Below are 56879 nucleotides of genomic sequence, written 5' to 3' on the forward strand. Positions count from 1 at the left end.
TGTCTTTTTTTGGGGTGTGGGGCGGGGCGCCGCGGGGGGCGCCCCCCCCCTTGTCCCCGCCCAACACTGGGTTGTTGACAACCGGGGGGGGGGGGGGGGGCCGCGGGGGGGGCCCCCCGCCCCTGTCATGTCGTGGTGTTCGTCCGCGGGCGCATGTGCTCGAAGATCAAGATCGTCTCGGTGGACGCGACCGCCGGATGCTCGCTCAGGTTGTTCAGCACGAACCGGCGCAGCTCGTCGGTGTGCGAGGTGGCGACGTGGATCAGATAGTCGTCAGCGCCCGCGATGAAGTACACATTGAGCACCTCCTCGAACTCCGACATCTGCTCGCCGAATTGGGCCAGATGCTGGCGGGCGCTGGCGCGCAGTCGCACCGCGATCATGGCCTGCAGGCTGCGGCCGAGTGCGGCCGGATCTATGTCGGCGTGGAACCCGCGAATGACGCCGCGCTCCACCAGGGCGCGCACGCGGCCGAGGCAGGTGGACGGGGCGATGCCCGCCGCGGCGGCGAGCGCGTTGTTCGTCATCCGGCCGTCGCGCGCGAGCTGGTCGAGCAGGATCCGGTCGATATCATCGATCGGAACACCGGCCGGCGGGTGGATCGGCGGTGCGGGTGCAGTCGAGCCGCCGGGTGAATCATTCTTCCGCATTCCTCGACGGTACAGAATCTTGTTCGTAAATCCTGCCTTAGTCTCGAATTATCTTCGATAAATCTGAAATGTTACTGTGCTCACGCGCGCCACGAGGTGGCGGGGAGGCCGTTGAAGAAGTCTTTTCCGGACAGCACGCGCAGTCGCCACGGGCGTAAGCGCAACAGGCTGACACCGGGTGACTCCGGTCCATGCCAACCGGGTACGCCGATGCCGCCGGGGTCGTAGCCGAGCGGTGGCGGTGTGCTGCGGAAGAGCTCCCACAATCTGGTCTTCGTCTCGAGGTCGCCGACCCATTCGGCGGCGCACTCCGCCAGGCAGGTGTCGTGCGTCGGCACCCAGTAGTTGCACGACACATACGGGCTGTGCGCGAGGTGGGCCAGCTTGGCTGGGGTCTGACCGGTGAAGATCCAGCCCGTCAGCTCTTGGCCGTCCCACTCCCAGATCGGATGGAGGACGCGACTGCGCGGGCGCCCGGCCGGATCGGTCGTGGACACGGTGCACCAGACGATGCTGTGTGCGAACTCCACGAAAGGTAGTGCGATATCGCCCAATTCGGTCACATCGGCCACCATAGCCGCCGAACCGTGTTTCAGCCCAGCGGACGCGGATGTGGCCGAGCCTGTTCGAGCTGAGCGGCGACGGTGAGGATGGTCGTTTCGCCGTTGCTCGGGCCGATGAGCTGAACCGCGAGCGGCACACCGTCCGTGCCCACTCCGGCGGGCAGGGACGCTGCTGGGTGACCCGTCACGTTCCACAGCGCGGTGTAGGCCACCATCGAGATGGACCGGAGTTGCGCGCGAACCGAATTCACGCCGTCGAGCACGCCGATGCCCGGCGGGCGGCCTGCCAGGGTGGGGGTGAGCAGCAGGTCACTATCGGCGAAGACGCGATCGACCTTGTGCGCCACGGCTTCTCCCTGCCGGATCGCCCACTCCACGACGGGCCGCCGAGCCCAGGCGCCCAGTGCGACGGTCTGACGGGTGCGGCGTTCGAGCAGCTCCGGATGCTCGACATGGTCGGCCTCGGCACGGACCCCGCCGAAGAACTGCGGGTAGAAGGCGTGCAGGAACTCGGGGTAGTGCGGATCCACCTCGAAGACGGAATGACCGAGATCGGCAAGGAGTTTCGCGGTATCGAGTACCGCGCGGACATGCTCCGGGTGCGGCTTCGTCAGAGGGGAAGGCGATTTCGTGCTGTAGCCGATCCGCAGACCCGTGGTCGGTTGCCGCGCGGCCTGCTCGAACGACATCACCGGGTCCGGCGCGGTGAACCGGTCGCCGGGAGTGTTGCCGCGAATCACGTCGTAGACGATGGCGGAGTCGAGCACGCCTCTGGTCAAGGGACCGGTCACACCCAGCGCCCACCAGAGATGCTCGAAGGGCGCGATTGGCACCCGCCCGCGTTGTGGTTTGAGGCCGAACAGTCCACAGCAGGCCGACGGGATGCGGATGGAGCCGCCGCCGTCACTGCCGATCGCCACCGGTACCAGGCCCGCCGCGACCGCCGCGGCGGAGCCACCGCTTGAGCCGCCGGTGGTCCGGGTTCTATCCCACGGATTGCGGGTCACGCCGTACGTGCTCGACTCGGTGAACGGCCACTGCCCGAACTCGGGCATGGCCGTCTTACCGACGATGACGGCGCCCGCGGCCCGCAACCGGCGCACCACCTCGGCATCGGCCTGCACGGGGGTCGAGTTGGCCCGGGTGCCGAAGGAGGTCACCGCGCCCGCGACGTCGATCTCGTCCTTGATCGCGATAGGTATGCCGTGCAGTGGGCCGACGGCGCCCGCGGCACGCTCCCGGTCCCGCTCGATCGCCTCGGCGCGAGCCTGTTCGTGGCGTACACGGGTGAAAGCATTCAGGTCGGCGGCCGCGTCGATGGCGTCCAGCGTGGCGGCGACGAGTTCGTGTGTGGACAGTGCGCCCTGCTCCAGCAGCGCGCGCTGTTCGAGCACACCTGCGGATACGACGTCCCGGAGATCCATCTGCGACCGCTCCTCTCGGTCACGCGGCACCGCGTGACCAGCACGACCCGAGCCGTCGTGCCGCAGCCCCGACAGTAGATAGCCGTATGACCATTTCGCAATCAATACGGATGCGAATCACAAAGAGTTCAGTGTTTCGGCGAACTGGGTCCGTGAGATTTCGGATCAGGCACCTGGACTCGCATAGAAAGCCAGGTCAGAGTGGGTTCGGTAGACCGAGTGGGGTTTCCAGGAAAGCCCCGCCGATATGCTCCGGTACGGCCGCCACCGCGGCGAGAATCTCCGGAGCGAACTTCTCGGCGTCGTCGAGACTGCGGTAGCCGAGCTCCTCGGCCTCGCGTAACGAGACGACCGCGCGCGTATTCTTCGACACGCCCCACAACACCCGGAAGCCAGGGCTTTTCGCGCTCAGGCACGCCTCGTACAATCGGGCGCCGTCGTCGGGGGACAGCCACAGCGACAGTCCGCGGACATCATGCGGCCGCTCGAAGCACGACCCGATGCGGATACACAGCACATCCATCCCGAACCGCGAGTGATAAAGGCTGCCAAGCGCTTCGATCGCCGCCTTGCTGAACCCGTAATAGGTGTCCGGCCGCGGCGGTGCCTCGCCGGCAATGCCGTCCGGGCCCGCCTCGCCGATTAGCCGGTAGCCCACCGCGTGATTGCTGGAGGCCAGCACGATGCGTGAGATACCCGCTTGTCGTGCGGCTTCCAGAACGGTATGCGTGCCATCGATATTTACCGCGAGCACCCGTGCCCAGCTGTCCTCGCGGCTGATCCCGCCGAGATGGATGATCGCGTCCACGTCCCGGCAGGCGTCGGCCATGGTGTCAGCGTCGGTGAGCGACCCCGTGACGATCTCGACGCGTTCTTCCGGTGCGGGAGTGGGGAGTTCGGTCAAATCCAAGAGGCGCAGTATGCGATCCGGGCGACGTAGGCGCGAACGCAGCAGCGTGCCGATACCGCCACCCGCGCCGGTGACGAGAATTCGTTGAGAACCCACGCGACCTCTCCTCCATCCGGTACGTCGCCGAGAACAAAGCTGGGTGGGTGGCCATACGGCCCACCCACCCAACCGGTCCGAGGAGCTGGCGTCAGTGCCCCTCGGAGTTCCTTCAGATCACCTCGGCTGTCTCCGCCGAACCCCTGCGCTCCAGCTTGGAGTGCGTGCGCGAGTAGGCGAAGTACACGACGAGCCCGACGATCAGCCAGACCGCGAACCGCGCCCAGGTCTCCCACGGCAGCGACCAGATCAGGTACAGCGAGAAGCCGATGCCGATCAGCGGGACCACCGGCATGAACGGCAGCTTGAACTCGCGCGGCTCATCGGGCCTGGTGCGCCGCAGCACGATCACGGCGATCGAGACGACGATGAAGGCCATCAGGATGCCGATGTTGGTGAGCTCGGCGACCACGGTGATATCCAGCAGACCCGCCATCACGGCGGCGCCGATGCCGACGATCCAGGTCACCCTGGTCGGCACCTTGCGCACCGGATGCGTCTTGGCGAACCATTCGGGCAGCAGCCCGTCCCGGCTCATCGCGTACCAGACGCGGGTGACGCCGAGCATGAAGGTGAGCACCACGGTGACGATGCCGACGATGGCGCCGATCGCGATGATGTTCGCGATACCCGGCATGCCGACCGATTCGAACGCGGTGGAGAAACCGCTTGTCGGGCTGATCTCGGTGTACTTCTGCATGCCGGTGAGCACCAGCGTGGCCAGGACATACAGCACCATCGCGATGGCGAGTGAGTAGAGGATGGCCTTCGGCAGGTGCTTCTTGCCGTCGGTCGACTCCTCGGCGGCCGTGCTCATCGCGTCGTAGCCGAACACGGCGAAGAACACGGTGGCCGCGCCGGTCCACACCGCGGCGCCGCCGAACGGGAAGTACGGGGTGTAGTTCGAGCTGTCGATGTGGAAGACACCGAGCACGATGATCAGCACGACCAGAGCGACCTTGATGGCCACCGCGACGGATTCGAAACGGCCGACGCTGCGGATGCCGCGCGAGAGCACCCACGCGGTACCGAGGCAGAACAGCATTGCGAACACGTCGACCACATGGCCGTCGCCGGTGCCGCTCGCACCCAGCATCCAGCTGGGCAGATCGATGTTCACCTGCTCGAGCAGGAACTTGAAGTAGCCGGATACGCCGATGGCGACGACCGCCGCCACGGCGATGTACTCCAGCAACAGGTCCCAGCCGATGAACCAGCCCGCGAGCTCGCCCAGCGACACGTAGCCGTAGGTGTAGGCGGAACCCGCCTTCGGCACCATGCCGGCGAACTCGGCGTAACAGAGCGCGGCGGCGGCGCTGGCGACGCCGGCGATCAGGAACGAGATCAGCACCGAGGGACCGGTGACGGAGTTGGCGACCGCGCCGGCGAGGGTGAAGATACCCGCGCCGATGATGCCGCCGACGCCGATCGCCGTGAGCTGCCACAGGCCGAGCGACCGGGCCAACTGCTCATCGGCAGGGCTGTCGTCATCGATCTGCCCCATGGGTTTGCGGCGCAGCATTTGGCTGCGCAACTCCGCAATGGACATGTGCTTCCTTTCGTCCTCCGCGCTCCGCGACGATGCGTAACGCAGATCACACTTCGAGCTGTGGTTACTAAATACGACCACAGCGCGACTGTGATCGGCGAGTTGGCCAAATATTGTTCAGCGTGGTTGGCCAACCGGACGGGCGCGGGGCGACCGCGCCCCCCGTCAGTGCTGGCTACCGGGTTTCAACGAGCGCAGGAAGAACGCGACATTCGCCGGACGCTCGGCCAGCCTGCGCATGAAATAGCCGTACCACTGGTCGCCGTAGGGCACGTAGACGCGCAGATGGTTCCCCTCGTCGACCAGCTTGCGCTGCTCGGCGTCGCGGATGCCGTACAGCATCTGGAACTCGAACTCGTCGGGTTTGCGATGCGTTGTCTCGACACAGTTGTGTGCGGCCTCGATGAGTGCCGGATCGTGCGTGGCGACCATCGGGTAGCCGTCGCCGAGCATCAGCAGCCGTAGGCAGCGCAGATAGGACTCGTCGACGTCGGCCCGGCTTTGGAACGCGACAGAGGCCGGTTCCTTGTAGGCGCCCTTGCACAGCCGGATCCGGGAGCCGGGGCCCGACAGGTCGCGGCAGTCACCCTCGGTACGGCGCAGGTAGGCCTGCAGGACCGTGCCGAGAGTGGGGAAGTCGGCACGCAATTCACCCACGATGCCCAGGGTGGAATCGGTGGTCGTGTGGTCCTCGGCGTCGATGTTGACCCAGACGCCCGCCTCCTGCGCCGCCGCGCAGATCCGGTGGGCGTGCTCCAGCGCGATCGCGTGCCCGTCGCGCGGCAGGGACTGGCCGAGCGCCGACAGCTTGAGCGAAACCTCCAGCGGCCGAACCGACTCCGTGTCCGCGCTGACATCGAGCCGAGCCAGCGCGGACAGCATGTGCAGGTAGTGCGTGACCGTGGTGCGGGCCTGCTCGATCTCGGTGGTGTCCTCACCGAGATAGTCGATGGTGACGTAGCGGCCGGAGCCGAGCAGGGTCTCGACCGCGGCCACCGCCTGATCCGCGGAGTCGCCCGCGACGAACCGGTCGACCAGCTTCTTGGTGGTCGGCATCCTGGTGATGGTGCGCTCCATGCGCGGCGAACGGGACGCGGCCAGCATGGCGGGCCGCAGCAAAGCGGAGAAGGCCATCAGAGCTCCTGGTGCGGGTAACGGTGATCGGTGGCCGGGACGAACGTTTCCTTGATGGTGCGGGCGGAGGTCCAGCGCAGCAGGTTCTGCGCCGAGCCTGCCTTGTCGTTGGTGCCGGAGGCGCGCGACCCGCCGAACGGCTGCTGCCCGACGACCGCGCCGGTGGGCTTGTCGTTGATGTAGAAGTTGCCCGCGGCGAAGCGCAAGCCCTCGGTCGCGGTGGCGATCGCCGCGCGGTCGTCGGCGATGATCGCACCCGTCAGGGCGTAGGGCGAGCCCTTGTCGACCAGATCGAGGGTCTGCTCGAAGGAGCCGCGGACCGAGTCGTCGTAGACGTGCACGGACAGGATCGGGCCGAAGTACTCGGTGTGGAATGCCTCGTCGGTGGGGTCCTCGCCGAGCAGGACGGTCGGGTCGACGAAGTAGCCGACCGAATCGTCGGCGTGCCCGCCCGCGGCGATCGACAGACCCGGCGTGGCTTTCGCGCGGGCGATGGCCTCGGCGTTCTTGTCGAAGGCGCGCTTGTCGATCAGCGCACCGCCGTAGTGGCTGAAATCGGTGACGTCGCCGTAACTCAGGATGGCGACCTTGTCGAGGAAATCGCGGCCCATCTTGGCCCACACCGACTTGGGAATGAACGCGCGCGAGGCGGCCGAGCACTTCTGGCCCTGGTAGTCGAACGCACCGCGGATCAGGGCGGTGGTCAGCACGTCGGGATCGGCGGAGCTGTGCGCGACGACGAAGTCCTTGCCGCCGGTCTCGCCGACCAAGCGCGGGTAGGCGTTGTAGTCGGCGATGTTCGCGGCGACCGAGCGCCACAGGTGCTGGAACGTCGCGGTGGAGCCGGTGAAGTGGATGCCGGCCAGACGACGGTCCGCCAGGGCCACGTCCGAGACCTTCGGACCCGCACCGTTCACCAGGTTGATCACGCCGGGCGGCAGGCCGGCGGCCTCGAGCAACTGCATCGTCCAGTACGCCGCGACCGACTGGGTCATCGCGGGCTTCCAGATCACGGTGTTGCCCATCAGGGCGGGCGCGGTCGGCAGGTTGCCGGCGATGGCGGTGAAGTTGAACGGGGTGATCGCGTAGACGAAGCCGTCCAACGGGCGGTACTCGACCTTGTTCCATACGCCGGGGGAGGAGATCGGCTGGTCGGCGAGGATCTGACGTGCGAAATGCACGTTGAAGCGCCAGAAGTCGACGAGCTCGCACGGGCTGTCGATCTCGGCCTGGTACGCCGTCTTGGACTGGCCGAGCATCGTTGCGGCGGCGATGGTTTCGCGCCACGGTCCGGCCAGCAGATCCGCGGCGCGCAGGAACACCGCGGCCCGGTCCTCGAACGACAGGGCGCGCCAGGCAGGTGCCGCGGCGGTGGCCGCGGTGATCGCGTCCTCGACGTCGCTGGGCTTCGCGGTGGTGAGGGTGCCGAGCACCGCGGCGTGCTTGTGCGGCTGCACAACATTGATCGTCTTGCCGGAACTGCGCCGGTGCTCACCGCCGATGACGTGGTGCACCTCGGTCTGGGTCGCGCCCAGTTCGGCCAGTTTCGCCTGCAACCGTGTACGTTCCGCACTACCGGGGGCGAAGCTGCCGACCGGCTCGTTCGCCGGCCGCGGTGTGGACACGATGGCGTCCATGGTTCCTCCTGCTGGATGTGGCATTTGTGAGGTCAGCCGAAGTCAACACCGGAAAAGTGCCCGGGAAATGGGCCGAAAGGACAAAGATGGGATGAGTGTGTTGTCGAGTTGGCCGAAAGGCGTAGACGTGGCTGTTGATAGTGAGCTTGTTGCCGCGGACATCGACCTGTTCGGTTTGGCGCAGATCGTTGCGCAGAACGCGGGTGGCATGGTGTCGATCGAAGACCCGCAGTCCCATGTGCTGGCGTACTCGGCCTCCGACGAAGCGGCCGATCAAATGCGGGTGATGTCGATCCTGGGTAGAGAGGGGCCACGCGAATACTTGGCGGTCCTGCGCAAGTGGGGAGTGTTCGACCGGCTGCGCCGGACCGACGAGGTCATCGACGTGCCGGAGCACGAGGAGTTGAACATCAAGCGCAGGCTCGCGGTGAGCATCCGGCACCCCGCCGACGGTGCCGCGCGGGCGCCGCGGGTGCTCGGCACCATCTGGCTGCAGCAGGGCGCTCGGCCGTTCAAGCCGGACGCGGCGGAGATTCTGCGTGGCGCCTCGGCCATCGCGGGCCGCCTCATTTCGCGCAGTCTCGACGCGCCGTCCACTGAAGCGTTGCTGGTGCAGCGACTTTTCGGTGAGGGTGGGTCCGTCGATGTCGCGTCCGTGGCGAGTGCGCTGAACCTGCCGATGACCGGGCCTGCCGCCGTGGTCGGCTTCGCGCTCACCGCCACCGAAAGCGCTCCGGCCACCGAACCTTCCGCGCTGGGCAGCATGCTTCGCCTGCGCGCCAGCTCATTTCGCAACGACTCGGTGACGGCCAGTCTCGGCGACCGCGTTTATGTGCTGTTGCCCAGTTACAAAGCCGCGCAGGCCGTTACGGCTTGGACGCGCCAGCTCGTCGAGCAACTCGAATCCAAACGCGGCCTGGCGCTTCGCGCGGCCATCGCGTGCCCGGTACCCGACCTGAGCGGCGTCGCCGGGGCCAGGCGGGAGGTCGACCGAGTCCTCGACAGCACCATCGCTACCTACCCGCGCGGACGAGTCACCACCCTCGCCGAATCTCGGACCGCTGTACTGCTCGGTGAAATTCTCGATCTGGTCGGCAACCGCTCCGAACTGCACGACCCCCGCCTGCGCACCCTCTCCGAATACGACCGCAAGCATTCCGCGAGTCTGCGCGAAAGCGTCGACATCTACCTGCGCGAACACGGCGACGTCCGCAATGCCGCCACCGCACTCCAAGTCCATCCGAACACGTTGCGGTACCGCATCCGTCGCGTCGAGGAGATACTTCGCATCGACCTCACCGACCCTGCCGACCGGCTACTACTGGAAATCCAGCTTGCGCTGCACCGTCGTGAACACGGCCGCGAAGGCGGGGCCTCGACTCGCTGATCGGAGGTGGTTCGCGGTGCGCGAGTTGCCGCGCATGGCCAAGGGGGAGTATTTCGAAGCCGTGCTGGGTGTTTCGCTGGACGCGGAGTTGCTCGATCAGGCGCTGACGCACCGCTCGTTCGCGTACGAGCATGGCTCGCCGCACAACGAGCGACTGGAGTTCGTAGGTAGCGCGACTGTCGGCGTCGCGGTCGTCGCGTCGCTGTACCGTCGGCATCCTGACCTGCACGAGCGCGAGCTGTCCAGGCTCCGGTTGGCGATCGTGAACGAGCACGCGATTGCCGAGGTGGCCCGCCGTCTCACCCCGGGTGGGTTCGGCCGTTATCTGCGGCTCGGCCGCGGCGAGGCGGCGACCGGCGGGCGCGACAAAGACGGCATTCTGGCCGGTGCGCTGAAGGCGGTCATCGGGGCGGTGCAGATGCAGTTCGGACATGGCGTCAGCTATCCGCTCGTGCTCCGATTGTTCGAGTCGGCGATCGAAGAGGCAGGACGCGGCGGACCGGGGCCGGGACCGGACTGGAAGACGAGCCTGCAAGAGCTCACCTCGGCGCGTGGTCTCGGCGTGCCGGGATATGTTGTGCACCAGCAGGATGCGGCCCGCGAGCAGCGGTTTGCCGCCACGATCGACATCGGTGGGGCGATCTTCGGCCCGGCGCACGGGCGGAGTAAGAAAGAGGCGCAACAGCGGGCTGCTCAGCTGGCGTGGACTACGTTGACCCAGCAATCGAGCGAGACGAACGGTGGGCCGGAAGGCGGGTCCGGCGAGCAGGAATCGCGCGGGTAGCCGACTGTAAGGCTTGCCTCGCGATGGGCACGATGCGATACTCGGGGAGTCCTCGCCACCTGGTTTTCCCCTATGGGAGTGGGCGTCTGATCCGACGGTCCGTCCACTGTTGTAGGGGTCTATCGCAGCTGGTGTTGTTTCTTCGCTATGCCAGGAGAACAACGCCATGTCTGCGCCCATGGTTCTGCTGTCCATCACTCCGCTGACACTGCTTGCCGTCGCCGCTCTCATTCGACGCGGTAGCGAATCCATCGCGATCGTTCTCGCCACGATGGCAGCCATCTATACCAGCGATGCCGAGCGTGGCCGCCGTGCACTGGCGGCCCTGCGAATACTGCTTCCGGAAAGGCGGATTTCGCTCACCAGGCGGTCAGATCGGGGGAGCTAGCACTTTCCCTTGGCTGCGTCCCGGATTCCGGCAATGGTCGACTGGCGGTCCGCTTCGCTGAGAGTTGACCATTGCGGGGACTGGGGGAGCAGCGCGATCGTGTCCTCTGCCGTCCTGTTCGCGGACTCCTCGCTGGCCGCCTTCAGCTTGCTCAACACGGGCAGGTAGTTCTCGCACGTCTTACCCCGCACCACATCGTTCGCCGCGGTTGTCGGCGCGGCATCCGTGCTTGTCGTAGAACTACACGCCGACAATGCCAGCGCAATCCCAACGGCCAGCAGGGCAATGCTTTTCATCGCGATCTCCTCATCAGAATGGGGAGACCCTACCTGCACCCACCGCCCTCGTCCACGCGACAGCGAGCGCACTTCTCGTTCAATGCGCGACCGCCGCAGAGTCGGTCTGCCACACGTCGAATGTTCAGGGGACAGACACCGTACCCACTGGTTGCCAGACTCGGGTGAATACACGAACGCATGACGCGAGTCCAGCGGCGCTGAACCGTCTCAACGCCTCGCGACACGGTAGGAGCCAATATGACCGACGAGAAGATCTGGCTCGAACGCGAGATCAAGCGATTGGAAAGCGAGTCGGCGCGCTTGGAAGGTTTTGTCCGACAGCGTCGCGCTGAGGTGCATCGAGCAAGCACCTCCCGCGACAGCCAACATGCGCAGGGGCAGTTGGCGAAAGCGGCGGCCGACCTGCGAAACACGAAAACTGCGCTCGCGAGTTATCGGCAGAATCTGCGCCGATACTGAAAGGCCGCAACAGTTTTGATGTGCTGGCCCCAGCCGTGTTCAAGCCTTCAGCAGGCGGTACACGATGAACGTCGGCACTCCGACGAGTCCAGCGAGTTCGTCGGGCCAGCGCTCGAGCGCTTCACTGCTCGGTTGAGGTTCGGCTACTCGGTCGACAACAAAGCCGGCCCGGCTGAATTCTGTGATGACGGCAGACAGCGGGCGGCGCCAGAAATGTTGGGTGACTTCGACGCCGTTCTTGGACCAGGTATCGCTGACGAGCTCGGTATCGAAATACCCGCCCTGTTGAGTCGGTAGCGATGGCCCGAACGGGTGATCTACGGACATGACGACCCAACCGTCCGGACGCAATGCGGACGCGAAGGATCGCAGCGGAATCGTCCAGTCACGCAGATAGTGCAGTGTGAGCGAGCAGGTGACCCCGTCGAACGAACCCGGTTCAACCGGAAGGGGTTCGGCTAGATCAGCCACAAAGAAGCGACCTGCACGCCCTGCGCAGCGGCGCTCTGCTTCTTCGACCATCCGCGGACTCATGTCTATACCGGTCACTTCCGCGCCGGCATCGAGCAGCCACTCGCATTGTGCGCCGGAGCCACAGCCGGCGTCGAGCACTGCCGCGCCGACCAACGGGGTGGGCACCAATGCGCGGACCGCCGGTCGTTCCAGTCCTGCGTTGAAGGGCCCCGCGTCGGTCGCAGCTGACCACACCGGCGCCAAGCGGTCGTACTCCGCACGGGTGTGGCGGGCGTGCAAAACTGGATCGGATGACAGGGCTGTCATGGACGACAGAGCCGGATCGCACGGCATATCCGAAGACATAGGGACAGCATGACAGGCCGTCGGCAAGCCCTGGTGCTCGAGGAAGACGATGGGATCGAACCCACAGGACTACCAAAATTGAGTGCGGCTTGTCGTGGCGGTCCGCTAGGACGGCACCGCATGATATTCGACTGTAGTGGAACAAGGTGCCGAAATAGCTTGTGCTGTAGTCGGTTAGGCATCTATCAACCGCAGCCGCCGGCCGGGCCGCCATAATGGCCCGGTCGTCCCGGCTGGCGTCGCACTGACGCCAGCCCCGAGCGGCTCACGCAGCGCCGATCAATCGCTGATCTTGTTGCGTCCGCTCACCCTTTTGGTTCGCCTCTTGCTGTTTTCGCTCATGGACACGCGAGAGTGCTTCGGCGAGGAGTTCGCCCGGGCGGTGACGATTGTTGACTTGGGGCTGCCCACTGGGATTGATGTGTGGTGGTCCGATCCACCCGACCCGGCCGGGGTGCGCCGTTTCCGGTCCGAGAACAACCGTTTTCCAGCCGCCCGGCCCGTCATGAACCAGCGCATGGCACTGGTCACAGGCCAGCGTCTCGTTGCCGATATCGGTCGGCCCGCCCTTGTTCCAGTCGGTGACGTGGTGGATGGCGCACACACTCGCGGGAGCGTCGCAACCGGGACGTGAGCAGCCGCGTACGGCAGCGATCAACGCCAATCGCTGTGCGGTAGAAGCCAAACGTTTGGTGCGACCTAAATGTAACGGCAAACCGTCGGTGTCGAACACCATCAGGAACGGCTCCGACTCCGCAGCCAGCTTCAGTGCCTCGCTGATCGGAACCAGTCCTCCGGTCGCGGTGGTCGCAACCCCGGCGGCTCTCTCGACATCAGCGACGTTCATCGTCAAGATCGTTGAAACCGGAAGTCCGCGATGCGATCCCAGCTTCTCCGGTGCGACACAGTGCCGCAGCAACGCGAGAAACCCGTCGTGGGTGCGTTGCGCAGCGCTACGGGCGTCGCGCCGAGCTGCGGCGGCAAGTTGATCTTGATCCACGTATTCATCCGCACCGGACGGACTTTCGGGATCGTCGGGGTTATTCATGCCGGGTCGAGCAAGTTTGGCCATGGCCGGATCCAGCAGTGCGCGCAGCGTCGGCGTTATCTCACCTTTGATCGGCGACATCCCGTCCGCACGCTGACGGCCGATGGTGATACCCCGCATGCGGGCCCGGTCGGTATCGTCGGTGCGTTCCCCGTCCGGATCCAGGTACGCGAGGATCGCCTCGCCCACCTTGGTGATGTCGTCGGGCGACCCGGTCCGAGCAAAGTCGGCCAGAAGCTGTTCTGCGGCTTCGAATTCCGCATTCGCCGTCGACCCGGGCACGCGCTTCATCACCGCTGCGATCTGACGCGCATGATCAGCCGAGATCTCACCGTCAACTTGTGCGGCCGCGGTGCGTGGCAAGCGCGGCTCCTGGGCTTCGCCACCCATGTCATGCCACGACCCGAGTGACAACGCCGCAGCAACCCGCGCGCCCGCTTCGGCGTTGGACAGCCGCAGCGTGTGCATCAGAAACTTCTTTGTGGTGCCGGTTCCCGTCTGGTTGGGCAGGTTTCGATCAGAGGCTTGCACAATCAATCGATGCCCGACGGCCACCAACATCCGAGTGGCCTGCTCGACATCACGCAACAGCTCGATGATCTTGTCGTCGGACATAGCGGTCAACGGCCGTTCGAGGAGATCGGCGACAGCACCAAGCAGCGGATCAGCGACCCGTCCCTGATGTTCTTCGCCTCTCGAACTCATGTACTAGACCCTAGCCATCCCAGCCAACGAATTCCAGAGAAAACCCCATCTGATCTGCGGGTTTTCACAAAAAGTATGTGAACTTGCCGACCAGGTCGGCCTATTCCCCACATCGACTGGGGAGCGACGGCCGGCGCCTGCCGTGCCATGCTTCGATGGATGTTCGGAAAGTGGTGGCAGACAGCACGGACGATGCGAAGGTCTGGTCCGATTACTGGATCTTTGGTGCTGGCCGCCGGGTTGATGATTTCAGGTTCGGCGGCGCAGACCACGGCGCGACCGGATATGCCGGAGGATTCCGCGCTCTCCGTCTCCCTGCCTGACCCGACGCTTGATCAATCGGTCGAACTGCCCCAGACCGACCTGGGTACCGACAGTAGCGATCTAGGCGAAACCGGCTCGGACACAACCGAAGAAGTCCCACTTGTCATCGATCCGCCCATCGAGCCGCTGGATTCCACACCTTCGACAGATCCGCTGGACACGACGCCGATCGAACCGGTGGACTCGACGCCCATCGAGCCCGTGGACCCTGCGGCACCTATTGAGCAGGTGGACGCCACGACGCCCACCGATCCGCTGGACGCCGCGTCCACAACGGAGGTGCCTACGAACACCGAGCCGCCCCCGTCGACTACTACAGAGATCACAACGGCCACAACGGAATTCCCTAGACTCCCATTGGAGCTGTCGATCGAGGTGACGATCGATATTCAAGGCAGGCCGATCCCATGTGCCACCTGCTCACCGCTACCCACCTCATCGGCTCCGTATCAGCCGGAACGCTGCCCGACCCCGCCGCAGTCGACTACCCAGCGACCCACCACATCGACGTCGGCAACCACCACGCCTCCCCGAACATCGCCCACGACAACACGATCCACGACAAAACAGTCGGTCGGATCCGGCAGCTCGACGACACCGACAACTCGCCGGACCGTGACCTGCCGGCCCGTGCCGACGACTACCTCGACAACTCCCAGCTCGTCCCGAACACCCACTGTCACAACCAGTCCTACCCGGCCAACGCAAACTACGGCACCGTCGACGCAGCCCACCACGCCACGTCGATGAGCTGCCACGCGCCGAAAGGCCCGCAGTATGAAACTGCGGGCCATCGCATCAGCTGCGGGACAACAGCGTTCAGCAGCTGAACGCGTAGGTCGTGCCAGCCGACGTAGCAATCCCGGTCCGAGTGTCGACGACGATCACCGTCGCCGCACGATCCCGCGGGATCTGGCACCGCACATCGGCCAGCGCGGCGGTTTCCCTCGGCAAATTGCCGTTTCCATCGGTCTGTCGATTGCCGAGCGCCCGCAGACCATTGGTGTTGACTCCTGCCGCGTAAAACTCCAGGCGGGCGTTCGGCGACAGACCGCTGGCCTTGTCGACGAAGAGCCAACCGCCGAGCTGATGCTTCTGCGTGCGCACGTGCACCTTGCCCGCAGGCAACTGCGACGCGTCGGCGAAATGCTGTGCGCCCTCGCTGTTCTGGGCCCTGGCGCGGTCGCGCCGATCGGGTGTCACGCAGACGTGGTCGGCAGGCCGCGTCTCCCGCCAGACGAATCCTTGCTTGCAGGTGTCCGGACCGTAAGCGCCACCGTTCGGCGAACGCCGGGCAGCGGCCTGAGCGTTCTCGGCGTGCGCGGTGTCCCGGTCGCCGGGGCGTACGCACACGGTGTCGCCGTTGTAGGCGTCCCGCCAGACATACCCTTGCTGGCAGGTGTAGGGCCCGTAGGGCAGCGCGGACGCCGGTGCGGGCAGCAGGGCGCCGAAACCGGCCACCGCCGCGATTCCCAGCGCGATGGGCAGCGCGCGCAGGGGGCGAGGTACGGAGGTGCGGAACATATCGTGGTCCTTTCAGGCATTGACCAGCCGGTTTCGGCTGAGAACCACTGTCGCCGCACCTACCAACGGCCCACTAACGACGCACCAACGGCGGACCTCAGCCCGGCGGATCCGGCGGCACCAGCGTGAAGGTCAGCGCGTAGTCCCCGATCCGGATCACCGCGCCGTCGGCGAGCGCGACACTGTCCATAATGCGCATGCCGTCTACGAATACTCCGTTCGAGGACAGCAGATCCTTGATCACATAGGTGAGCCCGTTGTGCAGTATCGCCGCGTGATGCCTGCTCACCTTGCCGTGTTCGAGCACGATGTCGTTGTCCGGCAGTCGCCCGATCCGGGTGATCGTGCCCATGATCGCGTAGGTGTCACCGGAGCGTTCGCGCAACAGTGCCGTCGGCCCGCCGGAGCTCTGGTCGACGATCGTCGTCGCCCGCAACGACGCGACGGCGGCCTTCGCGCGAATCTCCAGCGGCTCCTGCCGGAGGATCCGCGCCTCCAGCTCCCGAATGGGCGGGCTCGGGTCGATGCCGAGCTCGTCGGCGAGGGTGGCCCGCAGCCTACGGGCCGCGTCGAGCGCGTCGGACTGACGGCCGTCCACATACAACGCGGTGATCAGCTGCTCCCACAGCGGTTCGCGCAGTGGATACTCCGCCGCAAGCAGCGCGAGCTCGGACACAACGGCTTCGGCCCGGCCTTCTGCGATATCGGCCTCGGCCCGTGCTTCGATGGCGCTGAGCCGATCGTTGTCGAGCACCGCGGCATAGGAGTCGGCGAAACCGAGCCCGCGCAGATCGGCGAGCACCGGCCCGCGCCACTGACCGAGCGCGCTGGACAGCAACTCGCTGGCAGTCCGATAGCGTCCTGCGCTCAGTGCCCGCACGCCCGCCTCTTTGCGCACCCGGAACCGCTGCACATCACTCGCGCCGTCGGCCACCGCGACCCGGTAGCCCGCACCCACCTGCGCGAGTATCGCCCGCGCGTCGAGTCCATTGTCGCGCAACGGTTTCCGCAGATTCGATACGATCGTGTGCAGGCTCACCCGAATGTCCGGCGGTGGATTGTCCTCCCACACCGCCTGCGCCAGTGCCTCCACCGACACCGGTCGATTCGCGTTGCACACCAGATATGCCAGTACCGCCCGTTGTTTCGGACCGCCGAGGGGCTGCTCGACCCCGTCGATCGTCAACTCCACCGCGCCGAGCACGCCGAACCGCGCGCGAGTTTCGGGCATAGCGGCACTCCTCACGACGTGACACCGTTCACACGTCGCCTGTGAGCGTACCGAGGCGACCCGGCCGACAGAGCCGCAACCGCGCAAGAAACGCCCGTGCCCGCACCCCGCCGTGTGCGGTGTTATCCCTGGTCTGCAAGGTTTCTCGGATGTCGCAGAGCGCCGCGGCGCGGCCTGACCGGGTCGCAGTGGCGGTTGACACGCGGAGAGTCGGGCCAGCCGAGACGGTCGACGGTCGTGCCCGAGTTCCCTGCCCACTCCGTGAGATCCGATCCGACCGCATAGCAGCCGACCCGCGCCGATGACACCGCCGTTTTCGGCGACGGCAGTCTCTACGTCGAGCTACCTCGACTCCGTCCGGCAGATCGAAGTTCAGATCCGCACCGCCACCGATGACACCGCCCTGGTCAGGACTGCCACCAGTTCTGGGGGCACGAGGATGGCCAGTTGAATTGCCACCTACGGATCCGTAGGCTCGCGGAGGTTGTCGCGCTGGCGGTCGTGCTCGAGTCAGCGCCAGGTGAGCCAAAACGTCTGAGGGGTAACGCAAATGGGCAGAAATCTGACCCAGCTCGAGCTGCTCACTGAGCTCGAGCCCGTCGCCGAGGAGAACGTCCATCGGCATCTGTCGATGGCGAAGGCCTGGCACCCGCACGACTACGTGCCGTGGGACGAGGGTCGTAACTTCGCGGCGATGGGCGGTGTCGACTGGGATCCGAGCCAGTCGCAGTTGTCCGAGGTCGCCAAGGCGGCGATGATCACCAACCTGCTCACCGAGGACAACCTGCCCTCCTACCACCGGGTGATCGCGGAGAACTTCTCGCAGGACGGCGCGTGGGGCACCTGGGTGGGTCGCTGGACCGCCGAGGAGAACCGGCACGGCATCGTGATGCGCGACTACCTGGTGGTCACTCGCGGTGTCGACCCGGTCGAGCTGGAGAACGCGCGCATGATCGCGATGACCACCGGCTTCGATCCGCTGGCCGTCGCCAAGTACGGCACCATCGATCCCAGCGAGGTGCCCGATGCCGGGTTCCTGCTCGGCGTGGCCTACGTGACCTTCCAGGAGCTCGCCACCCGCCTGAGCCACCGCAACACCGGCCGGGTGTGCAACGACCCGATCGCGGACAAGATGCTGCAGCGCATCGCCGCCGACGAGAACCTGCACATGATCTTCTACCGCAACATGTGCGGCGCGGCCCTGGACCTGGCGCCCGATCAGGCGATCGAGGCAATCGCGTTGACGCTGATGAACTTCCAGATGCCGGGCGCGGAGAACCCGAACTTCCGCCGCTACGGCGCGTTGATGGCCAAGCACGCCATCTACGACATGCGCCAGCACCTCGAGGACGTGGTGATGCCGGTGCTGCGCATCTGGAAGATCTTCGAGCGCAATGACTTCACCGCCGCGGGCGAGCAGATGCGCGAAAAACTGGCGGACTACCTAGCGAAGTACGAGCGGGACATGCTCAAGTTCGAGGAGCGGCGCGATCGGATCGCGGCGCGCCAGGCCGGCAAGCGCGACTCGGCCGCGCTCACCACCACGCTGCGCTGATCGGCCGGGTTCACGGATCGGTCACAGCCCGGCGAGGGCGTTGCGGCAGGGGGCGGAGTGCTGCACCGTCAAGCCGCAGCACCCGCAGGCCGTACCGCCGTGCCGGGCACGTGAATACGAGGCAGCGCGACGATCAGGACGACGCCGGTGAGGATTCGCCAGACGACGAAGGGGTCGATGGCGAGGCGTTCGGCGGTGCCCGCGCCGAGGCCGAGGTGGTCCGGGGCGAGGCTGGCGACCATGCCGAAAACGGTGACGGCGATCAGCGCGAGAGTGGCTGCGGTGTAAGCGCGATGGGTTCGGTAGAGGCGGGCCACCAAAAGCATGATCACCAGCCCGGACAGCAGCTCCAAATAGGCGCCCGCCGGGTGGAGCACCGCGCGCAATTGGTTGCCGCCCGGCACTTCGCCCGCGCTACCGGGAAAAGTTCCGACCAGCACGATGCCGACGCAGTTGATCGCGGCCAGGTAGGGGATTGCCCGCCCGGCTGGGGTTTTCGGCAGCAAGGGCAGCAGCAACAGGGCTGCCCCGAGCACCAGCACGCCGAGCAGCACGAACTCGGCCGACATCAGCGCGTGCCACGGTGAACAGATGTAGCGGGGTGTCGTGGCCCCGTATTGCGCCATGTCACCGAAGCATTCGGGCACGCCGAGGTCGCTGATCATGTTCTCGGCCCAGCTGTAGGAGTGCGGTTCCTGCCATCGGCCACCGACGACGAGCTGGGCCACGTAATAGGTGACGGTCAGGATCAGCAGCGCCGCACCGGCTTTCAACCGGCCGGTCATGTGCGGCAGGTCGTGGCCGGGACGGGCGCACCCGCGAAACGGTCATTGATCCACGCGGTCATCAGATCGCCCCGGGCCCGCCAAGCCTCGTGCCCGCCCGGCAGCACGTGGTCGACCAGGTTGATGCCGAGCCGGCACATGTCGGCGACGGCCTGGTCGCCCCACGCGGTGTTGACCAGGTCGTCTTTGTCGCCGCGCGAGATGAAGGTCGGGATGTCGGTGGCGACCTTGGGCAGGTTCCCGGCGGCTTCGTAGTCGGCGAGCGCCTGCCGAGCCGCGTCGTCGACGAACTGCGCGGCCGCGGGCGTCGCCGCCTGACCGACGGCGAAGTCCTTCAGCGTGGATTGGCCGGTGCAGAGTCCTTCGAGCCGCGGTGCCGCCGAGAGCAGCGGTCCGTGCAGGACCTTGTCGTACGAGTAGTCCGGGTTGTCGTAACGGACAGCCGCCACCAGGTAGGGCAGCAGCAGGTACTGGCCGATGGTCAGCGTCTGCGACTGCGCGGCCAGCGCCAGTTCACTGCGCAGCGCGGGAGACAGCAGCACGTTGCCGAGGATCTTCAGCTCGGGCGCGTAAGTCTTCGCCGTCTCCGCCGCCGACTCGGTGGCCCGCCCGCCCTGGGACAACCCGACGAGCACGACCTCCTTGGACACCGGCAGGCCCAGCTGCTGTGCCGCCCGAATCGAATCGAGTACGTCGTATCCGGAGGACTGCGCGTGCAGATACGGCGCCGAGCCGGGGCCGTCGAGACCCTGGTAGTTGGTCATCACCACGGCCTTGTGGGCGTCGAGCAGATTGGCGACCGTGACGTCGTTGCCGAACAGCCCTGGATCACTGGTCGGCGCGCAGCCCGTGGCGACCCCCGAGGTGCCGTGCCCGTAAGCGACCAGTGGCCAGCCGCCCTCTGGTGCAGTGCCCTTCGGCAAGTACACCGCCCCCGACACCTCGATCGGCGAGTTGTCCGGAGAGGTCGAGACGTACCGGAAATAGGTCGCCGACTCCGCGGCCGCCGAGATCTTGGGACCACCGTTGGTCAGCGGCCGCTGCGCGAGCAGCGTGCCCGGCTTTTGCGGCGCTTCGGCGGCGGTATCCGAGGACGACCCGCAACTCGCGGCGACCAGCACCGCGGCCGCCGCCAGCGAAACCCACGTCAATGCTCTCTTCGGACGCACGTTCCATTCGCTCCTTCGACTCTGCCGCGCACCGTTCTCGATCCCCCGCAATAGTCACCATCGTGCGTCGACGATTCGCCCTGCTCGGCACCGGTCGACGCACCTGCGTGACAGTCCAACAAGATCAGGATGTCCTGTGATCGCGGTCTCCGCACCGCCGAGTGACCGGAATCTCAGTGTGCCGATCGATTCGTTACCGACCAGCTGAAACTACTTAAGCCCCGACCGGACGAACGCGTTCACGATGTGGCGCTGCAATAACAGGTACAGCACCAGCATGGGCAGACAGGCCAGGCTCGCCAGCGCCTTTATCGGTCCCCGCTGATCGCCCTCGGTGCCCATGAAGCTGCGCAACCCGAGCTGGAGCACGCTGTTGAACTGCCTCAGCGCCGCCGCGGGCCAGAAGGGTTTGGTCCAGGCATTGATGAACAGCGCCGATGAGATCGCGAACACCTGTCCGGCCGTGCGCTTGCTGCCGCAGGAAGGCACGCCCTTCCGCCCATCATCGATATCCGGGCTGAACACAGCGACCCACCGTTTATTGCTGCAGGCCCGAACCTTTACTCGCCGCGGTGGAGGCGGAGGGAGCTCCACGCGGGATAGTGGTGCACTTGGAGCGGTTTGTGCCGCGCCCGATGGAGTTCGCGCCGAACTGGCCGTTCGAGGTCCGATTGGCCGACGGCGGTCGAACATTCCGGATCAATGCCAACCAATCCATCGCCGAGGTACCAGAGCGAGCCCGCATCGGCATCGTGACTCCCTGCCGCGAAGACTTCTGCGAAACAGCCGTTCTCGCAGGCGATATCGCCCAATTCAACCCGCTACACACCGCTGCGGAGCAGGACCGCGGCGACACCCATGATGCTGTGCGTCTCGCGTGCGAGGTCGGACGTGCTCGTCCTGGACCGCTGACCTGCCGCAGCGCGGGTTTTCCGGGTGTTGCGGGTGTCGATCGCCCGTATTCGTGCTATCGAGGACGGATGAAGCCGATTCGGTCGTCCTATGACGTGGTGGTGGTGGGCGGCGGCCACAACGGGTTGGTCGCCGCCGCGTATCTGGCGCGAGCCGGCCGGTCGGTGCTGGTGCTGGAGCGGCAAGGGCATACCGGGGGTGCCGCGGTGTCGGCCACGGTGTTCGACGGGGTGGACGCCCGGTTGTCCCGGTATTCGTACCTGGTGAGTTTGTTGCCGCGCCAGATCATCGATGAGCTGGGGCTCACGTTCGCAACACGGCGTCGGCGAATCTCGTCGTACACGCCGGTCGGGCAGGGCGGCCTGTTGGTGGATACCGGCTCGGGGCAGCGCACTCGCGACAGTTTCGTGCGGCTCACCGGTTCGGATCAGGATTTCGTTGCCTGGCAACGGTTTTACGCGATGACCGGGCGGCTGGCCGAGCGTGTGTTCCCCACGTTGACGCGACCGCTGCCGTCACGCGCACAGCTGCGCCGAGTGGTCGACGACGAATTCGCCTGGACCGCGTTGTTCGAGCGGCCACTCGGCGAGCTCATCGAGTCGGAGTTCGTCGATGACACAGTCCGCGGCGTCGTGCTCACCGACGCGTTGATCGGCACGTTCACCCAGGCGCACGACCCGACGCTGAAACAGAATCGCTGCTTCCTGTATCACGTGATCGGTAACGGCACGGGGGACTGGGATGTGCCGGTGGGCGGCATGGGCGCACTCACCGATGCGCTCGCCGACGCGGCGCGCGCCGCGGGCGCGGAAATCGTCACCGACTGCCCGGTCACCGGAGTCGACACCGACGGCGCCACCGCCGAGGTCAGCTATCCGGACGGCGTGGTCGGCGCGGGACACGTGCTGGTGAACGCCGCGCCACACGAACTCGCCCGGCTGCTCGGCGCACCGGCGGAGCCGAAACCCGAAGGCGCGCAACTGAAAATCAACATGCTGCTGACGAGGCTGCCCCGGCTGCGGGACAGTTCGGTGGACCCGAGGGAGGCGTTCGCCGGGACCTTCCACATCGGCGAGTCCTATGCGCAGCTGGACCGGGCCTACGGCGAGGCCGCGATCGGCCGGATTCCGTCCGCGCCCCCGTCGGAGATCTACTGTCACACACTGACCGACCCGTCGATCCTGTCCCCGGAGCTGGCTGCGCAGGGCGCCCACACCCTCACCCTGTTCGGATTGCACACTCCCGCAAAGCTTTTCGCCAAGGATCCGCCCGGTGTGAAGGCCGAGCTGGTGAAAGCGACCATCGCTCAGCTGGATTCGGTGCTCGCCGAACCGATAGGCGAGTGTCTGGCCGTGGACTCTCACGGCGCACCGTGTCTAGAGGCGAAGACCCCGCTCGACCTCGAACAGGAGGTCGGCCTACCCGGCGGTCATATCTTCCACCGCGACTTGGCTTTCCCTTACCGCACCGACGACGACGCGACCGAACCCGCCGCGCGGTGGGGCGTCTCGACCGGCCTGCGCAACGTGTACCTGTGCGGCGCGGGCACGGTCCGAGGCGGCGGCGTCAGTGGCATTCCGGGTCACAATGCCGCCATGGCCGTCCTCGAACCACGCCCGTAGCGTCAGACCTTCGGTGCCAGCGCGATTTTCGCGCTACGCCCCGGGCTCTCGGTGGCCACGGCGGCGTCGGCCGCCGAATCCAGCGCGTAGGTGGCTTCGACGTCGAGCCGGAGCACGCCCTGCGCCGCCGCGGACACGAGTTCGCCGATCAACCGCTTACGGTCCTCGGCCGAGGTCTCCTCGATCCGCTTGGAACCCCAGAAACCCTTGACCACAATCTGCTTGAAGATGAGTTCGCTCGGACTGAGCGTCAACGGCTGACCGGACAGCGCGCCGAACGAGATCAGCTGCCCCTTCGGCGCGAGCAGGGCCGTGGCATCGCTGGCCGCGCGCCCGCCGACCTGGTCGACCGCGCGCACGATCGGCGCGCCGGAGGTTGCGGCGACGGCCGCGTCCCGCCAGCCTTCGGCCTCGGTGTCGAAGACCGGCTCGAAGCCCGCCGAGCGTAAGGCCTCGACCGACTTCGGCCCGCGCACGAGATTGAGTACGTTGATACCGCGTTGCCGCGCAAGCACATTCACGAGCCGACCGACCGCGCCGTTCGCGGCGTTGATCGCGATCCAATCGCCCGCGGCCACCTCGAGATCTTCCAGCAGCATCAGCGCGCTGAGCGGCATGGCCAGCAACTGGGCGGCGGTCTCGTCGGATACCGCATCCGGCACCGGCACCACCTGGGCGGCCTTGACGACGAAGTAGTCGGCCCAGACATTCTGCGCGCCGGACACGGTAACCCGTTGGCCGACAGTCAATCCGGTCACGCCCGCGCCGAGCGCGTCGACCCGGCCGACGCCTTCGGTGCCCGGGATGGCGGGCAGCGGCGGCTTGTAACCGTACACGCCGCGCACGATCGCGAGGTCGTGATTGTGGATGGGCGCGAGGACCAGCTCCAGCCGTACCTCGCCCTCGCCCGGTTCCGGTAGCGGCCGCTCCGCCGTGGTCAGTACGTCTTTGGGCTCGCCGAAACTCTCGATGACTACCGCACGCATGCTCTGCTCCTTCGTTCAGTCTTCGGCGACGACGACGTCGACGTCGATGTTGCCGCGGGTGGCGTTGGAGTACGGGCACACCTGGTGCGCCTTGTCGGCGAGGGCTTGGGCCTCCTCGCGGGACAGATGGGGCAGCGACACCTCGAGGGTTACCGCGAGTGCGAACCCGCCCGCGTCGTTCGGCCCGATGCCGACCTTCGCGCCGACGGCGGAGTCGTCGATGTTCGCCTTGGCCTGCTTGCCGACCAACCGCAGCGCCGAGTGGAAGCAGGCCGCGTAACCCGCCGCGAACAGCTGCTCCGGATTGGTGCCCTGGCCGCTGCCGCCCATCTCTTTGGGCGCGGCCAGGTCGACGTCGACCTGGCCGTCGGTGGTGCGGGAGTGTCCGTTGCGGCCGTCGCCGGTCGCCAGTGCTTCCGCGGTGTAGAGGATCTGCATGTCTATTCTCCTTCGTTCGGTGACGCAGGCACTTCGTTCCCCGAAGCCGCCAGCGCGGCGGTGAGCCTGCGCAGGGTTTCGCGTAGCGCCAGGAACTCGTCCATGGAAAGGCCGCAGGCCGCAGCCATCTCGGCCGGTATGTCGCGGGCCTGGGCCCGCAGTTCGCGCCCGCGTTCGGTGAGCTGGATATCGACGCGACGTTCATCGGCGGCCGAGCGCGTTCGCTGCACCAGGCCCGCCGCCTCCAGCCGCTTGAGCAGGGGAGACAGCGTGCCGGAGTCCAACGCGAGCGCCTGGCACACCTCGCCGACGCTACGCCCGTCCCGTTCCCACAGGGCGAGCATCACCAAGTACTGCGGATAGGTCAGCCCGAGCCGCTCCAGCTTCGGCCGGTAGACCGCGGTCATCGCCCGGGACGCCGCGTAGAGCGGGAAGCAGATCTGCTCATCGAGGGTCAGATGATCGGTCATGTCCAATAATCTAGCCCGCAACTATATTGTGCACAACCGATATCCCTGTGTTCCCGGTCACGGGCTGGAACGTTGCAAGATGTAGAGTGTCGGAGCCCACCGGGCTGGCGAGAAGTGCCCGCCGCGGGTTCCGTGGAACGCGCGACTCGTGTCCGATCTGACACTTCGGTGTTTATGTCGTAATTCGCCGACGCGGGCCCTTGGACGCTTGTACAGTCAGCCGGACGTACCACCTCTCGAGGAGCCGCATCATGGTCCGCGAAAGCGATCGGCTGATCCGCACCGATGTACCGCATTCCGCACGAATCTGGAATTACTGGCTCGGTGGTCAGGACTATTACGAAGTCGATCGGATAGCCGGTGAATCGGGGGAATCGGTGTTTCCCGAAATCGGCACCATGGCGCGGCAATCGCGGCGGTACTTGATACGCATGGTGCGTTATCTCGCCGCCGAGTGCGGCATCCGCCAGTTCCTCGACATCGGCACCGGATTGCCCACCATGCAGAACACGCACGAGGTCGCGCAGGGTGTCGCACCGGAATCCAAGATCGTCTACGTCGACAACGACCCGCTCGTCCTCACCCACGCTCGCGCGTTGTTGATCAATACCACCGACGAAGGCGTCACCGCGCTGATCGAGGCGGATTTCCACAACACCGATCAGGTGGTCATCGAGGCGCGCAACATTTTGAACTTCAACAAACCGATTGCCGTGATGTTCATGGGTGTTCTCGGCCACGCGCGCACCTGGGATGACGTTATCCGGATCACCGGCGCGCTACAGGAAGCCATTCCGTCCGGAAGCTATTTCGCGATGTATGAGGGCACCAACGAAGATCCCCGGCTGGTGCGCCTTTCGGACTACTACTCCAAAACCGGTGCCGTTCCGTACTACGTGCGCAGCGTCGACCAGGTCCGCGAAGTCTTCAAGAACCTCGAACTCGTGCCGCCCGGCATCGTGCCGGTCAACCATTGGCGCCCCGACGACCCGGAGACCGCGAACGCGGAACCGCCCTCCGCCGCCTGGGGCGGCGTCGGTCGCAAGCCTTAGGTGGACCGGCCGCCGATGCGCTGAGTGAGACTGTCCGCGGTGACCCGCACCCGGCCCGCCAGCGGCGCCCAGTCCGCCGGACACGGCGTGGCCTCGCAGTGGTGGCGCAGCGTGACACTGATCGCCGCGATCGGGCGCTGGTTGTGATCGAAGACCGGATACGCGACCGAGGCGAAACCCGGTGTCACATGACCGTCTTCGCACGCCCACCCGCGCTTGCGCTCGGTGGCCAGGATGCTGCGCAGCGACGCCAGCGAATTCGGCCCGCGCTCGGTCCGGCGGACGAACGACGACGCAGACGGGAACAGCGCACGGATCTGCGCGGCAGGCAGGTAGGCGAGGATCGCCCGACCGCAGGCCGTCAGGTGCGCGGGCAGCCGCACTCCCACATTGGTGACCAGCGTTTCCGGCCGTGAGGGGCGCTCCTTGATGAGATAGAGCAGTTCGTTGCCGTGCAGCACCCCGAGGTGCGCGTTGTGGCCGACCTCCTCGACCAGTTCGCGCAGCAGCGGCCCGGCCAGCCGCTCCAGCGGATCGTGGCGCAGGTACGCGGAGCCGAGTTCGAACGCGGCGATGCCGAGCCCGTAGCGGCGCTCGCTGGGCAGCCGGGTGACGAAACGGGCCGCTTCCAGCTCGCCGAGCAGGTGATAGGTGGTGGACCGGGGCAGCCCGAGTTCGCGCGCGATCGTCGAGGCCGAGATGGGCCCGGCCCGGCCCGCGAGTAGTTGCAACACCGCCAAGCCGCGGCGCAACGCCGGGACGTCGCTGCTCGTTCCCATGCCATCTCCTCGGCGAGTCTTGGATATCAGACAGATTCGGACCGACCCTCATTCTCCACTGCCCGCCGCGACGGTGGAATGGTGCCCATGCCCGAAACTGCACAGCTACCGACCGTCGCCCTCGACGGACCGTTGACCGGGGAGCAGGTCGTCGCCGTCGCGCGGCTCGGCGCGAAGGTCCACCTGAGTGCGGCCACCGAGGACCGGCTGGCCGCGGCGCGGGCGCACGTCGACGCGCTCGCCGCGGGCACCGTGCCGACCTACGGCGTGTCCACCGGCTTCGGCGCGCTGGCGACCCGCCACATCCCCGAGGAGAGCCGCACCGCCTTGCAGCGTTCGCTGATCCGCTCGCACGCGGCGGGGGCGGGCCGGCCGGTCGAGCGCGAGGTGGTTCGCGCGCTGATGGTGCTGCGGTTGCGCACGCTGGCCACCGGCCACACCGGCATCCGGCCGGAGACCGCGGCCACGCTCGCCGCGCTGATCAACGCCGACATCACCCCGGTGGTGCACGAGTACGGCTCGCTCGGCTGCTCCGGCGACCTCGCGCCGCTGGCCGCCGTGGCGCTGGCGCTGATGGGCGAAGGCGATGTCATCGATGCCGCGGGCAACGTGACCGACGCGGCAACGGCCTTGCGCGCCAACGGCATCAAGCCCGTGGTGCTGGCCGAGAAGGAGGGGCTGGCGCTGACCAACGGCACCGACGGCATGCTCGGCATGCTGACCCTCGCGCTCGCCGACCTGCACATGCTGCTCGACATCGCCGACCTCACCGCGGCCATGAGTGTGGAGGCGCTGCTCGGCACCGACCGGGTGTTCGCCGCCGACCTGCAGGCGCTGCGCCCGCACCCGGGCCAGGCCCGCTCCGCGGCGCGGATCACCGCCGCCCTGGCCGGTTCGGAGATCGTGGCCAGTCACCGCGGGCCGGACTGCAATCGGGTGCAGGACGCCTACTCGCTGCGTTGCGCGCCGCAGGTGCACGGCGCGGCCCGCGACACCGTCGCGCACGCCGAACTGGTCGCCGGTCGCGAATTGGCCGCCGCTGTGGACAATCCCGTGGTGCTGGCGGACGGCCGGCTGGAGTCCAACGGCAACTTCCACGGCGCGCCCGTCGCCTACGTGCTCGACTTCCTCGCCATCCCGGTGGCCGACGTCGCCAGCATGGCCGAGCGCCGGACCGACCGAATGCTCGATGTCGCACGCTCACACGGGCTTCCGGCCTTCCTCGCCGCCGATCCCGGTGTCGACTCCGGGCACATGATCGCCCAGTACACCCAGGCCGCCGTGGTGAGCGAGCTCAAGCGCCTGGCGGTGCCCGCGTCGGTGGACTCGATCCCGAGCAGCGCGATGCAGGAGGACCACGTGTCGATGGGCTGGTCCGCCGCCCGCAAACTGCGCACCGCGGTGGACGGTCTGACCACGGTGCTTGCTGTCGAATACCTCACGGCCGCAAGGGCATTGGACTTCCGTGCGCCGCTGCGCCCGGCCCCTGCCACCGCCGCCGCCCGCGCGCTGCTGCGCACCGCGGTCGACGGCCCCGGCCCCGACCGTCACCTCGCTCCCGAGATCGCCGCGGCCGAGGCGCTGATCCGCTCCGGCGAACTCACCCGCGCGGTCGCCCCGCACCTGGCGTCGTCGAACGGGTCCTGACTTGTCAGACATGTGCCGCGGCGCTGCCCCGCACGCGGCGGAATTTCATCGGAGGTTGGTTCTATGAGTCGGATAGTCCGGGCGGCGCGCGGCGCGCAGCTCACTGCCAAGAGCTGGCAGACCGAGGCGGCGATGCGGATGCTGCACAACAATCTCGATCCCGAAGTGGCCGAGCGCCCTGAGGATCTGGTGGTGTACGGCGGCACCGGGAAGGCGGCCAGGAACTGGGCCAGCTTCGACGCGATCACGCAGAGCCTGACCACACTGGAGGCCGACGAGACGCTGCTGGTGCAGTCGGGCAAGCCGGTCGGCGTGTTCCGCACGCACGAGTGGGCGCCGCGGGTGCTGATCGCGAACTCGAATCTCGTTGGTGACTGGGCGAATTGGCCGGAGTTCCGCAGGCTCGACGCGCTCGGGCTGACCATGTACGGACAGATGACCGCGGGCTCGTGGATCTACATCGGTACCCAGGGCATCCTGCAAGGCACCTACGAGACCTTCGCGGCGGTGGCGGACAAACGCTTCGGTGGCACCCTCGCAGGCACCCTCACGCTGACCGCGGGCCTCGGCGGCATGGGCGGCGCGCAACCGCTGGCGGTCACCATGAACGACGGCGTCGCGCTGGTCGTCGAGTGCGACCCGGCCCGGGCGCAACGGCGGGTGCAGGAACGCTACCTGGACGAGATCGCGACCGACCTCGATGACGCGGTGATGCGGGTGACGAGCGCGCGCAGGCAGCGAAAAGCATTGTCGGTCGGCCTGATCGGCAACGCGGCCGAGGTGTTGCCGCAGCTGCTCGCGCGCGGCCTCGATCCCGAGATCGTCACCGATCAGACTTCCGCGCATGACCCGCTGGCCTACCTCCCGCGCGGCATCGCGGTGGAGGACTGGACCGACTACGCGACGAAGAAGCCCGACGAGTTCACCGAGCGGGCCCGCGAATCGATGGCCGAGCACGTCGACGCCATGCTCGGTTTCCTGGACAAGGGCGCCGAGGTCTTCGACTACGGCAACTCGCTGCGCGGCGAGGCCGCCCTCGGCGGCTGCGCGCGGGCCTTCGATTTCCCCGGCTTCGTCCCCGCCTACATCCGGCCGCTGTTCTGCGAGGGCAAGGGCCCGTTCCGCTGGGCCGCGCTCTCCGGCGACCCGAAGGACATCGCCGCCACCGACCGCGCCATCGTCGAGCTGTTCCCGGAGAACGAGTCGCTGCGCCGCTGGATCAGAATGGCGAGCGAACGTGTTGCCTTCCAAGGGTTGCCCGCTCGCATCTGCTGGCTCGGCTACGGCGAACGACACCTGGCCGGCTTGCGTTTCAACGAAATGGTCGCCAGCGGTGAGCTTTCGGCGCCGGTGGTGATCGGCCGCGATCATCTCGACTCCGGCAGCGTCGCCTCCCCGTACCGCGAGACCGAGTCGATGGCCGACGGTTCCGACGCCATCGCGGACTGGCCGCTGCTGAACGCGCTGCTCAACACCGCGTCCGGGGCGACGTGGGTGTCCATCCATCACGGCGGCGGCGTCGGCATGGGCCGCTCCATCCACGCCGGGCAGGTCTGCGTGGCCGACGGCACCGCGCTGGCGGCGCAGAAGATCGAGCGCGTGCTCACCAACGACCCTGGCACCGGCGTGATCCGGCACGTCGACGCCGGGTACGAGCGCGCGACCACGGTGGCCGCCGAGCGCGGTGTCCGCATACCCATGCACGAGGCGCCGTGAACCACACCGACGAGCACGGTACGACAGGAGCAACGCGGTGGGCGTGAACCAGCTGATGGGCGAGATCGCCGGCGTCGGACGCGACGCCAGGCGCGGCGGCTACTCCCGGCACGTCTACGACTACGCCGACTTCGAACTGCGCGACTGGTTCATCGACCAGGCTCTCGACAGTGGCCTGGACGTGCATACCGACCGCAACGGCAATATCTGGGCTTGGTGGGGAAATCCAGGCAGCGCCGCGGTCGTCACGGGCAGCCATCTCGACTCGGTGCCTGGTGGTGGCGCCTACGACGGTCCGCTCGGGGTGGCCAGCGCGCTCGCGGCGGTGGAGATACTGCAGGGCAAGGGTTTTACCCCGGCCAAGCCGCTGGCGCTGTTGGTGTTCGCGGAGGAGGAGGGCGGCCGGTTCGGCGTGCCGTGCCTCGGTTCCCGGTTGCTCACCGGTGCCATCGACCCCGATCGGGCGCGAAACCTGCGCGATACCGACGGTGTAACGCTCGCCGAGGCGGCGGTGAAGGCAGGCCATGATCCGAAGCGCTTCGGAGCCGATCCCGAATCACTGGCCCAGATCGGCTGTTTCGTGGAACTGCACGTGGAGCAGGGCTGCGGACTGATCGAGTTGGACAGCCCGGTCGCCACCGGCAGCAGCATCATCGCGCACGGGCGCTACCGGTTCTCCTTCTCCGGGCAGGGAAATCACGCGGGCGCCACCCGGCTCGCCGATCGGCACGATCCGATGCTGCCCGCCGCGACGGTCGTGGCGGCCGCGCGCCGGGCCGCCGCCGCGATGACCGACGCCCGTGCCACGGTGGGCAGGCTGGTGCCCACTCCCGGCGGCACGAATGTCATCGCGTCCACCGTCGATCTGTGGCTGGACGCCCGTGTTTCGGGGGAGGGCCGTACCGCGGCTCTGGTCGAGGACATCACCGCGGCGGCGCGGGCGGCCGCCGAGGCGGAGGGATGCGAGCTCACCGTCACCGAGGAGTCCTACTCGGACGACGTCGTTTTCGACGAAACCCTCCGTAGCCGCATGGACAAGGTGCTCGGCGGAGTGCCCGCGCTACCGACCGGTGCCGGCCACGACGCAGGCATCCTCGCCGCGCACGTCCCCTCCGGCATGCTGTACGTGCGCAACCCGACCGGCATCAGCCACGCCCCCGAGGAGTACGCCGAGCCTGCCGACATCGACAGCGGCGCAGAGAGTCTCGCGCGGGTGCTGGAGGAACTCGCCGGATGACCGTCTACTGGGCCGAACACGCGTGGCTGCCGGACGGACCGGCCGCGGCGGTGGCGATCGAGGTGCACGGGGCGGTGATCCGGTCGGTGACCCGCGACGCCGAACGGACGGGCACGGTGCTGCCCGGACTGACCATCCCCGGCTTCGCCAACGCGCACTCGCACGCCTTCCACCGTGCGCTGCGCGGACGCACGCAGCACGATCAAGGCACGTTCTGGACCTGGCGGGAACGCATGTATGCCGTTGCCGCCCAACTAGATCCAGACTCCTACTATCGGCTGGCGCGCGCGGTGTACGCCGAGATGGTGCTGGCGGGATACACCAGTGTCGGCGAGTTCCACTACCTGCATCACGCGCCGGGCGGCGCGCGGTACTCGGATCCGAACGCGATGAGCGGGGCACTCGCGGCGGCTGCAGAGGACGCCGGTATCCGCCTCACTCTGCTCGATACGTGCTATCTGGCCGGGGGATTCGGGGCGGAACTAGGGGAGCACCAACTTCGATTCAGTGACGGCACGGCAGACGCGTGGGCCGAACGTGCCGCCGCGTTCGTGCCGAAGCCGGAGCTGGTCCGGACCGGTGTCGCCGCGCACTCGGTGCGTGCGGTACCCGCGGCGGCGTTGCCGGTAATCGCCGATGCGGCTGAGGGCCGACCGGTGCACGTCCACCTGTCCGAGCAGCCTGCTGAGAATGCCGATTGCCTTGCCGCACATGGCTGTACACCGACAGAGCTGTTGGCGCAGGCAGGCTTGCTCGGCCCGCAAACGGTCGCGGTGCACGCCACGCACCTGACGAACGCCGACATCGCCCTGCTCGCCGACAGCGGCAGCCGCGCCTGTTTCTGCCCCACCACCGAACGCGACCTCGGCGACGGCATCGGCCCCGCCCGCACCCTCTCGGACGCCGGCGTAGGCCTGTGCCTCGGCACCGACAGCCACGCGGTGATCGACGCCTTCGAGGAGTGGCGCGCCCTCGAACTCGACGAGCGCCTGGCCAGTCGGGCCCGTGGTCGTTTCACCCCGGCCGAGCTCTACCGCGCCGCGACCGACCACGCGTCCATCGGCTGGCCCGAGGTCGGCCGGATCGCCCCCGACGCCGCCGCCGACCTGGTCACCATCGATCTCGACTCCGTTCGTACGGCGGGCACCGCGCCCGCCGCCGCGCTGTTCGCCGCGACCGCGAGCGACGTCCGGTCGGTGCTCGTCGCGGGCCGTCCCGTCGTGTCCGAGCACCGGCACCTGCGAATAGAACATCCGGAAACCGTGTTGCGCGAGGAAATCGAGGCACTGTGTCGACCCTGATCACCGGTATCGGCGAACTCACCACCAACACCGAGGACGGCCCGCTGCGCGACGCCGCGGTGGTGCTCGACGGCGACCGGTTCGCCTGGATCGGCCAGGCCGCCGCCGCACCCGCCGCCGACGATCGGATCGACGTCGACGGCCGGGCCGCTTTGCCCGGCTGGGTCGACAGCCACACCCATCTCGTCTTCGCCGGTGACCGCACCGCCGAATTCGAAGCCAGGATGGCGGGGCGGCCGTATCGCGCGGGCGGCATCGCCACCACCGTCGCCGCCACCAGGGCCGCCTCGGACGACGAACTGTCGGTCAACCTGGCGCGCCACATCGCCGAGGCGCGCAGGCAGGGCACCACCTGTCTGGAGACGAAAACCGGCTACGGCCTCAGTGTCGCCGACGAGCTCCGCTCGGCCCGGCTCGCCGCGGCCGCAGCCGACGAGGTCACCTTCCTCGGCGCGCACCTCGTCCCGTCCGAAATGGCTGCCGACGCCTACCTCGACCTGGTGTGCGGGGAGATGCTCGATGCCGTCGCCCCCAACGTGCGCTGGGCCGATGTCTTCTGCGAGACAGGCGCTTTCGATCAGGACCAGTCCGATCGGGTGTTGCGCGCCGCGCACGCCCGCGGCCTCGGCCTGCGCGTGCACGGCAACCAGTTGGGGGAGGGCCCCGGCGTTCAATTGGCGGTGCGCCACGGCGCGGCGAGCGTCGACCACTGCACCTACCTGACCGACGAGGACATCGAGGCCCTCGCCGCCTCCGACACCGTCGCCACCGTGCTACCCGCCTGCGACCTGTCCACCAGGCAGCGTCTCGCCCCGGCCCGTGCCCTGCTCGACGCGGGCGCCACCGTCGCGCTGGCCACCAACGCCAACCCCGGCAGCTCCTACACCACCTCGATGGCCTTCTGCGTCGCCACCGCCGTCCTGCAGATGGGACTCTCGATCGCCGAGGCCGTGCACGCCGCCACCGCGGGCGGCGCGCGGGCACTGCGCCGCGACGATGTCGGCGTCATCCGGGTCGGCGCCCGAGCCGACCTCCAGGTGCTCGACGCCCCCTCGGTCACCCACCTGGCCTACCGCCCCGGCGTGCCATTGACCTACGCGGTCTGGCGGCTCGGCCGCGCGGTCCGCGTCCCGATGTTCGACTGAAGCGGTCGCCGCCAACCCGACGGCGACCGAACCGGGAACGCACGACCGGCGATCGGTGGGCAGGCCACCGATCGCCGGTCGTGCTTTATTGATGTGTCAACGCGAGAGCGAGTTGCGCAGATCGGTGATCGTGGCGCGGCGCTCGTAGGCGATCCAGGCGAAGATCGCGGCGAGCACCAGCGGGAAGATCGCCATCGCAGGCTTGTCGGCGATGAAAGCCTGCGTCGCGGCGGCCAGCACGGTGAGCACGGACAGGCCCGCCGCGGCCAGGGCGCTGAGCCGCGGCACCATCAGACCGATACCACCCGCGACCTCCACCACGCCGATGAAGATGAGCAGCCCCAGCGGGATGGTCAGATTCTCGGGGGCGTTCTCCATCAGTTTGGTCGGAATAACGAGCTTCGGCCCGCCGGAGGCGATGATGAAGAACAAGCCGAGCAGGACCTGCAGGGTCAAGAGCACGCGGTCACGGACCTGACCCGGACGGTAGGTGGCGTTGTCGGAGAAGTTGGCGGCGGAGTTCGCGGTGGTCATTTCTGGTCCTTCTGGTCGGTCGCGCTGGGTTGGAAGCGCGTTCACCAGGTAGGACGGGGCACCGTCACAGAACTCATCGCTGTCCGCGAAAATTTTTTCGAACCCTTGGGGCGGTCGAGGAGCGGTCGGCCCGAACTCGAGCCACCACGTTGAAGACCGCGATGACCAGAGAGAAACCGAAACCGGAGAGCAGGGCGCCGACGGCGAGATCGCGATTTGTCCCCACCGAGACCTAATACCCGAACACGTGGGGGTTCGCGCACGGGCGGCTGCTCACCGGGCCGGGAAGCGAAGGACCCGATCGTCATTCGGGCCTGGGTCGCCGCGCCCATCGGTGTTGGAGGTGGTGAGCCAGAGCGCTCCGTCGGGCGCGACCATGACGGTGCGTAGCCGACCGTACTTGCCGCGCAACACATCCCGGGCCGGTCCGACCGCGCCGTCGCGCAACGGCACGGTCCATAGCCGGGCACCGCGCAACGCTGCGACAAAGAGTGTGTCTCCGGCGATCGCGATGCCGGAGGGTGACGCCTCCGCGGTGGTCCATGTCGTCAACGGTTCGACATATCCACGATCCGTGCCGCCCATCCCTTCCACCGCGGGCCAACCATAGTTGCGCCCCGGCTCGATCCGATTGATCTCATCGAACCGGTTCTGCCCGAACTCCGCCGCGAAGAACCGGCCGTCGCGATCCCAGGCCAGTCCCTGAACATTGCGATGCCCCAGGCTGTAAACCGGCGAGCCGGGAGTCGGATTGTCCTCGGCGGGTTTGCCTTCCGGCGTCAGCCGCAGAATTTTCCCATTGGGGCTCGCCGGGTCCTGCGATCGCGCGGTCTGTCCCGCGTCGCCGGTCCCGACGTACAGCATGCCGTCCGGCCCGAACGCGATCCGCCCACCATTGTGGTTGCCGGCCTTGGCGATCCCGTCGAACACCACTTCCGGCCGCCCATCGAGCCGGAATCGTACGATCCGATTGTCGGTGTCGGCGGTGAAATAGGCGTAGATGTAGCGGTTTTCGTCGTACCGCGGTGACAAAGCCAATCCGAGCAGGCCGCCTTCACCGCGCGCGACGACGCCGGGCACCTCATAGACCTGTTCCGGCGGGTGGCCCGGCCCGATCCGCAGGATCCGCCCGGAATCCCGCTCGGCCACCAAGGCATTGCCGTCGGGTAGCAACGCCAGCCCCCACGGCACCTCGATATCGTGCGCTATCTCCTCTGCCGCCCCGAGATCGGGCGCGCCCGACGGTGTACTGGGCGCGGTGCTGTGCACCGTCGGGGGAGCGGGTTCGGTCCGCTCGCCGCTGTCGCACGCGCACAGCACGCCGCCGACCAGCAAGACGGCGCCCACCACACCGACGGTGCGCCGGCGCGCGAACCTGACATTTCCAATACCCATGCGGGCACCTCCGACACCATTTTCAAGGCCCGCGGCGCGCGGGAAGAAGCCGCATCGGTTGGCCGCGCAGCACGGGCGGTAGCCTGACCCAGTCTTGTCCCCGAACCACGTTGAGGTCATGGAACTTCGTCAACTGAGGTATTTCGTCGCGGTGGCCGAGGAGCTACATTTCGGCCGGGCGGCGGAACGACTGATGATTGTGCAATCGTCGGTCAGCCAGCAGCTCGGCCGGCTCGAACGCGAGCTCGGTGTCGTGCTGCTGGAACGCTCGCCTCGTAGCGTCCGGCTCACCGAGGCCGGGGCGGCGTTCCTGCCTGCCGCGAAGAAGGTGCTCGCGGCCGAGCGGCGCGCGCGGACCAGCGTGGCCGATTTCCTCACTCCGCCCACCGTGCTGCGCATCGGAACGAGCCGGGGTATGGGCGAGCGGCTGGAGCGGCTGCTCGTCGCGCTCAAACAGCACGCGCCAGGGGTGAAGGTGGAATTGACGTCGGCGGCCCTGGGGCAGCGGCTGCGTAAAGTGTCCGAATACGAATGGGACGCGGCCTTTCTGCGCGGTGAGGTGACGGCGCCGGAGGGCGTGCAGCAGATCCCGGTGTGGTACGACGAACTGGTCGTCGCCCTGCCCGCCGATCATCCCTCGGCCGCCGAACGGTGTGTCGATCTCGCCCAGCTCGCCGAGCTGCCGCTTTACCTGACCAACCGGCAGAACAACGCACTGCTCGACGATCTCGTGCTGACCGCCTGCGGCAAGGCGGGATTCGAACCGGTCTTCGGTCCCGAGCAGGTGTCGATCCAGGAGACCCTCGCCGCGCTCGGCGCGGGCGCCGCCGGCTGGACCGTCCTGTACGCGCCGCACGCTCGCCTGCTGCACAGCAGCCGGGTGGCCTTCCTGCCGGTCTGCACGCCGGGCGTGCTCGCGCTGCCCACGGTGCTCGCCGTGCGCACCAACGCCATGGAGCGGTTGGAGCCGCTGCTGGCGGCGTGCCGGGACGTCGCACTCGGCGACCGAACTCTGTAATCGCGCCGTCGGCCTTGTGCCGAGTCGCGGTTTTACGCTAGCTTCGAAGAGAACGAAACCGTACCGTTCACTTGGAGGATCTGTGGTCAGGGGCGCGGAACGCGAACAGGCGATACTCGCCGCCACCGTCGAGCTGCTCGGCGAAATCGGTTACGCGGCAATGACAATGGATGCCGTCGCGGCGCGGGCGAGGGCGAGCAAGGCGACCATCTACCGGCGGTGGCCCGGAAAACCCGCGCTGGTGCGGGCGGCGATGGACGCGCACGACGCGGCGTATGTCGCGCGGATACCGGACACCGGGACGGTGCGCGGCGATCTGATCGCGGCCTTGGTGGCGTTGACCGCGCAGGTCGACGACCACTACGTGACCATGATGACCGGCCTGATGCACGCGATGCGCGTGGATACCGAACTCGGCGACGCGCTGCGCGCCCACGTCGCGGACGAGGACCTCGGCCCGTTCCGCACCATCGTCGAACGCGCCGTCGCGCGCGGCGAACTGCCCGAGGGCACCCCAACCGAACTGGCACATCAGGTATCGGAGGGACAGATCATGCGCCGGATGTTTCTGGGCGAGCCGCTCGATCGAGCGTTCCTGACCGATTTGGTCGACGAGCTACTGCTGCCGATCCTCACCCGCACTTTCGTGACGAAAGAAGACAGATGACGACCACGGAGCTGCCGGTGCTGGTCGTTGGCGCCGGACCCACCGGGCTGACGCTGGGCTGCGATTTGGCCCGGCGTGGCATCGAGTGTCTGGTGGTGGACAAGGCGGCTGCGCTCTTCGCCGGCTCGCGCGGAAAGGGTCTACAGCCGAGGACGTTGGAGGTCTTCGACGATCTCGGTGTGCTCGACGCCGTGTTGGCGGCCGGGGCGCCGTTCCCGTCGTTCCGCATGTATGCGGGCACACAGGTGCGGTGGACGCGGACGCTGCACGACATGCTGGGGATCGCGCCGCTCGACCGTGGCCGAGGCGTGCCCTATCCGGACGCGTGGCTGCTGCCGCAGTGGCGCACCGACGAGGTACTCAGGGACCGGCTGCTCGAACTCGGCGGTCGCATCGAAATGGGCACGGAGCTGGTCGATTTCGACCAGGACGACGCGGGCGTCACGGCGACGCTCCGCCGTGACGGCGTACTCGAGCGAGTACGCGCGCGATATCTGGTCGGCGCGGACGGCGGCGGCAGTTTCGTACGCAAAACGCTCGGCGTCGGCTTCGAAGGCGAAACCTTCGAGACCGAGCGGACCTTGATCGGCGACGTCAGGGCCGAGGGACTGACCGGCACCTACTGCCATATCCTGACCACCGGCGATGTGCGGGAACGCTTCTCGCTGTGGTCGATGCCGGGGACCGACTACTACCAGTTCGTCGCGTCGATGACCGCCGATGGGGTGCCCGAGCTGACGGTGTCGGCCGTGCAGCAGATCCTCGACGAGCGGTCCGGTCGATCGGATATCCGGTTGTTCGACCTCGATTGGATCTCGGTGTACCGCGTGAATGTCCGCATGGTGGACCGCTTCCGAGTGGGCCGGGTGTTTCTGGCAGGCGACGCCGCACACGTGCATTCGTCGGCCGGCGGGCAGGGGTTGAACACCAGCATCCAGGATGCCTACAACCTGGGCTGGAAGTTGGCGGCTGTGCTGTCGGGCGCTCCGGACGGTTTGCTCGATACCTACGACGACGAGCGGTTCCCGATCGCGGCACAGGTCCTCGATGTGACGACGCACTCGCATCGCCGCAATTTCCGATCGCCGGAGCCGGGCGAGGGAAGCCCAGACATCTTCCAGCTGAAGCTCGATTACCGTGGCGGACCGTTAGCCGTGGATATGCGTGACAACCCCGGCGCGGTGCGGGCGGGTGATCGTGCGCCCGACGCTCTATGCGTACAGGGCCGCCTGTTCGATCTGTTCCGGGGTCCCCATTTCACGCTGCTAGGCTTCGGCACGGATACCGCCGCGTCGGTAGCCGAAGTCGTTCGTGCACAGGGGGTTAGAGTCCGAGCCCATGTGCTCGAGCCAGATGTGGCCGGTGACGACACCACGCCTACCGTCGGTTCGGCCTTCCGCAACTACGACATCGATCCAGCCGAGCCGGGCACGCTGGTGCTGATCCGCCCCGACGGTTACATCGGCGTCGTCGCCACAGATCCCGCGCCGATCCACGACTACCTGAACTGGTGAGTCCGCGACCCGTCAGTCCAGATGTGTTCCGTACCAATCGAGTACGCGGCGCCAGGCCTCCTCGGCGGCGGCCTGCGCGTAGCGGGGCCCGGTGTCGTTGAAGAACGCATGGTCGGCATTCGGCGCGACCCAGATCTCGTGCGGCGTGCCCGCCCGCTCCAGCGCGGCCGTGGCGGCCGGGCGGGTGGCATCGATGCGCGCATCTTTCGCCGCGTAGACCCCGAGCACAGCGGCTTTCGACGCGGTGAGATCGCCGTTGTCGGGGAAGGGACCGTAGAAGGGGGTGGCAGCCGCGAGGGCGGACGGCCCGGCGGCCAGCAGGAGCCAGACCAGGCCCCCGCCGAAGCAGAACCCGGTAGCGCCGAGTTTCTTGCCAGGCACCCGCCGTCCGAGCTCGTCGAGACCGGCGCGCAGGTCGGCGAGCAGCTGCTGCTGCGGTGTTTTGCTGAGCTCGGCGGTCGCCGCCGCCGGATCGGTGAACGTCGCGGTGCCACCCTGCGCCGAGAGCAGGTCGACGGCGAGCGCCGAGTATCCGGCGCCGGCGAATCGCCCTGCCACCGAACGGATGTGGTCGGTGAGGCCCTTGTTCTCATGGATGACCAATACGCCACCGCGAGGCTCCGGACTCTCCGCCCACGCTCCCTGTAGTTCACGATTGTCCGGGCCGGGGAAGGTAATCGGCGTGGTCGGCCGCGCCGAACCGGACCCTGGCGGTGCGGATGTCGTTGTGGGGGAGGGCGGTTGCGAGGTGACGGCTTGCTCGTTGTCCCCGCTCGAACAGGCGGCGAGCAAGGCGGCCGCCGCGGGAACTCCGACACCGAGTAGGCCGAGGCGGCGCAGCGCCTCCCGGCGATTCAAGAGGCCGTCGGCATGATCGGCGGCGATTTCTTCCGCGATATAGCGCTGCAGCGGCGTCATGCCCACCAAGGTAAGCCCCGCCGTAGCACCCCGCGCGGCTTTGCGCGCAACGGCGCGACTGAGCCGCACGGCACTGTCGGCACGGTGACATTCTTAAACCCAACCGCTTGGTATCTTCGCCTCGAATTCGGGCAAATGCGATATCGCACAACCGGATAGCGGCCGCGCGACAATCCGACAAACCGGCCGGGCCGTACCTCCCGGACATTTGCGAACAGATTGCTATGTTGTGCCTCGGTATTGCGGAGCCCAATCAACAAGCGGCACATCGGTCGAGGAGAAGGATGCTTTCGGGGCAGCAAGTGGCACAACGGTTTGTCCGCGCGGCTCGATTGGCAACGGTGCTATCGATGGTAGTGGTTGGCGGCGGATTTGCGGCGAGCTCGGCTACGGCACACCCCGGCACCAACAGCGAACGCTGGACGGCGCTACACGACGGCCCGCAGCCGTATGCCGACGTGCACATCGACTGGGATGTGCCGATCCGGATGAGCGACGGCGTGGTGCTCAAGGCGAACGTGTACCGCCCGATGGACGCGAACGGCGTGGTGGAACAGCGGCCCCTGCCGACCATCGTGAACCTCACGCCGTACACCAAACTGATCGCGAACCTGGTCGACTCGGCGTTGGTCGCGCCCGGCCTGCAGCCGCTCGTGCTGGACGCGCTGCGCCGGATGAATTTGTCGGGGACGCCGATCAGCGGCTTCGGTGATCTGCTCCATGCGCTCGACGGCGGCACCGTGCAGACCGTACTCGGCCTCGACCGCAAGCTGATTCGCAGCGGCTACACGCTGGTCGTCGCCGACGTGCGCGGCACCGGCTTCTCTCAGGGCGCCTGGGACACCCTCGGCGCCCGCGAACAGCAGGACACCCGCGAGGTGCTCGACTGGGCGGCGGCCCAGCGGTGGTCGAGCGGCAAGGTCGGCATGAGCGGCGGTTCCTACGCCGGGATCAACCAGCTCCGCGCGGCCGAAAACGCCCCGCCCGCACTGAAAGCCATCTTTCCGGTCGAGCCGGGTAGTGACCTGATGCGTGATGTCGTCGCCCCCGGCGGCGGTGTCGGCACCACCTTCCTGCCGCTCTGGTTGAGCAATGTGAACCAGTCGAAGCTGATCCCGAACGTGCGCTCGATGCTCGACGGCACCTTCGACTGGCGATGGTTGAGCGACCGCCTTGCCGAACCGTCCACCAACGTCGACCTGCTGACCCAGGCGCTGCTCACGCCGTCGCTCGACCAGATTCCGCAGACGCTGGCGGCCGCGCTGGACGACGACAGCGACTTCCGGCAGGCCATTCTGGGCCATCCGGAACGAATCACGGTGCCCACCTTCGTCTATGGCGGCTGGCACGACATCTTCGCCAACAGTGCCACCACACTCTTCAACGCGATTCCGTTACCTGCCGAGAAGAAGCGACTGCTGGTCGGCGATACCTATCACGCAAATCCCGGCGCGGGCACCGGCGCGCCCGGCGCCCCCGCGCGACTGGACGTCTTGCAGCGCGTCTGGTTCGACAAGTGGCTCAAGGACATCGATCACGGCATCGACAGGTTCGGCCCGGTGACCGTCTGGGAGCAGGGCGGCGGCTGGGTCACCATGAAACAGTTCCCCCAGACCGATGTGACGCATCGAAGGGTCTACCTGTCCGCGGCGCCCAGCGGCACAGCCGAAAGCGTGCACGACGGATCCCTGTCCGCCACAAAGCCCGACGCACCGCGCACGCTCACCGTCGCACCCGGCCTCACCGCGGTCTGCTCACGCGACACCGCCCAGGGTGCCGCGGGCATCACCGCGGTATTGGACATGTGCGCCAAGGACTCTCGCATCGCCGAACGCAACGCGCTGACCTTCACCAGCGCGCCGGTCACCGAACGGACCACCCTCTCCGGCCCGATCAACGTGCACCTGAACACCGTGCACGACGCGTCCGACGGATACTGGGCGGTCACCGTGAACGACGTTGCCCCGGAGGGGACTTCGACCGTACTGAGCACCGGACAGCTCACTGCGTCGATGCGTGCCGTGGACGAGGCGAAGAGCACCCGCTCACCCAACGGCGACTACACCGCCCCCTACAACCCGATCACCCTCGACACCCTGCTGCCGGTGGTGCCCGGCGAACCCGTCGCCCTCGACATCGCGGTCATCCCGATCCAAGCCGTGCTCCAGCCCGGACATCGACTACGCGTAGACGTCTTCGCCGGAAACTCGCCCAAGGGCCTGCCTTTCCGGCCCATGCTCAACAACACCGAACTCAAACCGCAGTCCCTGCACCTGGATCCGGCTGCGCCGAGCTTCGTGAACCTGCCGACCAACAGGCCACTGGGGTGACGACGGCGGTTAGCCGGAGCTCGTAGTAAATGTAGGCGTTGACTACTTTGTAGGCAACGCCTACATTGGCGAGTATGACCGATACCAGATGGACATCGAGCGATCTACCTTCCTTCGCTGGGCGCCGAGTCGTCGTCACCGGCGCCAACAGCGGGCTCGGCCTGGTGGTCACGCGGGAACTCGCGCGCGTGGGCGCCCATGTCGTGCTGGCCGTGCGCGATGTCGCGCGCGGCCGCAAGGTGGCCGAGCAGATCGCGGGCGACACCGAAGTCCGCGCCCTCGACCTCGCCGACCTGGCCTCGATCCGGCGCTTCGTCGACGAATGGACCGGCGATATCGACGTCCTGGTGAACAACGCGGGCATCATGCTCGTCCCCGAGGGGCGGACGAAGGACGGATTCGAAAGTCAGTTCGGCACAAACCATTTGGGCCACTTCGCGCTGACGAACCTGCTGTTGCCGCATACCACCGACCGCGTGGTCACCGTGTCCTCGCAGGCCCACCGGCGCGGCACCATCGACCTGGACGACCTCAACTGGGAAACCCGGCACTACAGCGCGGCGGGCGCGTATGCCCAGTCAAAACTCGCCAATCTCCTGTTCACCCTCGAACTGCAGCGCCGGCTGACGGCTGCCGGATCGCTCCGCGCGCACAGCGCACACCCCGGTTGGGCCGCGACGAACCTGCAGAGCCACTCGGGCAACCGACTGCTCGGCGGCGTCATGCACCTCGGCAACAAACTGCTGGCCCAGGACGCGGCCACCGGCGCGCTACCCATCCTCTACGCCGCCAGTCAGGATCTGCCGCCTGCGAGTTACGTCGGGCCCGACGGCCTGTTCGAATACCGCGGCCACCCTACCCTGGTCGGGCGGACCGCCGCGGCGAGCGACATCCAAATGGCACGTCGGTTGTGGGAAGTATCCGAGCAGCTGACCAGGGTGCCGTCCACCGTCTGACCCGCAGCGGGCTGCGAGACGTCAGTCGCGAGGTCGCAGCCCGGCCATGAGTTGGGCGATGGTGTCGGTCAGCAGTTCGTCCACATTCTCCGCGCCAAGGAATCCCGAGCCGACGAACGTGGCGAGACCTTGCAGCGCCGCGACGGCGGGTAGGCCGATCCGCATCGGATCACCGGCCGCGACCTCCCCACGCGCCTGCCCTTCGGCAATCGTCGCCATCGGCACCGCGAAAGCCTGAGCCACCGCGGCAGTCATCTCCGCGCCGGAATCGGGACTGTGCTTGCGCGCGAACATCACCGCGAGCAACTCCGGATTCTCGATCGCGAACGACAGATAAGCCCGCGCTATCGCATGCAGCCGCTCCGCGAACGTCCCCGTCCCCGCCGCACCCTGGTAGACCTGCGCGAGCCGCTCGAAGCCGCTCAACGCCAGCGCGTCGAGCAGCGCCTGCTTGTCCCGGAAGTGCCGACTCGGCGCCGCGTGACTGACCCCGGCATCCCGGGCGAGCTGCCGCAACGACAGCCCATCGACCCCGGATTCGCGCAGCGTCACCTCGGCCCGCTGTAGCAGCGTCGCGCGCAGGTCGCCGTGGTGATAAGAGCGCGAACGGAAGCTCATCGGCCGGGGCTCTCTGTCATGGCCCGAAGTGTAGTTGTTGACTACTTTGTAGCCGCCGACAACATGGCCGCATAGCACGGGTTTGCTACATGTTGACGCCGTTCACATGGTCCGTTATGTTGACGGTGTTCGCATCGCTCGGCGGACCGGGCCGGACCTGCCCGCTTCCCGCGAGCGCTGATCGAGGAGAAGTGGGATCACGATGCGTGCCACGGCGTTGTTGCGTAGTCCGAAGATTTGGGTGTTCACCGTGTTCGGTGCGGTGCTGGGTTTGGTGTTGTCGTTGGGTTATCTGGGTGGCGTGCTGGACACCGATGCACCCGCAAGCCGGATCCCGATCGTGTGGGTCGACGCCGATGCTGCGGCCGGGAATGGTTCGGCCGCAGCGGTTCTCACCGAGCAGGTGCGGTCCGGGCCTGCTTCGGCTGCGGCGCAGTGGATCTTCGCCGGTAGCGAGGACGAGGCCCGGCGGTTGCTCTCGCTCGGCGAGGGTTACGCCGCGGTGATCGTTCCGGCGGATTTCAGTGCGCGCCTTGCGGCTTCGACCGATCCGAATCAGCCGTCAGCGCCCGTCACGGTCACGCTGTTGACCAATCCGATCGCGGGCCCCGCGGCGACAGGCACGGCGACAGGGGTGGCCCAGCAGGTGCTGGCACAGCTGTCGCGAGCCACGGGGACCGAACTCGTCGCCAAGCTGCCTGCGGGCGGCGTTGCCGAATCAGGCCCGGCGCGAGTGCTTTTGGCGAATCCGCTCACCGTGGTGACTGTGCCGCTGGCTCCCGCGCCCGCACACACCGCAGGCGGAATGGCGGCCTTCTACTACACATTGGTGCTGATCCTGACCGGATTCCTCATCGCGCAGCTGCTGCACTCCGGCGTCGACGGGGTGCTGGGCTTCACGCCGCGAGAGTTTCTGCACACCCGGGCCACCCACGCCCCGTTGCCGATCGGGCGGGTGCAGACCTTGCTCGCCAAGACCGCGCTGATGTCGGGTTGTGCGGTGGTCGCGGCCTCGGTGATCGAAGCCGTCGCGGTGATCGGGCTCGGCATGCCGACCGTCGCACCACTGGGTTTGTGGGCGTTCTCGGTACTGGCCGTGGCGACGGCCGGCGTGCTGCCGCTGGTGCTGCTCGCGGTGTTCGGTTCGCCGGGAGCACTGCTGGCGACGGTGCTGCTGGTGGTATTCGGGGTGCCGTCCTCGGGCGGCGCCTACCCACCCGAGCTGTTGCCCGCGCCGTTCCGCTGGCTGGGTGAGGTGCTGCCCATGCGCTACATCACCGACGGTGTCCGGGACCTCGTGTTCGACACGCCCGCAACGACATTGACCCGCAGCGTGCTCGCCGTCACGGTGTGGCTGGTGGCCGGACTGGCGGCCGGGATTGCGCTCACCAGCTTCTACGACCGCTCCGGCCGGGCCCGGATCAGTGCCCATGAACGCGGCATGCAAACCGCGTGAATCGCCAATTCCTTTGTAGTGCAACCAGTTCGACAAGGAGCTTTTCATGTCCACTATTCCGCCGCTGACGCTGACCACCATGTGGGGTTCGGTCTCGCGTACCGGCCGCTGGCAGGTCCCGGATTCGATCAGCGTGACCTCGACCATGGGCTCGGTCCTGCTGGACTTCACCGCCGCCGACTGCCCGCATCGGCAGGTTGAGGTCCGGGTGAGCTGCCAGGCGGGCAAGGTGACCCTGATCGTGCCCGCGGACTGGGCGGTCGATGCGAACGAGCTCGCCGCCAACGGTGCCGGAGTCACCGTCGCCGGGGAGCATCGCGGGGACCCCGGCAGGCCGCTGCTGCAGGTGACGGGTCGGGTCGTCTGGGGCGGCGTGCTCATCACCGATCCGCAGGGTGCGCGCAGCCTCGACGAGGGCGAGCTGCGCCGCCGTGAACGTCACCGCGACCGCCGCCACTGACCCGATCGCCGGGCTATCCCATGAGTGCGCGGGTGATGAACTCCTGGGTCCGCATTACGGTCTCCGTCTGCTCGCTTGCGGGCAGCGAAGCCAGCGGGCCGTCGACCAGAAGCGTGGCGATCCCGTGAATAGTCGCCCATACCGGCGTCTCGGCACCGGCCCGCCGCGCCGCAGGCAATACTCCGGCGGCCACCAGCCCATCGAGCGCATCCGACAGCAATCGGAACGACTCCGAGGACACGGCGGTCGGAACCTCGCGGGTAAACGCGGCCCGGAACCACCCCGACTCGGTCTGGGCGAAGCGCACATACCCTCGGCCCAGCGCGTGCAACCGCGCTAGCGCCCGCGCGCCCGCATCGGTCTCGGAAGCCACCGGCTCGGTCGCCATCGCTCGCGTAAGCTCTTGCTGCGCATAGGCTTTCACCGCGAGGATCAGGTCATGGTGGTTCGTGAAGTGCCGATACGCCGAGGTTGCCGAGACGCCAACGCGCCGCGCGGCCTCACGTAACACGATCGCCTCCGGCCCGCCCTCGCGCGCCAGTTCGATCGCCGCCTCCACCAACGCATTCGACAAATCCCCGTGGTGATAACCCTTTCGCGCCGATGCTGCCATGTGCACGCACCCTACCTTCAAATGTTGACAGTGTTCCCATTGATCCTTATGTTAACAACATAAACATCTGTGGCGAGAAGTCCCGCGAATCCCTTCCCCGTTTCATCCCTAGAAGAGGGCTACTTCCCATGCGCAAACCAACCATCGTTCTCGTCCACGGTGCCTTCGCCGATGCCACCAGCAGCTGGAACTCCATCGCCGCCAACCTGATTCGCCGTGGCCACACCGTGCTCGCCGCCGCCAACCCGCTGCGCGGCCTACGCCACGACGCCGACTACCTGCGATCCGTGCTGGACGCTGTCGAGGGCCCGATAGTGCTGGTGGGTCACTCCTACGGTGGGGCGGTCATCACCGAGGCCGCCACCGGTGTCGAGTCGGTCACCGGCTTGGTCTACCTCGCCGCTTTCGCCCCCGACGAGGGAGAGACCGCCGCAGCGCTCGATGAGAAGTTCGGCGGCGCGGCCCAGCACATCACCCAGGCCCGCCCGCTGCCCGGCCCCGACCCGCAAGGCCCGCCCAACATCGAACTCACCATCGACCCGGCGCATTTCCACACCGTCTTCGCACCCGATACCGACCCCGGCACCGCTGCGGTACTCGCCGCGACCCAGCGCCCGCTGGCCTTGGCCGCCATGCTCGAGCCGGCCGGCTCACCCGCCTGGAAGTTCCTGCCGAGCCACTACGCCCTGGCCACCCGCGACCAGATGATTCCCATCGAAGGCCAACGCTTCATGGCCGCCCGCATGAACGCAACCACCATCGAGGTCCCCACCGGTCACGCGGCCATGCTCGGTGCGCCCGAAGCCCTCAGCGAACTCATTGCCGGCGCCGCGGCGTAGTGGACTGCCACCCGAGCCCTTGCCGATTCGCGGCTTCGTCACCTGACCGATGAGCGACCAGGCGCCCTCGCGCACTGCTCAGCTGCGGATGGCGCGGACGATACGGGCGTGCAATAGCTCGGGGTCCGGGCCGAGCTCGGCTCGGCCGACGTAGTCCGCGAGCAGGTCTGGTGCGTTGTGGTCGTCCACCTCGGTGAAGCCTGCGGCACGCAGTTCCGTCGTCATCTCGGCGGCGGTGAAGTAACTCCGCCACGGCTCGCCCAGGGCCGCGACGCGTTCCGCCCTGGCCTCGAGCGCCGCCCGATACTCGGGTGCGGCGGCCGACGGCGGGCAGAGGTAGTCGGCGACCAAGCGCACCGGTGGCGCTTGGTCCCCGAGATAGCGCAGCGTCGCCCGGACGGTGTCGCGGGCCAGATACATCACCACGCCGAGCCAGACGAACACCGCCGGCTCGTCGCGTGCGAAGCCCGCTGCCGCCAAACCGTCGGCGAGCGTGGCGGTTTCGAAGTCGACCGGCGCGAAGGTGAGCGAAGCAGGGGCCTCGATCCCCGCCTGCGCCAACCGTTCGCGCTTCCACGCCTGCGTCGCGGGATGGTCGACCTCGAACACGCGTAGCCCGGCATGCGGGTTGCGGTAGGCGAAGGTGTCCAAGCCGGCTCCGAGGATCACCGCCTGCCGTACCCCATCCGCCGCCGCGTCGGCGATGGTGTCCTCGGCCGAGCGGGACCGCCCCGCCACCCACAGTCGGCGTAGCCGTGGCAGCCCGGCATCAGCACTCGATTCGCCGGGCGCGGCGATTGCCGCCTCGCTCAGTTCCTCGGCACGCACACCGGCGATCGCCGCCGCCAACGGGTCGGTGAGCACCCGCGGCTCGGGTGCGATCTGGTGGTAGGCGCGGGCGTGCGCGGTGGCGAGGGCCGTCCGGCTCGGCTGTCCGGTCTCCATGGGGTGTCCGATTCCCGCCGGGGTCAGAGCTGGGCCTGGACCTGTTCGGCGATCAGTTCGAGATGGTCGAGGTCGGTGAGGTCCAGAATCTGCAGGTAGATCCGCTGGGTGCCGATCTCGGCGTACCGGCCGATCTTGTCGACCACCTCGGCGGGCGAACCGGCCAGCCCGTTGGTCTTCAGTTCGTCCACCTCGCGCCCGATCGCCGCGGCCCGCCGCGCCACCTCGGCATCGTCGGCGCCGACGCAGGCGACGAGCGCGTTCGAGTAGACCAGGTCGTCGGCCCGGCGTCCGCGCGCCTCGGCGGCCGCACGGACGCGGCCGAACTGGGCGGCGCTGTCCTCGAGGGAGGAGAACGGCATGTTGAACTCGGTCGCGTACTGCGCGGCCAACCGCGGCGTGCGAGTCGCGCCGTGGCCGCCGATCAGCACCGGCACGGGATCCTGCACCGGCTTCGGCAGCGCGGGGGAGTTGGTCAGCTGGTAGTGCTCGCCGTCGAAGTCGAACTTGTCACCCGGCTTGGTCGACCACAGGCCGGTGATGATCGCGAGCTGCTCCTCGAATCTGGCGAATTTGTCTGCGGGGAACGGGATTCCGTAGGCGGCGTGTTCCTCGGCGAACCAGCCGCTGCCGAGCCCGAGCTCCACCCGGCCGCCCGACATCTGATCCACCTGGGCCACCTGGATCGCCAGCGGCCCCGGCAGGCGGAAGGTCGCGGCGGTCACCAGCGTGCCCAAGCGGATCCGCTTGGTCTCCCTGGCCAGCCCGGCGAGGGTGATCCAGGCGTCGGTGGGGCCGGGCAGGCCATCCGCGCCGCCCATCGCGGCGTAGTGGTCGGACCGGAAGAACGCGTCGAATCCCAGGTCCTCGGTGGCTTTGGCCACGGTGAGCAACGTGTCGTAGCTCGCACCCTGCTGCGGCTCGGTGAAGATGCGCAAGTCCATGATCACCATGGTGCCCGAGGACGTTTCCATCCGGTACGGCCGGGGGCGGTGGGGCGATGATGAGGGCGAGGATTGGAGAGAGTGTCGATGAGCGAGTCTGTTTCGGGAATCGTGGCGTATCCGGTGACGCCGTTCAGTGCGGACAGCGGCAAGGTCGATGAGCCAGTGCTGCGGGCGCTGGTGGATCGCCTGGTCGAGGCGGGAGTGGATGCCGTTGCGCCGCTGGGCAGTACGGGGGAGAGCGCCTACCTCGACGACCAGGAGTGGGCGGCGGTCGCATCGATCTGTGTGGAGCAGGTCGACGGGCGGGTGCCGACGGTGGTCGGGGTGTCGGAGTTGACCACGGCGGGAACGATCGCCCGCGCCCGGCTCGCCGAACGGCTGGGCGCCACGGCGCTGATGATGTTGCCGGTCGCGTACTGGCGGTTGACCGACAACGAACTGCGCAGGCACTTCACCGCGGTAGCCGATGCGGTGGCGCTGCCGGTCATGGCGTACAACAATCCCGGCACCAGCGGCATCGACATGTCGCCGGAGTTCCTGGTGGATCTCGTTGCGGGCGTGGACAACATCACGATGATCAAGGAGTCCAGCGGTGACATCGCGCGGATGCGCCGGATCGCGGAACTCGGTGGGGCGAGCGTGCCGTTCTTCAACGGCAGTAACCGGCTCGCGCTGCAGGCGTTCGGCGCCGGTGCGGCGGGATGGTGCACGGCGGCAGCATGTTTGGTGCCCGAGCAGATCACCGAGGTGTGGCGGTTGTTGCGGGCTGGCGAAACGGATTCGGCAGCAAAGCTTTTCGATCGGCTCGAGCCGTTGCTCACCGCATTGACCCGCGACGGACTACCGAGAACCGTCAAAGCGGGGCTGCGTTCGCTGGGCATCGACGCAGGCGACCCGAGACCGCCGCTGCTGCCGGTGGATGACGACACCCGCCGCACGATCGCCGAACTGATCGCCGCGGCAACGCGATGATGCCTCGCTGAAGCTCTATCAGTACCGACGTGCCCGACCAGACCGGTCACGCCCACGCTAATGTCGGTTCGGACATGGCGTACCACGGTGCGCAACTAGCAAAGGAGCCGATGTGCCGGAGCGAGACCTGCCTCTCGTCGTGGTGATGGGGGTGTCGGGATCCGGCAAGTCGACGGTCGGCCGCGCGGTGGCCGCCGAACTGGGCGTCGAGTACGCCGAGGGCGACGACTTCCATCCCGAGGCGAACGTCGCGAAGATGGCGGCCGGCATCCCACTGGACGACGCCGACCGGTGGCCCTGGCTGGACGCGGTCGCCGCGTGGCTGGCCGAACGCGGCGACCGAGGCGGCGTCATCAGCTGCTCGGCACTCAAACGCGTCTACCGTGACCGGCTGCGCGCGGCCGCACCCACCGCGTTCTTCCTGCATCTGGCCGCGCCCCGCGAGGAACTCGCGCGCCGAATGGCCGACCGCACCGGACATTTCATGCCGTCGAGCCTGCTCGACTCCCAGCTCGCCGCCCTCGAGCCGCTGGCCGACGACGAGCGCGGCAGCACGGTCGACGCGACCGAGGATCCGGCCGAGCTGGCCCGCGAAACGTCGGCGGCGCTGGGCGGGTGACGCCGCGACCCGCGCGCTACGCCTTCGCCGTCAACTCCTGGGCAATCGCCCCGCAGAAGTCGGGGAGGTCGTCGGGGTTGCGCGAGGTGATCAACGCCCAACCGTTCTCCGCCGAACGCACCACCGGTTGATCGACCCACCGTCCACCGGCGTTGTTCACATCCGTGCGCAGCGAGAAGTACGAGGTCATCGTCTTGTCCGGCGTGAGCTCGGCCTCGACGAGCAACCACGGCCCGTGACAGATTGCGGCGATCGGCTTGCCCGCGGCCGCGAACCCCTTGGCCAGTTCGACCGCGCGGTCTTCGGCACGTAACTTGTCGGCGTTGACCGTGCCGCCGGGCACCACCAGCACGTCGTAGTCATCGACCTCGACGTCGTCGAACGCCGAGTCCGGCTGCACGGTGACGTCTTTCTCGGTGTCGTGCTCGAACGTCTGCACCTGCTCGTTCTTGGGCGCGGCATGCACGACGGTGGCACCCTTTTCTTTCAGCTCCCGCTGCGGTACCAGCAGCTCATCGCGCTCTACACCCGTGTTCGACGTGATGATCAGTACGCGCGTCCCATTCAATTCGTCCGACATGCCGACTACTCCTTTCATTCGTCCCAGGAGTAGGCGTGCCGCGAAAACGCGAAGCTAAACCCGCTAGAGCCCACCGACTCGAGCGAGCACCTCGAAGGCCACGTCGGCGCTGCGCCACAGCGCGTCGATCTCGACGCGCGCCGCGGTCGCGAGAACGGGGTCGGCCAAGGCGAGTCCGTTCCCGAAGATCACCACGTTGGCACTCGCATCGGCCAGTCGCAGCAGCTGCGGCGTGGCCACACCCGCGCCGAATACCTGGTCGAGCCCTTCACCGACGAAGTAGAACCGCCACAGCGGTCCGAGATCGCCGTGATAGATCTCCTTGGTCGATTCGATGATCAACGAGCCCTGCTGCGCGATCGAGTCGACGAGCTTGAAGTAGTCGGGCGCGTTCGCGGGCGTGCTGCCGACCGCAGCCACCGTGTAGGAGAGGTCGACGGAGAGGTGCGCGTTGTACCCGGCCATCGCCACCCGCGCGGGGGACAGGTCGCAGCGGCGAGCGAGGCTGAAGTAGTGGGACCACTGCGGATCAGCGGGCGCGCCGGTGAATTCGGCATGCACGTTGCGCAGGAACCGCGACAGCAGATCGAGGCTGATCCGGTGCGCCCATTCGGGATCGGCGAAGGCGGTCGGATCGCGCTGCAACGGCATGACCGCAGCCTGTTCCACCGCATCGAGTCCCAGCGCGAAGACGCCCCGCAGATCGCGGTGCCGAACGAGGATCTCGGTGAGCTGCCGATGCTGTTCGACGGCCTGTTCCAGCTGCCCCAACGACGAACCGGTGAGCGAACTGGTATCGGAAAGGTCGACGATCGAGGAGCTTTCGGCAGGCGACAACGGAGTGCCGCACGCTGTGTCGACCGCGGTGGCCTGGCCCGCGCCGAACAGAGTTGCGCAGCCGAGCAGCAACGCGGCTACCACCGCAATCCGGAAACCGGTCACGTGCAGGTCCCGCCCGAGAGACTCGGCAGACACACCCCGGAGATATCGGAGATCAGCAGCCCCGCGCCGATGAGCAACGAACCCACCGCGACCACACCGAACAGCCCGACCCACAGCAGGCCGGGCAGGTGGGTGAGCCGGGCGAGCTGGTCGGCGTCGGAGGCCACGTCCTGCTGGTAGCGGCTGCGCAGCTGCCGAGAGCGTCCGCGCTGCAGTTCGAGCACCGGGCGCGCGCCTGCGAGCAGCAGGAACCAGGCGCCGAGGTAGGCGAAGCCCGCCTGGAGCGTGTCGGTGCCGAACCAGGACACGGCGAACACGGTCGCGCCGACCGCGAACACGGTCAGCATGCCGTAGATATTGCGCGTCATGATCAACACCCCGGCCAGCAGCGCGATGGCGGTCCAGAGCATCAGCGTGATCCGGCTCGCGCCGAGCAGCGCGGCGAACCCGAGTCCGAGCAGCGGCGGCGCGGGGTAGCCCGCCATCGTCGTGAGAATCATGCCGAGCCCGTAGGGTTTTCCGCTCGACACGGTGAGACCCGAAGTGTCCGAATGCAGTCGGATGCTGTTGAGCCTGCGCCCGGTGAGCAACGCGACCAGCGCGTGCCCGCCCTCGTGCGCGATGGTCACGATATTGCGGGTGAACCGCCACAGCGGGGTGTATCCGACCAGTACGAGCGCCACCACCCCGGCGCCTGCCACCAACCACCACGGCGGCTGGGTCTGGGTTGTCGTCAGGCGGTCGACGATGGAGGTGCCACGCTCGACCCATTCGGCTCTGTCCACCGCCGCACTCTAACGGTTACCGGCGCACCGGGCGCGCCTCAACCAGCGGCCGACATCTCGGCCTGGAGCCGGCGCTTGGAGATCTTCCCGGCATCGTCGCGGGGGAGCTCGGCCACGATCCGCAGCACCGTCGGCACCTTGTAGGAGGCGAGCTGCCCGACAAGCGCGGCGCGGATGCCTTCCTCGGTGAGCTCCGCACCGGGACGCGGAACGACTTGCGCGGCAACGGCTTCGCCGAGATCACCCGCGTGCGGGATGCCGAACACCGCGACATCCTCGACGCCGTCGAGCGCCATGATCGCGTTCTCGATCTCGGCGGGGTAGATGTTCACCCCACCGGAGATGATGAGCTCGCTGGACCGCCCGGTGAGATAGAGGAACCCCTCGTCGTCCAGGTAGCCGCGGTCGCCGACGGCGAGGAAACCCGGTACCGGACTCGCCGATTCGTCGGTGTCGTGGAGGTAGCGGAACCGCGGCCAGTAATCGGCGCCGCGCACGAACACCTGACCGGTCTCGCCCGTGGGCAGCGGCGCCCCCGTGTCGTCGACGACCACCACCGCCGCGCCGTCGGCCGGACGGCCGACGCTACCGGGGTGCGCGAGCCACTCCTCGGCGGAGATCCAGGTAATCGTGCCCGCCTCGGCGCAGCCGTAGTACTCGATCAGCGCCTCCCCGAACCAGTCGATCGCGGCCCGTTTCACCGCCGGCGGGCACGGCGCCGACGAATGGATGATGTGCGTGAGGCTGGATACGTCGTAGCGGTTGCGCACGTCCTCGGGCAGCGACAACAGCCGGGACAGCATGGTCGGCACGACCTTGGCCTGATTGATGCGGCGCTCGTCGACCAGCCGCAGAAACTGTTCGGCATCCCAGCGCGTCATGATGGTGAGGTTGGTGCCCACCCGCATCGCCAGCGTCGCGATCCCGTTCGGGCTGGCGTGATACAGCGGTCCGGGGATCACCGCTTGCCCGCCTGGTGTGAGCCCGAGCCGCTTGGCCGCGCTGCCCGCGATTGTCAACCACTGGTGCGGCGTCATCCGTTCGCGCAGTACGCCTTTGGGGCGTCCGGTGGTGCCGGACGTGTAGATCAATCCGGTGGAATCGTCGCGTGTGCCCTCGATGCGGCCCAGCGGCTCGGGGTGGCTGTCGATCCACTGCTCCAGGGTCGGATGCCTGCCGGTCGGCTCGGCCAGTGCCGCGTCGAGGCCGGCCTCGGCGAGCAGCTCGCGCGGCATCGCGATCTCGACGATGGCCGTATCCTCCTGCGGCACAGCACGTTCCATGATGTCGATGAACTCGGTGTGCGCGACTACCAGGCAGGCGTTGCTGTCGCCGAGCACGTGCGCGACCTCGGGCACCTGCCAGCGCGTATTGATCGGCACCGCGTTCGCTCCGCACGCCGCGACGGCCAACGACACCTCGAGAAACTCGATGTCGTTGCGGACCATGATCGCCACGCGGTTCCCTGGCCGCACGCCCGCCTCGGCGAGTGCGGCCGCCAGCCGTCCCGCGCGCTGGTGCGCCTCGGCCTGGGACCGAACGCGTCCCGCACAGGTGATGGTCGGGGTCGATGAGACATCATCCATGTTTCGCAGTCTGCCACTCCGTCAGCAACCTCGTAGCACAAGCGGGTCACGAGGTTTTGGTGAGGGTTCCCGTCATGTCGCCGAGTACCCCGTGAGTGGTGTAGGACAACGTGCCGTCGGGCTGGAGCCGGACGGTGGTTGTCGCCCCTTCGTCGTTGCAGCCGCCGCCGTCCTCGGTGAGCCTGGCGGTCAGCGTGAGGGTGTCCGGCGACGCGTCCGTGAGTGTCTCGGCTCGGCCACATTTCAGGCCGACGACATTTCCGGTGTTGGCGGAGCTGCCGATCTCGGTGCCGAGCGCTCCCTCGTTGAGCGTCAGGACGATGTCGTAGCTACCGAGTTTGTCCTCGACGACGCCCTTCCATTCGCCGAGGAACGCGTCCGGGACGTCGGCGGCGGGAGTGCCTGGGGAGTCGGTGGATTGGGTGGCGGACCCACCGGGGCCGCGGGCGATCTGTTTGGTGATCACGAAGGCGGCGACGGCGACGACGAGGCACAGGGCGAGCGCGGCGGCGATCAGTGCGGCGCGACGCTTGGGGCGTGGTGCGGGGCGGACCGAGGGCTGCCGCGCGTCCGGCGGACCCGCTGCGCCTGGCGGCTCGGCGGCATCCTGCCGCCACGTGCGCGGGGCGAGTTCCACCTGCCCGAACCCGGGAAGACTCGTGGCGGCCCGCACATTCGGGTCTAGAAAGGCCTGGGCCACCGTGTCGGCGGCGCGCGCCGAATCCACGTCCGTCTTGCCGAGCGTCTCGGGCACATCGAACGGCCCGGAGTCCAGATCAAGCAATTGCACTGCGCGCCTGCTGACCTCCTCCAGCGCCGGACCGGGCAACCAACCGCCACGGCCGGGAACGCCGAGGGCGTGCAGGTCGGCGATGATCCGCTCCGGGGTCGGCCGAGCGGCGGGGTCCTTGGCGAGGCAGGCCTGGATCAGCGGCCGCACCCGGCCGGGTACCCCGTCGAGCTCGGGCTCCTCGTACACCACCCGCCACAGCATCTGCACCATCTCGCCGACCCCGAACGGCCCGTGCCCGGTGGCCGCGAACACCAGCACGCCGCCGAGCGCGAACACATCGCTCGCCGGACCGACCGGGCTACCGGTCACCTGTTCCGGGCACATGAATCCCGGTGAGCCGATGACCTTTCCGGTGGTGGTGAGCTGGCTGTCCTCGATCGCCCGCGCGATGCCGAAGTCGATCACCTTCGGCCCGTCGAGGGCGAGCAGCACGTTGGACGGTTTGAGGTCGCGGTGCACCAGCCCCGCCGCGTGCACGGCGACCAAGGCCTCGGCCAGCCCGTGCGCGAGCACCAGCAGTGCGCTCTCGGTGAACGGCCCGTACTCCTCGACCGCCTCGGTCAGCGAGAAACCCGCCACGTAGCCCGTCGCGAGCCACGGCGGGTTCGCATCGACGTCGGCGTCGAGCACCTGCGCGGTGAACCGCCCGCCGACCCGGCGCGCCGCGGCCACCTCACGGCGGAAGCGCACCCGAAACTCGTTGTCGCCGATCAGGTCCGGCCGGATCACCTTGACCGCGACGGTCCGCCCTCCGGCATTGCGCCCGAGATACACCCGGCCCATGCCGCCCGCGCCGAGCACGCCGGGTAGCCGGTAGTCGCCGATCCGAGTGGGATCGTCTGCGCCGAGCGGTCGCATCGCGATGCGGCTCCCTTCGAATGTCGAACATCGAAAGGTTACCTACCGCTTGCCGCGCTGTCTGGTTCAGTTGCCCGATTTCGCCGGGCCCGCGTCGCCGTGTCGGCTACGTGGCCGTCGCGCTGGACAGCGGCGCCGAACGCTCGTGCCGCACATACCTGGCCAGCAGGAAGGCCGCGATCGCGGCGGGGATGTTCATGAGCACGCCGTACACCGCGCCAGGCACCGCCATCGCACCGTTGTGCAGCACCGAACTCGCGATGGCGATGGCGATGGCACCGTTGTGGATGCCGATCTCCATGGCCGAGGCGATCGCCTGATCAGCATCGACCCCGAACAGCCTCGGCACGAAATACCCGACGGCGAGGCTTATCACGGCGAACAGCAGGCTCAGCGAAGCGAGCTTGCCGATGTTCTCGGTGAGTGTGCTGAAGTTCTTCGCCACGGCGGCGAGCACGACCAGCGCGAGCACCACGATCGAGAGGAACTTGACGTTTCCGCGCATCCGCTCGGCCCACGCGGTGAACCGGCGGTGCACCCACATGCCGATCGCCACCGGCACCAGCACGATCGCGAACACCTGCGCGAACTTGTCCGGCCGCAGCCCGAACGACCCGTCGCCGTCCATGAAGCGGCTGAACGCGAAGGCGACGATCAGCGGCATGGTGAACACCGCGAGCACCGAATTGATCGCGGTGAGCGTGATGTTCAGCGCCACGTTGCCGCCCGCGATGTGGCTGAACAGGTTGGCCGACGGGCCGCCCGGCGACGCGGCGAGCAGCAGCATGC

The 56879-nt window shown here is 67.7% G+C and carries 53 protein-coding genes and 1 pseudogene (1 of these 54 running past the window's edge); 22 read left to right on the plus strand and 32 right to left on the minus strand.

The window, feature by feature from the left end; translation table 11 throughout:
* Positions 1–125 precede the first annotated feature (125 nt).
* From ACIHA7_RS36085 to pruA, 7 genes are all read right to left on the minus strand, one after another.
* The gene (locus ACIHA7_RS36085; RefSeq protein WP_397295981.1) at positions 126–650 is read right to left on the minus strand and encodes an Lrp/AsnC family transcriptional regulator; all 525 of its coding nucleotides are present in this window, start codon (positions 648–650) and stop codon (positions 126–128) included.
* Between the two features lie 80 nt (positions 651–730).
* Positions 731–1213: a pyridoxamine 5'-phosphate oxidase family protein gene (locus ACIHA7_RS36090; RefSeq protein ID WP_397295983.1), complete on the minus strand. Its 483-nt coding sequence runs from the start codon at positions 1211–1213 to the stop codon at positions 731–733.
* 29 nt (positions 1214–1242) lie between these two features.
* The gene (locus tag ACIHA7_RS36095; RefSeq protein WP_397295985.1) at positions 1243–2637 is read right to left on the minus strand and encodes an amidase; all 1395 of its coding nucleotides are present in this window, start codon (positions 2635–2637) and stop codon (positions 1243–1245) included.
* Between the two features lie 196 nt (positions 2638–2833).
* Positions 2834–3643 carry an NAD-dependent epimerase/dehydratase family protein gene (locus ACIHA7_RS36100; RefSeq protein ID WP_397295987.1) on the minus strand — a complete coding sequence of 270 codons (810 nt, stop codon included), beginning with the start codon at positions 3641–3643 and terminating at the stop codon, positions 2834–2836.
* A 112-nt stretch (positions 3644–3755) separates the two neighbouring features.
* The gene (locus ACIHA7_RS36105) at positions 3756–5192 is read right to left on the minus strand and encodes an amino acid permease (protein ID WP_397295988.1); all 1437 of its coding nucleotides are present in this window, start codon (positions 5190–5192) and stop codon (positions 3756–3758) included.
* A 165-nt stretch (positions 5193–5357) separates the two neighbouring features.
* Complete coding sequence (locus ACIHA7_RS36110) at positions 5358–6326, minus strand: proline dehydrogenase family protein (RefSeq protein ID WP_397295989.1); 969 nt, start codon at positions 6324–6326, stop codon at positions 5358–5360.
* Positions 6326–7963: an L-glutamate gamma-semialdehyde dehydrogenase gene (pruA, locus tag ACIHA7_RS36115; protein ID WP_397295991.1), complete on the minus strand. Its 1638-nt coding sequence runs from the start codon at positions 7961–7963 to the stop codon at positions 6326–6328. Before pruA ends, ACIHA7_RS36110 begins: the two co-directional genes overlap by 1 nt.
* A 127-nt stretch (positions 7964–8090) precedes the next feature.
* On the opposite strand from pruA, the gene ACIHA7_RS36120 reads away from it, so the two are divergent.
* Together ACIHA7_RS36120 and ACIHA7_RS36125 are read left to right on the plus strand one after the other, a co-directional pair.
* Positions 8091–9350, plus strand: a complete 1260-nt coding sequence (locus ACIHA7_RS36120) for a PucR family transcriptional regulator (protein ID WP_397295992.1) — start codon at positions 8091–8093, stop codon at positions 9348–9350.
* Positions 9351–9366: 16 nt separating this feature from the next.
* Positions 9367–10134, plus strand: coding sequence for a ribonuclease III family protein (locus tag ACIHA7_RS36125; RefSeq protein ID WP_397295994.1), 768 nt, complete (start codon positions 9367–9369; stop codon positions 10132–10134).
* Positions 10135–10518: 384 nt separating this feature from the next.
* Here ACIHA7_RS36125 and ACIHA7_RS36130 read toward each other — a convergent pair whose 3' ends face one another.
* Entirely contained in the window at positions 10519–10818 is a 300-nt protein-coding gene (locus ACIHA7_RS36130; RefSeq protein WP_397295995.1) for a hypothetical protein, read from the minus strand.
* A 240-nt stretch (positions 10819–11058) separates the two neighbouring features.
* Between ACIHA7_RS36130 and ACIHA7_RS36135 the strand changes: the two genes are divergently transcribed.
* On the plus strand, positions 11059–11280 hold the full coding sequence (locus tag ACIHA7_RS36135) for a hypothetical protein (protein ID WP_397295997.1): 222 nt from the start codon (positions 11059–11061) through the stop codon (positions 11278–11280).
* A 39-nt stretch (positions 11281–11319) separates the two neighbouring features.
* On the opposite strand, the gene ACIHA7_RS36140 is transcribed toward ACIHA7_RS36135, so the two are convergent.
* Together ACIHA7_RS36140 and ACIHA7_RS36145 are read right to left on the minus strand one after the other, a co-directional pair.
* A complete protein-coding gene (locus tag ACIHA7_RS36140) occupies positions 11320–11988 on the minus strand; it encodes a class I SAM-dependent methyltransferase (protein ID WP_397296335.1) in 669 nt (222 codons plus the stop codon).
* A gap of 376 nt (positions 11989–12364) precedes the next feature.
* Complete coding sequence (locus ACIHA7_RS36145; RefSeq protein WP_397295998.1) at positions 12365–13852, minus strand: DUF222 domain-containing protein; 1488 nt, start codon at positions 13850–13852, stop codon at positions 12365–12367.
* Between the two features lie 731 nt (positions 13853–14583).
* On the opposite strand from ACIHA7_RS36145, the gene ACIHA7_RS36150 reads away from it, so the two are divergent.
* The gene (locus ACIHA7_RS36150) at positions 14584–15006 is read left to right on the plus strand and encodes a hypothetical protein (protein ID WP_397296000.1); all 423 of its coding nucleotides are present in this window, start codon (positions 14584–14586) and stop codon (positions 15004–15006) included.
* Here ACIHA7_RS36150 and ACIHA7_RS36155 read toward each other — a convergent pair.
* On the minus strand, positions 14996–15700 hold the full coding sequence (locus ACIHA7_RS36155) for a hypothetical protein (RefSeq protein WP_397296001.1): 705 nt from the start codon (positions 15698–15700) through the stop codon (positions 14996–14998). The genes ACIHA7_RS36150 and ACIHA7_RS36155 overlap by 11 nt on opposite strands.
* Before the next feature lie 97 nt (positions 15701–15797).
* Entirely contained in the window at positions 15798–16931 is a 1134-nt protein-coding gene (locus ACIHA7_RS36160; protein WP_397296003.1) for a BTAD domain-containing putative transcriptional regulator, read from the minus strand.
* Positions 16932–17481: 550 nt separating this feature from the next.
* Here ACIHA7_RS36160 and ACIHA7_RS36165 point away from each other — a divergent pair.
* Positions 17482–18486 (plus strand): acyl-ACP desaturase, encoded by a 1005-nt coding sequence (locus ACIHA7_RS36165; RefSeq protein ID WP_397296005.1) that lies wholly within the window; start codon positions 17482–17484, stop codon positions 18484–18486.
* A gap of 68 nt (positions 18487–18554) precedes the next feature.
* Here the strand turns inward: ACIHA7_RS36165 and ACIHA7_RS36170 are convergent, their stop codons facing one another.
* The 3 genes and pseudogenes from ACIHA7_RS36170 to ACIHA7_RS36180 form a co-directional block, all read right to left on the minus strand.
* On the minus strand, positions 18555–19271 hold the full coding sequence (locus tag ACIHA7_RS36170; protein ID WP_397296007.1) for a DUF998 domain-containing protein: 717 nt from the start codon (positions 19269–19271) through the stop codon (positions 18555–18557).
* The gene (locus ACIHA7_RS36175; RefSeq protein WP_397296009.1) at positions 19268–20440 is read right to left on the minus strand and encodes a lipase family protein; all 1173 of its coding nucleotides are present in this window, start codon (positions 20438–20440) and stop codon (positions 19268–19270) included. The genes ACIHA7_RS36170 and ACIHA7_RS36175 overlap by 4 nt, the downstream gene beginning before the upstream one ends.
* Positions 20441–20650: 210 nt before the next feature.
* Positions 20651–20887, minus strand: a pseudogene (locus ACIHA7_RS36180) (carbohydrate ABC transporter permease); the annotation flags it as partial.
* A 533-nt stretch (positions 20888–21420) separates the two neighbouring features.
* Between ACIHA7_RS36180 and ACIHA7_RS36185 the strand changes: the two are divergent.
* On the plus strand, positions 21421–22974 hold the full coding sequence (locus ACIHA7_RS36185) for a phytoene desaturase family protein (protein WP_397296010.1): 1554 nt from the start codon (positions 21421–21423) through the stop codon (positions 22972–22974).
* A 2-nt stretch (positions 22975–22976) separates the two neighbouring features.
* Here the strand turns inward: ACIHA7_RS36185 and ACIHA7_RS36190 are convergent, their stop codons facing one another.
* The 3 genes from ACIHA7_RS36190 to ACIHA7_RS36200 are packed head-to-tail and all read right to left on the minus strand — an operon-like array spanning position 22977 to position 24868.
* Positions 22977–23960 (minus strand): zinc-binding dehydrogenase, encoded by a 984-nt coding sequence (locus ACIHA7_RS36190; protein WP_397296012.1) that lies wholly within the window; start codon positions 23958–23960, stop codon positions 22977–22979.
* A gap of 15 nt (positions 23961–23975) precedes the next feature.
* Entirely contained in the window at positions 23976–24398 is a 423-nt protein-coding gene (locus tag ACIHA7_RS36195) for an organic hydroperoxide resistance protein (RefSeq protein WP_397296014.1), read from the minus strand.
* Between the two features lie 2 nt (positions 24399–24400).
* A complete protein-coding gene (locus tag ACIHA7_RS36200; protein WP_397296016.1) occupies positions 24401–24868 on the minus strand; it encodes a MarR family winged helix-turn-helix transcriptional regulator in 468 nt (155 codons plus the stop codon).
* 251 nt (positions 24869–25119) lie between these two features.
* Between ACIHA7_RS36200 and ACIHA7_RS36205 the strand changes: the two genes are divergently transcribed.
* Complete coding sequence (locus ACIHA7_RS36205; RefSeq protein WP_397296018.1) at positions 25120–25920, plus strand: SAM-dependent methyltransferase; 801 nt, start codon at positions 25120–25122, stop codon at positions 25918–25920.
* Here the strand turns inward: ACIHA7_RS36205 and ACIHA7_RS36210 are convergent.
* Positions 25917–26699 carry an IclR family transcriptional regulator gene (locus ACIHA7_RS36210; protein ID WP_397296020.1) on the minus strand — a complete coding sequence of 261 codons (783 nt, stop codon included), beginning with the start codon at positions 26697–26699 and terminating at the stop codon, positions 25917–25919. The genes ACIHA7_RS36205 and ACIHA7_RS36210 overlap by 4 nt on opposite strands.
* 87 nt (positions 26700–26786) lie before the next feature.
* Here ACIHA7_RS36210 and hutH point away from each other — a divergent pair, with 87 nt between their 5' ends.
* From hutH to hutI, 5 genes are all read left to right on the plus strand, one after another.
* Positions 26787–28346 (plus strand): histidine ammonia-lyase, encoded by a 1560-nt coding sequence (gene hutH, locus ACIHA7_RS36215; protein WP_397296022.1) that lies wholly within the window; start codon positions 26787–26789, stop codon positions 28344–28346.
* Positions 28347–28409: 63 nt separating this feature from the next.
* On the plus strand, positions 28410–30062 hold the full coding sequence (gene hutU, locus ACIHA7_RS36220) for a urocanate hydratase (protein ID WP_397296023.1): 1653 nt from the start codon (positions 28410–28412) through the stop codon (positions 30060–30062).
* Between the two features lie 37 nt (positions 30063–30099).
* Entirely contained in the window at positions 30100–31299 is a 1200-nt protein-coding gene (locus ACIHA7_RS36225) for an allantoate amidohydrolase (RefSeq protein WP_397296025.1), read from the plus strand.
* The gene (locus tag ACIHA7_RS36230) at positions 31296–32600 is read left to right on the plus strand and encodes a formimidoylglutamate deiminase (protein WP_397296027.1); all 1305 of its coding nucleotides are present in this window, start codon (positions 31296–31298) and stop codon (positions 32598–32600) included. Before ACIHA7_RS36225 ends, ACIHA7_RS36230 begins: the two co-directional genes overlap by 4 nt.
* On the plus strand, positions 32588–33745 hold the full coding sequence (gene hutI / locus ACIHA7_RS36235; protein ID WP_397296029.1) for an imidazolonepropionase: 1158 nt from the start codon (positions 32588–32590) through the stop codon (positions 33743–33745). The genes ACIHA7_RS36230 and hutI overlap by 13 nt, the downstream gene beginning before the upstream one ends.
* A gap of 96 nt (positions 33746–33841) precedes the next feature.
* Here hutI and ACIHA7_RS36240 read toward each other — a convergent pair whose 3' ends face one another.
* Positions 33842–34279, minus strand: a complete 438-nt coding sequence (locus tag ACIHA7_RS36240) for a DoxX family protein (protein ID WP_397296031.1) — start codon at positions 34277–34279, stop codon at positions 33842–33844.
* Positions 34280–34552: 273 nt separating this feature from the next.
* Complete coding sequence (locus ACIHA7_RS36245; protein ID WP_397296032.1) at positions 34553–35674, minus strand: PQQ-dependent sugar dehydrogenase; 1122 nt, start codon at positions 35672–35674, stop codon at positions 34553–34555.
* Positions 35675–35792: 118 nt separating this feature from the next.
* Here ACIHA7_RS36245 and ACIHA7_RS36250 point away from each other — a divergent pair, with 118 nt between their 5' ends.
* The 3 genes from ACIHA7_RS36250 to ACIHA7_RS36260 all read left to right on the plus strand — a co-directional run bounded on the left by ACIHA7_RS36250 (position 35793) and on the right by ACIHA7_RS36260 (position 38873).
* Positions 35793–36692 (plus strand): LysR family transcriptional regulator, encoded by a 900-nt coding sequence (locus ACIHA7_RS36250; RefSeq protein ID WP_397296033.1) that lies wholly within the window; start codon positions 35793–35795, stop codon positions 36690–36692.
* Between the two features lie 82 nt (positions 36693–36774).
* Entirely contained in the window at positions 36775–37359 is a 585-nt protein-coding gene (locus ACIHA7_RS36255) for a TetR/AcrR family transcriptional regulator (RefSeq protein ID WP_397296034.1), read from the plus strand.
* A gap of 11 nt (positions 37360–37370) precedes the next feature.
* The gene (locus ACIHA7_RS36260) at positions 37371–38873 is read left to right on the plus strand and encodes an FAD-dependent monooxygenase (RefSeq protein WP_397296337.1); all 1503 of its coding nucleotides are present in this window, start codon (positions 37371–37373) and stop codon (positions 38871–38873) included.
* A 12-nt stretch (positions 38874–38885) separates the two neighbouring features.
* Here the strand turns inward: ACIHA7_RS36260 and ACIHA7_RS36265 are convergent, their stop codons facing one another.
* On the minus strand, positions 38886–39791 hold the full coding sequence (locus ACIHA7_RS36265; protein ID WP_397296036.1) for a dienelactone hydrolase family protein: 906 nt from the start codon (positions 39789–39791) through the stop codon (positions 38886–38888).
* Between the two features lie 350 nt (positions 39792–40141).
* On the opposite strand from ACIHA7_RS36265, the gene ACIHA7_RS36270 reads away from it, so the two are divergent.
* Both ACIHA7_RS36270 and ACIHA7_RS36275 read left to right on the plus strand, forming a co-directional pair.
* Positions 40142–42121 (plus strand): CocE/NonD family hydrolase, encoded by a 1980-nt coding sequence (locus tag ACIHA7_RS36270; RefSeq protein ID WP_397296037.1) that lies wholly within the window; start codon positions 40142–40144, stop codon positions 42119–42121.
* 74 nt (positions 42122–42195) lie between these two features.
* On the plus strand, positions 42196–43077 hold the full coding sequence (locus ACIHA7_RS36275) for an oxidoreductase (RefSeq protein WP_397296039.1): 882 nt from the start codon (positions 42196–42198) through the stop codon (positions 43075–43077).
* A gap of 21 nt (positions 43078–43098) precedes the next feature.
* Here the strand turns inward: ACIHA7_RS36275 and ACIHA7_RS36280 are convergent, their stop codons facing one another.
* On the minus strand, positions 43099–43695 hold the full coding sequence (locus ACIHA7_RS36280) for a TetR/AcrR family transcriptional regulator (RefSeq protein WP_397296040.1): 597 nt from the start codon (positions 43693–43695) through the stop codon (positions 43099–43101).
* Positions 43696–43897: 202 nt separating this feature from the next.
* Between ACIHA7_RS36280 and ACIHA7_RS36285 the strand changes: the two genes are divergently transcribed.
* Both ACIHA7_RS36285 and ACIHA7_RS36290 read left to right on the plus strand, forming a co-directional pair.
* Positions 43898–45151, plus strand: coding sequence for a YhgE/Pip domain-containing protein (locus ACIHA7_RS36285; RefSeq protein ID WP_397296042.1), 1254 nt, complete (start codon positions 43898–43900; stop codon positions 45149–45151).
* A gap of 46 nt (positions 45152–45197) precedes the next feature.
* Positions 45198–45611, plus strand: a complete 414-nt coding sequence (locus tag ACIHA7_RS36290) for a hypothetical protein (protein ID WP_397296044.1) — start codon at positions 45198–45200, stop codon at positions 45609–45611.
* Positions 45612–45624: 13 nt separating this feature from the next.
* Here ACIHA7_RS36290 and ACIHA7_RS36295 read toward each other — a convergent pair whose 3' ends face one another.
* On the minus strand, positions 45625–46224 hold the full coding sequence (locus ACIHA7_RS36295; protein WP_397296046.1) for a TetR/AcrR family transcriptional regulator: 600 nt from the start codon (positions 46222–46224) through the stop codon (positions 45625–45627).
* Between the two features lie 128 nt (positions 46225–46352).
* On the opposite strand from ACIHA7_RS36295, the gene ACIHA7_RS36300 reads away from it, so the two are divergent.
* Positions 46353–47063: an alpha/beta fold hydrolase gene (locus ACIHA7_RS36300; RefSeq protein WP_397296047.1), complete on the plus strand. Its 711-nt coding sequence runs from the start codon at positions 46353–46355 to the stop codon at positions 47061–47063.
* 78 nt (positions 47064–47141) lie between these two features.
* Here ACIHA7_RS36300 and ACIHA7_RS36305 read toward each other — a convergent pair whose 3' ends face one another.
* Both ACIHA7_RS36305 and ACIHA7_RS36310 read right to left on the minus strand, forming a co-directional pair.
* On the minus strand, positions 47142–48008 hold the full coding sequence (locus ACIHA7_RS36305) for a class I SAM-dependent methyltransferase (RefSeq protein ID WP_397296048.1): 867 nt from the start codon (positions 48006–48008) through the stop codon (positions 47142–47144).
* 23 nt (positions 48009–48031) lie between these two features.
* Positions 48032–48952: an LLM class F420-dependent oxidoreductase gene (locus ACIHA7_RS36310; RefSeq protein ID WP_397296050.1), complete on the minus strand. Its 921-nt coding sequence runs from the start codon at positions 48950–48952 to the stop codon at positions 48032–48034.
* Positions 48953–49039: 87 nt separating this feature from the next.
* On the opposite strand from ACIHA7_RS36310, the gene ACIHA7_RS36315 reads away from it, so the two are divergent.
* Together ACIHA7_RS36315 and ACIHA7_RS36320 are read left to right on the plus strand one after the other, a co-directional pair.
* Positions 49040–49927 carry a dihydrodipicolinate synthase family protein gene (locus ACIHA7_RS36315; RefSeq protein ID WP_397296052.1) on the plus strand — a complete coding sequence of 296 codons (888 nt, stop codon included), beginning with the start codon at positions 49040–49042 and terminating at the stop codon, positions 49925–49927.
* Between the two features lie 145 nt (positions 49928–50072).
* Positions 50073–50546 (plus strand): gluconokinase, encoded by a 474-nt coding sequence (locus ACIHA7_RS36320; RefSeq protein ID WP_397296339.1) that lies wholly within the window; start codon positions 50073–50075, stop codon positions 50544–50546.
* A 16-nt stretch (positions 50547–50562) separates the two neighbouring features.
* Here ACIHA7_RS36320 and ACIHA7_RS36325 read toward each other — a convergent pair whose 3' ends face one another.
* The 6 genes from ACIHA7_RS36325 to ACIHA7_RS36350 all read right to left on the minus strand — a co-directional run.
* Positions 50563–51126 carry a DJ-1/PfpI/YhbO family deglycase/protease gene (locus ACIHA7_RS36325; RefSeq protein ID WP_397296053.1) on the minus strand — a complete coding sequence of 188 codons (564 nt, stop codon included), beginning with the start codon at positions 51124–51126 and terminating at the stop codon, positions 50563–50565.
* 63 nt (positions 51127–51189) lie between these two features.
* Positions 51190–52101 carry a DUF5995 family protein gene (locus ACIHA7_RS36330; RefSeq protein ID WP_397296055.1) on the minus strand — a complete coding sequence of 304 codons (912 nt, stop codon included), beginning with the start codon at positions 52099–52101 and terminating at the stop codon, positions 51190–51192.
* Positions 52065–52853 (minus strand): M50 family metallopeptidase, encoded by a 789-nt coding sequence (locus ACIHA7_RS36335; protein ID WP_397296057.1) that lies wholly within the window; start codon positions 52851–52853, stop codon positions 52065–52067. The genes ACIHA7_RS36330 and ACIHA7_RS36335 overlap by 37 nt, the downstream gene beginning before the upstream one ends.
* 38 nt (positions 52854–52891) lie before the next feature.
* Positions 52892–54439, minus strand: coding sequence for an AMP-binding protein (locus ACIHA7_RS36340; RefSeq protein WP_397296059.1), 1548 nt, complete (start codon positions 54437–54439; stop codon positions 52892–52894).
* Between the two features lie 46 nt (positions 54440–54485).
* On the minus strand, positions 54486–56090 hold the full coding sequence (locus tag ACIHA7_RS36345; RefSeq protein ID WP_397296061.1) for a serine/threonine-protein kinase: 1605 nt from the start codon (positions 56088–56090) through the stop codon (positions 54486–54488).
* A gap of 106 nt (positions 56091–56196) precedes the next feature.
* On the minus strand, positions 56197–56879 hold the 3' portion of the coding sequence (locus ACIHA7_RS36350; protein ID WP_397296063.1) for a bile acid:sodium symporter family protein. 211 nt of this gene lie beyond the right edge of the window; only the last 683 of its 894 coding nucleotides appear in the window; its start codon lies off the right edge, out of view — the gene reads right to left on this strand; the stop codon is at positions 56197–56199.

Origin of the sequence: Nocardia sp. NPDC052316 (assembly GCF_044547795.1) — a bacterium.
Classification (GTDB): Bacteria; Actinomycetota; Actinomycetes; order Mycobacteriales; family Mycobacteriaceae; genus Nocardia.

Coding starts and splice junctions, on each gene's coding strand:
- ACIHA7_RS36105 (WP_397295988.1), bottom strand. CDS start 5,192: ATGTCCATTGCGGAGTTGCGCAGCCAAATGCTGCGCCGCAAACCCATG.
- ACIHA7_RS36110 (WP_397295989.1), bottom strand. CDS start 6,326: ATGGCCTTCTCCGCTTTGCTGCGGCCCGCCATGCTGGCCGCGTCCCGT.
- ACIHA7_RS36160 (WP_397296003.1), bottom strand. CDS start 16,931: ATGCCCGAAACTCGCGCGCGGTTCGGCGTGCTCGGCGCGGTGGAGTTG.
- ACIHA7_RS36195 (WP_397296014.1), bottom strand. CDS start 24,398: ATGCAGATCCTCTACACCGCGGAAGCACTGGCGACCGGCGACGGCCGC.
- ACIHA7_RS36310 (WP_397296050.1), bottom strand. CDS start 48,952: ATGGACTTGCGCATCTTCACCGAGCCGCAGCAGGGTGCGAGCTACGAC.
- ACIHA7_RS36275 (WP_397296039.1), top strand. CDS start 42,196: ATGACCGATACCAGATGGACATCGAGCGATCTACCTTCCTTCGCTGGG.
- ACIHA7_RS36345 (WP_397296061.1), bottom strand. CDS start 56,090: ATGCGACCGCTCGGCGCAGACGATCCCACTCGGATCGGCGACTACCGG.
- ACIHA7_RS36240 (WP_397296031.1), bottom strand. CDS start 34,279: ATGACCACCGCGAACTCCGCCGCCAACTTCTCCGACAACGCCACCTAC.
- ACIHA7_RS36325 (WP_397296053.1), bottom strand. CDS start 51,126: ATGTCGGACGAATTGAATGGGACGCGCGTACTGATCATCACGTCGAAC.
- ACIHA7_RS36305 (WP_397296048.1), bottom strand. CDS start 48,008: ATGGAGACCGGACAGCCGAGCCGGACGGCCCTCGCCACCGCGCACGCC.
- ACIHA7_RS36315 (WP_397296052.1), top strand. CDS start 49,040: ATGAGCGAGTCTGTTTCGGGAATCGTGGCGTATCCGGTGACGCCGTTC.
- ACIHA7_RS36285 (WP_397296042.1), top strand. CDS start 43,898: ATGCGTGCCACGGCGTTGTTGCGTAGTCCGAAGATTTGGGTGTTCACC.
- ACIHA7_RS36265 (WP_397296036.1), bottom strand. CDS start 39,791: ATGACGCCGCTGCAGCGCTATATCGCGGAAGAAATCGCCGCCGATCAT.
- ACIHA7_RS36150 (WP_397296000.1), top strand. CDS start 14,584: ATGTGCCACCTGCTCACCGCTACCCACCTCATCGGCTCCGTATCAGCC.
- hutU (WP_397296023.1), top strand. CDS start 28,410: ATGAGTCGGATAGTCCGGGCGGCGCGCGGCGCGCAGCTCACTGCCAAG.
- ACIHA7_RS36190 (WP_397296012.1), bottom strand. CDS start 23,960: ATGCGTGCGGTAGTCATCGAGAGTTTCGGCGAGCCCAAAGACGTACTG.
- ACIHA7_RS36290 (WP_397296044.1), top strand. CDS start 45,198: ATGTCCACTATTCCGCCGCTGACGCTGACCACCATGTGGGGTTCGGTC.
- ACIHA7_RS36165 (WP_397296005.1), top strand. CDS start 17,482: ATGGGCAGAAATCTGACCCAGCTCGAGCTGCTCACTGAGCTCGAGCCC.
- ACIHA7_RS36205 (WP_397296018.1), top strand. CDS start 25,120: ATGGTCCGCGAAAGCGATCGGCTGATCCGCACCGATGTACCGCATTCC.
- ACIHA7_RS36280 (WP_397296040.1), bottom strand. CDS start 43,695: ATGAGCTTCCGTTCGCGCTCTTATCACCACGGCGACCTGCGCGCGACG.
- ACIHA7_RS36130 (WP_397295995.1), bottom strand. CDS start 10,818: ATGAAAAGCATTGCCCTGCTGGCCGTTGGGATTGCGCTGGCATTGTCG.
- ACIHA7_RS36245 (WP_397296032.1), bottom strand. CDS start 35,674: ATGGGTATTGGAAATGTCAGGTTCGCGCGCCGGCGCACCGTCGGTGTG.
- ACIHA7_RS36095 (WP_397295985.1), bottom strand. CDS start 2,637: ATGGATCTCCGGGACGTCGTATCCGCAGGTGTGCTCGAACAGCGCGCG.
- ACIHA7_RS36270 (WP_397296037.1), top strand. CDS start 40,142: ATGGTAGTGGTTGGCGGCGGATTTGCGGCGAGCTCGGCTACGGCACAC.
- ACIHA7_RS36135 (WP_397295997.1), top strand. CDS start 11,059: ATGACCGACGAGAAGATCTGGCTCGAACGCGAGATCAAGCGATTGGAA.
- ACIHA7_RS36320 (WP_397296339.1), top strand. CDS start 50,073: ATGGGGGTGTCGGGATCCGGCAAGTCGACGGTCGGCCGCGCGGTGGCC.
- ACIHA7_RS36170 (WP_397296007.1), bottom strand. CDS start 19,271: ATGACCGGCCGGTTGAAAGCCGGTGCGGCGCTGCTGATCCTGACCGTC.
- ACIHA7_RS36340 (WP_397296059.1), bottom strand. CDS start 54,439: ATGGATGATGTCTCATCGACCCCGACCATCACCTGTGCGGGACGCGTT.
- ACIHA7_RS36230 (WP_397296027.1), top strand. CDS start 31,296: ATGACCGTCTACTGGGCCGAACACGCGTGGCTGCCGGACGGACCGGCC.
- pruA (WP_397295991.1), bottom strand. CDS start 7,963: ATGGACGCCATCGTGTCCACACCGCGGCCGGCGAACGAGCCGGTCGGC.
- ACIHA7_RS36145 (WP_397295998.1), bottom strand. CDS start 13,852: ATGAGTTCGAGAGGCGAAGAACATCAGGGACGGGTCGCTGATCCGCTG.
- ACIHA7_RS36250 (WP_397296033.1), top strand. CDS start 35,793: ATGGAACTTCGTCAACTGAGGTATTTCGTCGCGGTGGCCGAGGAGCTA.
- ACIHA7_RS36210 (WP_397296020.1), bottom strand. CDS start 26,699: ATGGGAACGAGCAGCGACGTCCCGGCGTTGCGCCGCGGCTTGGCGGTG.
- ACIHA7_RS36185 (WP_397296010.1), top strand. CDS start 21,421: ATGAAGCCGATTCGGTCGTCCTATGACGTGGTGGTGGTGGGCGGCGGC.
- ACIHA7_RS36295 (WP_397296046.1), bottom strand. CDS start 46,224: ATGGCAGCATCGGCGCGAAAGGGTTATCACCACGGGGATTTGTCGAAT.
- ACIHA7_RS36085 (WP_397295981.1), bottom strand. CDS start 650: ATGCGGAAGAATGATTCACCCGGCGGCTCGACTGCACCCGCACCGCCG.
- ACIHA7_RS36300 (WP_397296047.1), top strand. CDS start 46,353: ATGCGCAAACCAACCATCGTTCTCGTCCACGGTGCCTTCGCCGATGCC.
- ACIHA7_RS36155 (WP_397296001.1), bottom strand. CDS start 15,700: ATGTTCCGCACCTCCGTACCTCGCCCCCTGCGCGCGCTGCCCATCGCG.
- hutH (WP_397296022.1), top strand. CDS start 26,787: ATGCCCGAAACTGCACAGCTACCGACCGTCGCCCTCGACGGACCGTTG.
- ACIHA7_RS36200 (WP_397296016.1), bottom strand. CDS start 24,868: ATGACCGATCATCTGACCCTCGATGAGCAGATCTGCTTCCCGCTCTAC.